This window comes from Pseudomonas agarici, assembly GCF_900109755.1.
GTDB lineage: Bacteria > Pseudomonadota > Gammaproteobacteria > Pseudomonadales > Pseudomonadaceae > Aquipseudomonas > Aquipseudomonas agarici.
Map to the genome: position 1 here is coordinate 1 of NZ_FOAR01000012.1, position 57,043 is coordinate 57,043.

The window sequence follows — 57,043 nt, forward strand, 5'->3', positions numbered from 1 at the left end:
CAGGGGCAAGGGGGCCTCAAGGGAATGCAGGCGGGTGTGACGAGGCATGGTGGAGTCGGGTGAGTTCATCGCGGTGATATCCATCTTCAAGGCTGCGGCCATGCAGTCGGTTGAAAAGCTCGCCGTTTAGCCAGTCGGGGATCACCCGCCATATGTACCAAGGCGTAGGAAGTTCATGGCGCGTATAAAAAGAACAGGTACGCGAGAGGCCAGTGTGCCTAGGTGTGCGGGAAGATGGGGGGGTGTTCGGTGTTTAAATAGATGAGCTACAGCAAGTAAGGAAAAGTCCTACAAGACTCCGCACATTGAAGTTCTTTATTGCGGCCAGTTTCAAGAAACACCGGAAAATTAGAGTCGTATAGAACGATGAACACAGGAGAGTGGGCAGGCAGCGGTGCCGCTCTGCGTCACACAGAGCGGCACGAAGCCTCCTGGGAGGTATTCCCATGCCGAGCACGGGAACGATCCGTCAGGGCGTCGGGTGATAGGTCAAGCCTGCTGAGTCAGCTCCAGCACCCGGTCCACCAGTTTGTTGATCCCCGACGCCGCCTCGCCGATGGACTGCGCCAGCATATAAGCTGGGGTTGTCACCAGCTTGCGCGCCTTGTCCTCGATAATATCGCCTGCCGAGCACTCCTTGTGGGCGGCGCCCATGGCGTTGAGCGCCGCAGTGGTATCGGCATCGTTGCCGATGGTACAGGTCACGCCCGGACCGTAGATCTTCGCCGCCAGCGCCGCGGTGATGCAGATCAGGCCCACCGGTTTGCCGGCTTCGGCAAAGGCTTCGACCAGCGCCAGGACTTCTGGCTGCACGCGGCAATTGGCCCCTTCGACGGCAAAGTCGGAAAAGTTCTTCGCCGCGCCGAAACCACCGGGCAGGATCAGTGCGTCGAACTCCCGTACATCGGCTTCGCGCAGGTCCTTGACTTCGCCTCGGGCGATGCGCGCCGATTCCACCAGAACATTGCGCGACTCGGGCATTTCTTCGCCGGTCAGGTGATTGATCACCTGCAACTGGGCGATGTTCGGCGCAAAACACTGGACCTTCGCGCCGCGCTGATCCAGGCGCAACAGGGTGAGCACGCTTTCGTGGATTTCCGCGCCATCGTACACGCCGCAGCCGGAAAGGATTACCGCGATCTTCTTGGTCATGTTCGATCTCCCAATAGTCGGTGTTAAATGTCTACCTATTTGGCATTCATTGTCAGCGGAATTTTTCCAGACTGCAGCTGATCTTGGATCCATCATTTGTTTCGGGGGCGCCGTGGGCCTGATTGCTCTGGCGATTGCGTTTTTTTGTCGTACCGAGCGTGATCGGGCTTTAGGCTTTACTGCTACCGGACTCGGTTCATTCGCCGGGCGGGTCCTTAGGTCCGGACAAGGCGGTTTCTGCCGCAGCCTTGCGGGCGAGGCGGGCGCTCTTGATGCGACGCCAACTCCAGAGGAGCAGGCCGATCACCAGCAGGCCGCCCAACACCCATAGCTCGTATTTCTTTACGCTGCCCAGCAAACCTTCGAGCATTGCGCCGAAGTGATAGGCGGCGGCGGCGAGGGCTGCCGCCCAGATCGCCGCGCCGATGCCGTTGAGCAACAGGTAGCGTCCGGGTGGATAACCGGACAGGCCAATCGCCACTGGCATGACTGTGCGCAGGCCGTAGACGAAGCGAAAGCTCAGCACCCAGATGTCCGGATGACGGCGAATATGCTCCAACGCCCGGTCGCCCATCATTTGCCAGCGCGGTTTACGCGCCAATAACTTGCGGCCGTGCCGGCGCCCCAGGAAATACCACAGCTGGTCACCGGCATAGCTGCCGAAGAAAGCCACGATAACCACCAGGTTGATGTCCATGTATCCGCGGAACGCGAGGAAGCCGGCGAGTACCAAAATGGTCTCACCTTCGAAAAACGTGCCGAGAAACAGGGCGAAGTAACCGAAGTCCTGCAGAAATTGTTGGAGCATTGTCTGGATGCTGGCGAAATGAACGCGCAGCCTAACCCTTCGACGACACAGAGGAAAGTGTCCAAATGTGTCTCGACGTTAACATTTCCTACAAGGGCGGCGCGTGCGATGCTCGGTCGCAAGAGCAGCACAACCGTCATTCCTTCGTCATAATGGCCACCTATAACTGCCATGCTCGCCCGCCCGCGCGGGCTCAAGGAGTCTGCCATGAGCTTCACCCTCGCCCATCGCCTGTTTCCCGCCACTCGCCTGCGCCGCAATCGTCGCGATGATTTTTCTCGGCGCTTGGTGCGTGAGAATATTCTGACTGTCGACGATCTGATCCTGCCGGTGTTCGTGCTGGATGGCGAAAATCGTCGTGAAACGGTGGCCTCGATGCCGGGCGTTGAACGCCTGAGCATTGATCTGTTGCTCGAAGAAGCGGCTAAATGGGTCGAACTGGGGATTCCCGCGCTGGCATTGTTCCCGGTCACGCCGCCAACGTTGAAGTCGCTGGATGGCGCCGAGGCCTGGAACCCGCAAGGCATTGCCCAGCGCGCCACCCGCGCTTTGCGTGCACGGTTCCCGGAACTTGGGGTGATCACCGACGTGGCCCTGGACCCGTTCACCACCCACGGCCAGGACGGTATCCTCGACGAGCAAGGCTATGTCCAGAACGATATTACCGTCGATGCGCTGGTCAAACAGGCGCTGTCCCATGCCGAAGCCGGCGCCCAGGTGGTCGCCCCCTCGGATATGATGGACGGACGTATCCAGGCCATTCGCGAGGCCCTGGAATTGGCTGGCCACGTCAATGTGCGGATCATGGCCTACTCGGCAAAATACGCCAGCGCCTACTATGGGCCGTTCCGTGATGCGGTCGGTTCGGCGCTGAACCTGGGCAAGGCGAACAAGGCCTCGTACCAGATGGACCCGGCCAACAGCGATGAAGCCTTGCATGAAGTGGCCGCCGATCTGGCTGAAGGTGCCGATATGGTCATGGTCAAGCCGGGCATGCCGTACCTGGATATCCTTTACCGGGTCAAAGATGAATTCAAGGTGCCGACCTTTGTCTATCAGGTCAGCGGCGAATATGCCATGCACATGGCGGCGATCCAGAATGGTTGGTTGAATGAAGGGGTGATTCTCGAATCCCTGACCGCCTTTAAACGTGCTGGCGCCGATGGCATCCTGACGTATTTTGCCGTTCGTGCCGCTCAATTGCTACGAGAGCAAAAATAGCCCTCACAGGAACACTCGATGAATACCGAAGGACTCAGAGAAGTTGAAGTAAAAGACGCTCAGTCGGTGGTGGGGCAGATTGCCGAAACCCCACCGGAGCTGGAGCCCGTGCAAGTGGTGGCCGAGGCGCCACATGTGGCGGTGCCGTCGGCGGTGGCGATTCCCAGCCTGGATGACAGCAGCTTGTACATCCACCGCGAGCTGTCGCAACTGCAGTTCAACATCCGCGTGCTGGAGCAGGCACTGGACGAGTCCTATCCGTTGCTGGAGCGGCTCAAGTTCCTGCTGATCTTCTCCAGTAACCTGGACGAGTTTTTCGAGATTCGCGTCGCCGGGTTGAAGAAGCAGATCACGTTCGCCCGCGAGCAGGCCGGCGCCGATGGCCTGCAGCCGCATCAGGCCCTGGCGCGCATCAGCGAGCTGGTGCACGGCCACGTCGACCGCCAGTACGCGATCCTCAACGATATCCTGTTGCCGGAACTGGAAAAACACCAGGTACGCTTTATCCGTCGCCGTTATTGGACCATCAAGCTCAAGACCTGGGTGCGCCGCTATTTCCGCGACGAGATCGCACCGATCATCACGCCCATCGGCCTCGACCCGACGCACCCGTTTCCATTACTGGTGAACAAGAGCCTGAACTTTATCGTCGAGCTTGAGGGTATCGACGCCTTCGGTCGCGATTCCGGCCTGGCGATCATTCCGGCCCCGCGCTTGCTACCGAGGATCATCAAGGTACCTGAGGAGGTAGGAGGGGCGGGCGATAATTATGTATTTCTCTCGTCGATGATCCACGCCCACGCCGACGACCTATTTCAGGGCATGAAGGTCAAGGGTTGCTACCAGTTCCGTCTGACCCGCAACGCCGATCTGGCGCTGGACTCCGAGGATGTCGAAGACCTGGCCCGGGCCTTGCGCGGCGAGTTGTTCTCCCGTCGTTACGGCGATGCGGTGCGCCTGGAAGTCGCCGACACCTGCCCAAAACATCTGTCGGACTACCTGCTCAAGCAGTTCAACCTGTCCGAGACCGAGCTGTACCAGGTCAACGGTCCGGTGAACCTGACCCGGCTGTTCAGTATCACCGGCCTGGACAGTCATCCGGAGCTGCAATACACGCCGTTCACTCCGCAGATCCCCAAGTTGCTGCAGAACAGCGAGAATATCTTCAGCGTGATCAGCAAGCAGGACATCTTGTTGCTGCACCCGTTCGAGTCTTTTACACCGGTGGTCGACCTGCTGCGCCAGGCCGCCAAGGATCCGCATGTCCTGGCCGTGCGCCAGACCCTGTACCGTAGCGGCGCCAACTCGGAAATCGTCGATGCCCTGGTGGATGCCGCGCGTAACGGCAAGGAAGTCACGGTGGTGATCGAATTGCGCGCACGCTTCGACGAAGAGTCCAACCTGCAACTGGCCAGTCGTCTGCAAGCGGCCGGAGCGGTGGTGATCTACGGTGTGGTCGGTTTCAAGACCCACGCCAAGATGATGCTGATTCTACGTCGCGAAGCCGGTGAGATTGTCCGCTATGCGCATCTGGGTACCGGTAACTATCACGCCGGCAACGCCCGCCTGTACACCGACTACAGCCTGCTGACCTCCGACGATGCGCTGTGCGAGGACGTCGGCAAGTTGTTCAGTCAGTTGATCGGCATGGGCAAGACCCTGCGCATGAAGAAGTTGCTGCATGCGCCGTTCACGCTCAGGAAGGGCATGCTCGACATGATTGCCCGGGAAACCCAGTTCGCCGTCGACGGCAAGTCGGCGCACATCATCGCCAAGTTCAATTCGCTGACCGATCCGAAGATTATTCGTGCGCTGTACAAGGCCAGCCAGTGCGGCGTGCGTATCGATCTGGTGGTGCGTGGCATGTGCTGCCTGCGGCCGGGCATTGCCGGGGTCTCGCACAATATCCAGGTGCGCTCGATCATCGGCCGCTTCCTGGAACACACCCGGGTATTCTACTTCCTCAACGGCGGCGAGGAGCAGATGTTCCTGTCCAGCGCGGACTGGATGGAGCGCAACCTCGATAAGCGCGTCGAGACCTGCTTCCCGGTAGAGGGCAAGAAATTGATCCTGCGGGTCAAGAAGGAACTGGAAAGTTATCTCACTGATAACACGCATAGCTGGAGCTTGCAGTCGGACGGGCGCTACATCCGTAACACGCCGACCGGCAACCAGAACGCTCGCAGCGCCCAGGCGTTCTTGCTCGATCGCCTGAGCAACCCGATCCTCAGTGTACGTTGAGGACGATACTGACTCGGGTCAGCCACTCCGCTTCCAGCGCGAAGTCGGCCTGAGTCAGTTGGTTCTGCTCCAGCCAGCCCTTGGGAAACACGACATCCAGGCTATCGCCGTGGGCACGCAAGACGACCTGCGGCATTTCCTGGGTGCCACGGATGTGGTGGAACAGGATCGCGAAGCGCAACAAGACGCACAAGCGAATCAGCTTGGTGCCGTCATTGCCGAACTCGGCAAACTTGTCCTTGGGAATATTACGTCGGTGGCCGCGTACCAGTAGTGCCAGCATTTGCTGGTCTTCCCGTGAGAAACCGGCCAGGTCGGAGTGCTCGATCAGGTAGGCGCCGTGCTTGTGGTACTGATAGTGGGCGATATCCAAGCCCACCTCGTGGACCTTGGCGGCCCAGCCCAGCAGCTCGCGCCAGACTCCGGCATCCAGCTCCCAGGCTTCGGCCACCTGGTCGAAGGCGTGCAGCGCCTTGTGCTCGACCCGTGCCGCCTGTTCCACATCGACGTGATAACGCTCCATCAGCGAGGTGAGGGTGCGTTCGCGCACGTCTTCATGGTGATGACGGCCCAGCAGGTCATAGAGCACGCCTTCGCGCAAGGCGCCGTCGCAGTGATCCATGCGCCGCAGGTCGAGGGCATCGAAGATCGCCTCGAGAATCGCCAGGCCGGCCGGGAAGATGGTCCGGCGGTCGGGCTTGATGCCCTCAAAGTCGATTTTCTCGGCATCGCCGAGCTTGAACAGCTTGCGCTTGAGCCAGGCCAGGCCTTCGACATTGACCTCGCCGCTGCCGTGGCCGCCGGCCTTCAGTGCCAGGCCAATGGCGCGGATGGTCCCGGAAGAGCCGATAGCCTCGTCCCAGGTCAGGCGATGCAGAGCATGTTCGATGCTCATGATTTCCAGGCGCGCTGCCGTGTAGGCCTGGGCATAGCGCGCCGGGGTGATCTTGCCGTCGCGAAAATAACGCTGGGTATAGCTGACGCAGCCCATCTGCAGGCTTTCGCGTAACAGCGGCTCGAAGCGCTGACCGATGATGAATTCGGTGCTGCCGCCGCCGATATCGGCGACCAGGCGCTTGCCTGGGGTGTCGGCGAGGGTGTGGGAGACACCGAGGTAAATCAACCGGGCCTCTTCGCGGCCGGAAATGACTTCCACCGGGTGGCCGAGGATATCTTCGGCGCGATGAATGAACTCCGCCCGGTTGCGCGCCTCGCGCAGGGCGTTGGTGCCGACGATCCGCACGGCACCCAGGGGCATGCCGTTGATCAGTTGGGCAAAGCGTTTCAGGCAATCGAGCCCGCGTTGCATCGATTCTTCGCTGAGCTTGCGCTCTTCATCGATACCGGCGGCCAGTTGAACCTTTTCGCCGAGCCGCTCCAGAATGCGGATTTCACCGTTCTGGGCCTTGGCCACGACCATATGGAAGCTGTTCGAACCCAGGTCGATAGCGGCGATCAGGGAAAGATTCTTGGCTTGAGAATGCGGCATGGTTGAAGGATCTCGGTCGATAACCCGGCCATCGTGCCACGATCGACCGTCGCCGCCAACGGATGGTGTTTGAGGTTTGTTGGATCCGCTTTTTTTTACACAGGTGGGCAGGAAGAATCCGGTTTCACTTTTATTTTATCCCGAGATACCGCATTGCGCATGGGGATTGCTTTTGTCATGCCCGGACGACATTTGCACGATGGGCGTGCAACCTGGCGGTGTTCGGCCATACTCAGACTCTTGGAGTACCATAGTTAGACTCAATCATCTGCGGCTTCCTGTACGTAGGAAGGGCGGCTATGATGGGCTACGTTTTTTTTGGCTCACAACCCCGGAGACATCCATGAGCAGCGATCTTATCAAGCACGTCACCGACGCGAGCTTTGAAGCAGAAGTCCTGAAGTCTGAAGACTCTGTTTTGGTTGACTACTGGGCTGAGTGGTGCGGCCCCTGCAAAATGATCGCTCCGGTCCTGGACGAGATCGCCAGGGACTACAAAGGCAAGCTGATCGTCGCCAAACTGAATATCGACGACAACCAGGAAACTCCGGCCAAGTACGGTGTGCGTGGCATCCCGACGCTGATGCTGTTCAAGAAGGGCAACCCCGAGGCGACCAAGGTTGGCGCCCTGTCGAAGTCGCAGTTACAAGCTTTTCTCGACTCCAACATCTAAGCATCGTTCGGCTGTCATCAGAAAGCCTCGCAAATTGCGGGGCTTTTTCGTTAAAAGGGGCTAGACGCTCCGAAACCCAGGTGTTACATTCGGCCCCGCACTGGTTTCTCCATTGCCCCCTGCAAGCCGTCGCCGACGCTCTCCTTTTCGAACAAGTACGCGATCCTGTCGCCTTCTCCGCGGCGCGGCCTCATTAAGCCAAAAGCTTAGTTTCCCCCCTCCATAAATGATTACGTCATTCCTATATGAATCTGACTGAACTCAAGCAAAAGCCGATTACCGAACTGCTCGAATTGGCCGAACAGATGGGCATAGAAAATATGGCCCGTTCGCGCAAGCAGGATGTGATTTTCTCCCTGCTGAAAAAGCACGCAAAAAGCGGCGAGGAAATCTCCGGTGATGGCGTGCTGGAGATCCTCCAGGACGGCTTCGGCTTTCTCCGCTCTTCCGATGCGTCCTACCTGGCCGGCCCGGACGACATCTACGTCTCGCCCAGCCAGATCCGCCGCTTCAACTTGCGCACCGGTGACACTATCGTCGGCAAGATCCGCCCTCCGAAGGAAGGCGAGCGTTATTTCGCCCTGCTCAAGGTCGACACGATCAACTACGATCGTCCGGAAAATGCCAAGAACAAGATTCTCTTCGAGAACCTGACGCCACTGTTCCCGACTGTACGTATGAAGATGGAAGCCGGTAACGGTTCCACCGAGGACTTGACCGGCCGCGTGATCGACCTTTGCGCTCCAATCGGCAAGGGTCAGCGTGGCCTGATCGTGGCACCGCCGAAAGCGGGTAAGACGATCATGCTGCAGAACATCGCGGCGAACATCACCCGCAACAACCCGGAAGTGCACCTGATCGTGCTGCTGATCGATGAGCGTCCGGAAGAAGTGACCGAAATGCAGCGCACCGTGCGCGGCGAAGTGGTTGCCTCGACGTTCGACGAGCCACCGACCCGTCACGTGCAGGTGGCTGAAATGGTGATCGAGAAAGCTAAGCGCCTGGTCGAGCACAAGAAGGACGTGGTGATCCTGCTCGACTCCATCACCCGTCTGGCCCGTGCCTACAACACCGTGATCCCGAGCTCCGGCAAGGTCCTGACCGGTGGTGTCGATGCCCATGCTCTGGAGAAACCGAAGCGTTTCTTCGGTGCCGCGCGCAATATCGAAGAAGGCGGCTCGCTGACCATTATCGCCACCGCGCTGGTTGAAACCGGCTCGAAGATGGACGAAGTGATCTACGAAGAGTTCAAGGGTACCGGCAACATGGAACTGCCGCTGGACCGCAAGATCGCTGAAAAGCGCGTCTTCCCGGCAATCAACATCAACCGTTCCGGCACCCGTCGCGAGGAGTTGCTGACTGCCGACGACGAGCTGCAGCGCATGTGGATCCTGCGCAAGCTGCTGCATCCGATGGATGAAGTGGCGGCCATCGAGTTCCTGGTCGATAAGTTGAAACAGACCAAGACCAACGATGAGTTCTTCCTGTCGATGAAGCGCAAGTAAGACGGCGCTTCAGGTCAAGGAGAACAGCGCCCCCGGCGTCACAATTTCGCCAGGGCTGAGCCTGCACGCCAGACCCTTTATCAGGTCGAGGTCAGGCTCAGGTCAATAGCATGGCCCCGAAGAAGCGCTTTTCGAGAGATGCGCCTGGCCATAGACGCATCTGGAGGGTAGGGTCGTCAAGGAAGAAAAGAGTGGGTGATCGGTGGATGCACGATTAAAAACTCGACTACGCTGCTTCTCGTCGTATTTCCTATTTGAACTGGGTGGCTTGGGCGGATGAGCACTCTTGCCTACCGGCGGGACATTGACGGCTTGCGTGCGGTAGCGGTCATCGCAGTTGTGCTGTTTCATTTTGATGTTCCAGGGTTCGCTGGAGGTTTCGTCGGTGTCGACGTATTTTTCGTGATCTCCGGCTACCTCATCACCTCGCTCATTTGGCGCGATCGCCAGGGCGGACGTTTCAGTCTTGTCGAGTTCTGGGCTCGGCGCGCCCGGCGTATCCTGCCGGCGTTGTTCGCCATGATGCTGGCGAGCTTGGTGGCGGGGTGGTTTTTGCTGGCCCCCAAGGACTATGACGAGTTGGGGCATTCAATTCGTTACCAGGTGATCTTCACGTCCAACCTGCTGTTCGCGCGCCAAGATGGCTATTTCGATGTGGCCTCCGATCTCAAACCGCTGTTGCATACGTGGTCGTTATCGATTGAGGAGCAGTTCTACGTCATTTTCCCGCCCCTGCTGATATTGCTGTCGAGTCGGTTGAAATATTGGCGCACGGCGTTGTTCCTGTTGCTGCTGATGTCCTTTGCCATGAATCAGTGGGCATTGAGCGACTCTCCGCAAAAAGCTTTTTTTCTCTTGCACATGCGAGCTTGGGAGTTGCTGGCGGGCGCGTTGCTGGCGGTGTCGCCTTGTGGGCGGCGTGTGAACCCTCTGCAAGCACAGGCTGTCAGCTTGCTCGGTCTGGGGCTGATTCTGGTGGCGGTGTTGGGTTATCAGTCAAGCACGCCCTTTCCTGGGGCTGCGGCCTTATTGCCTGTAGTGGGCGCGATTTGCCTGATCTGGGCCAACGGCCAGCAGACGACTCTGGTAGGACAGCTACTGGGCAGTCGTTTGCCGGTGGGCATCGGATTGATTTCCTACTCGTGGTACCTGTGGCATTGGCCGGTGCTGGTCTTCGGCAAGTATGCCAGCGTTTACGGCCTTGGCTCTTGGGGGCTTGGCGTCTTGTTCATTTTGAGTCTGGTGCTGAGCTATGGGGCCTGGCGGTTTGTCGAGGTGCCGTTTCGTGAGCGACGGTGGCTGGCGGACAATCGGCGCATCCTGGTGGCGTCGGGCATGGCAATCCTCGGCTTGGGGCTGGTGGGGAGAAGCCTGGGCTGGACCGAGGGCATCCCTTGGCGACTGTCGCCCCAGGCACTGCAATATGCCGAGGCACGCATCTGGAGTCCCGAGCTGATGAAGTGTCTGTGGGATGACAAGAAAAACGACCGCCAGTTCTGCCATTTCGGCCTGCAATCTCAAGCGGCGCGTGCGCTGGTCTGGGGTGACAGCCATTCTGCGGCCTTGATTCCTGCTTTGGAAAATGAGGCGCGCGAGCACAACGTCAATATTACCCAGGCAAGCTATGCCGGGTGCTTGCCGTTCCACAGGCGCGAAAGCAGCGCCGGTTGTACGCGTTTCAATCAGCGTGTCAGTCAGGCACTGAATGAGGAGAAGTACAGCGACGTGGTGTTGGCCGCGCGCTGGAGCCTGTACGTCTACGGGCTGCCTTCGGGTGACACCAGGCCGGCGCTGATAAACCCGATGACCGGAAAGTACCAGCGGGCCGTCGCCGAGCGGCGTTTCGCCGAAGGCATGGGCACTCTGGTGCGGCAGTTGCGCGCCGCTGGCCATCGGGTCTGGTTGGTCAAGGAAGTGCCCCTGCAAGACTTCAGCGTGCCTTATCGTCTCAGTCGCCTGGCGATGATGGGATTGCCCACCCACACTGAGCGCCTGCCTCTGGCGGAGCATCAGCGACGCTTGGCCTATATCGATGCACTGTTCCTACAACTGGCGGCTGCCGATCCCGAGGTGAAGTTGTTGGATCCCGCGCTGAAGTTGTGTAGTGCTATCGATGGTTGCCGTGTCGAACTCGATGGCCGCTCGTTGTACACCGACGATAATCATCTCTCCGACGTGGGATCACGATATGTCGAGGAGTTCCTTGAGCCGTTGTTCATCACCCTGCGCGATCAAACCGTGGCGGGGCGTCTTTAGTGGGCGGTGCTTGTCCATGGCATGCAATAAGCTGCCAGCGGCCGTAAGAGCAGGTAGGATGTACGCCTATTTTACGGGTGGCAGGGCTAATGAAATTCAAGGATCTTCGGGATTTCGTGCGGCAACTTGAGCAGCACGGAGAGTTGAAACGTATCCAGGTGCCGGTTTCGCCAATCCTGGAAATGACTGAGATTTGCGACCGTACCTTGCGAAAAAAAGGCCCGGCGCTGTTGTTCGAGAAACCCACGGGTTTTGATATCCCGGTACTCGGCAACCTGTTCGGCACGCCGGAGCGCGTGGCCCGGGGCATGGGGGCCGATAGCGTCGGCGAGCTGCGGGAAATCGGCAAGCTGCTGGCGTTTCTCAAGGAGCCCGAGCCGCCCAAGGGGCTGAAGGACGCCTGGTCCAAGCTGCCCATCTTCCGCAAGATCATCGCCATGGCGCCCAAGGTGGTCAAGGACGCGGTCTGCCAGGAAGTGGTCATCGAAGGCGATGATGTCGACTTGGGCATGCTGCCTGTGCAGCATTGCTGGCCGGGTGATGTCGCGCCGCTGATCACCTGGGGCCTGACGGTCACCAAAGGGCCGAACAAGGAGCGTCAGAACCTCGGCATCTATCGCCAGCAGGTGATCGCCCGCAACAAGGTGATCATGCGCTGGCTCAGTCACCGTGGCGGCGCGCTGGACTATCGTGAGTGGTGCGAAAAGCATCCGGGTCAGCCGTTTCCGGTATCTGTGGCCCTGGGCGCGGATCCGGCGACCATTCTCGGCGCGGTCACGCCGGTGCCGGACAGCCTGTCCGAGTACGCTTTTGCCGGTCTGCTGCGGGGCAATCGCACCGAATTGGTGAAATGCCGCGGCAACGACCTGCAGGTCCCGGCCACTGCGGAAATCGTCCTGGAGGGTGTGATTCATCCGGGCGAAATGGCCCCGGAAGGACCCTATGGCGACCACACCGGCTACTACAACGAAGTCGACAGCTTCCCGGTGTTCACCGTCGAACGCATCACTCACCGGATCAAGCCGATCTACCACAGCACCTACACTGGGCGGCCCCCGGATGAGCCGGCCATCCTCGGCGTGGCGCTGAACGAAGTGTTTGTGCCGATCCTGCAGAAGCAGTTCCCGGAAATCACCGACTTCTACTTGCCGCCTGAAGGCTGTTCGTACCGCATGGCCGTGGTGACCATGAAAAAGTCATATCCGGGTCACGCCAAGCGCGTGATGCTGGGTGTCTGGTCGTTTTTGCGACAGTTCATGTATACCAAGTTCGTTATTGTCACCGACGACGATATCAATGCCCGTGACTGGAATGACGTGATCTGGGCCATTACCACGCGCATGGACCCCAAGCGCGACACGGTGCTGATCGACAACACGCCGATCGACTACCTCGACTTCGCTTCGCCGGTTTCTGGGCTGGGTTCGAAGATGGGGCTGGATGCCACTCACAAGTGGCCTGGCGAAACCACGCGCGAGTGGGGCCGGGTGATCGTCAAGGATGAGGCCGTGACTCGGCGGATCGATGCCATTTGGAATCAGTTGGGAATAGATTGATGCGTGTGACCTTGCAGCCCTGCGGAGCGGTGCTTGAGATACGGCCCGGCGAACGAATTCTCGATGGCGCCCGGCGATTGGGCTACGACTGTCCGCAAAGCTGTCGCAATGGCAACTGCCATGTCTGCGCCGCGTTGCTGGTGGAAGGGCGGATCGAGCAGGCGGGCAATGTGCTTGACCATGGCGAGTTCTACACCTGTATTGCCGAACCTCTTGAGGATTGCAGGGTGCTCTGGGATGGTGTTCTCGCCCAGGGCGAGCTGCCGGTGCGTCGCTTGGCGTGTCAGTTGATCGAGTGTGCTCACGTTGGCAGCGATGTCTGGCGGGTTCGCCTGCGGGCACCGGCGGGCAAGCCGCCGCGTTATCACGCTGGGCAGTACCTGATGATCGAGCGCGACAACGGTGAGAAATCGGCGTTTTCCCTGGCCTCGGCGCCCCATGCCGGGCGCGATCTGGAGCTGCATGTGTTGGTGCGCGAAACCAGTGCGCGAAGCCTGATCGAGCAATTGCAGCGCAACGGGATGGCACGGGTCGAGTTGCCGTTCGGCGATGCCCACCTGGCGGAGTTGCCGGACGGCCCGCTGGTGCTGATCGCTGCGAGCACGGGCATGGCGCAGATGCACGGCTTGATCGAGCACTGCCGCTCCACGGGCTTCCAGCATCCGGTGCATCTGTACTGGGGCGTGCGCCGGCCCGAAGACTTCTACGAACTGGAGCGCTGGGAAGAGTGGAAGACGCTGCCCAACCTGTTCCTGCACAAGGTGGTCAGTGATCCGTGCGGCTGGGACGGTCGGTGCGGGATGTTGCACGAGGCCGTCTGTGAGGATATCGCCGACCTGTCGGGCGTGCACGTCTATGCCGGTGGTTCACCGGCGATGATTTATGCGACGCTGGACGCTCTGGTCGAGGCGGGAATGGATGCGCACCAGATGCGCGCCGACGTGTTTGCTTACGCTCCCAGGCCCTGAATACGCCGGGCAGTCAGGCAGAGCATCTGCCGAGCGGCTTGTCGGAGCGGCGCCTCGCCCCTCGTCACGGTCATCCTCAGGCGCGCCGCAGATTCTTCAGAACCGCACACCCGTGGTGATCATCGCCGCATTCAAGCCCAGGAACACCAGTTCAGTGGCCAGCGGCCCGTAATGGGCACCGACCGAGGGAATGATCACCGGCGCCACGCCCAAGCGATTCAACGGAATCTTGTCGCGATACTCGCCACGATATCCTTGCAGCAGCCCTCCCGTCACCTTCGCATACAGCGGAAAACGCGAGCTGTCGTAACGCTGGCCGATATAGCCATAGTACGACCGCTGGCTGAACGAGTTACGAAAGGTCGCCGCGCCATACATCCGTCCGGAGGTTTCATGATGCTCCAGGCCGATCAGGTCCTGGCGATTGTTGTGCTCGGGATCTGGCGAGTAGTGCCGGGTGTACAGGCTGGTCTGGGCGTACCAGAAGCCTTTTTCCTGGGGTGCCTGCTGTGCGGCGTGCGCTATACCGGTCGATCCCAGTAGTAGGGCGAGAGCCGTAATGATAGTCGATGTGTTCATGAGGGTTAGCCTTTCGTGCACGGCAATTAAAGAGGTGGCCGTTATACGAAGCTAGACACTGGGTTGTCAGGCTCTGGAATCTGAAAGGGACGTAGGGATTTTTACCAATTCTGCGTTTAGCGTATATATATGCTATTCAGATATTTATTTTATTTGTTTCATGTTATTAAACTATATATCGTTGGACTATCGGCTATTGATCTGCCAATCAGCATCACAATGATCGATTCCGTTCCCTATATGGATCCATTGTGCCGGGCTACAGCCACAACCACCGTTCTGGCGGACCAGCTACCAGGCCGATGCAATCGACAACCAGTAGCCGGAACTCAGTGCCTACGCCAACCGGCTGGCGATATGAGCTATGGCACTTATTCGCCGTACAGTTACAGCGATGTGTTCTATTACAGGTAAAGTGACTTACAACTGGTAACTATTCAGGAGCCCCTCCGATTCGTTATGGCTGCCCTAGATCCTGCGTTGTTGAGTTTGACCTATCCGCCGTGCCTTGAGCTGGGGGCGCAGCTGACCCACGAACAATTGCTCAGCTCGATGCAAGCCACCATGGCCCGACACAAGGGCGGACCGGTCTGGCTGTTCGCCTATGGTTCGCTGATCTGGCGCCCGGAGTGTTCGGCGACGGAGCGAGTGCGCGCACGGATACACGGTTATCACCGTGGCCTGTACCTGTGGTCGCACGAGCATCGCGGTACGCCGGAGTTGCCGGGGCTGGTGTTCGGGCTGGATCGCGGCGGCTCCTGTAGTGGCTTTGCCTATCGGCTGTCGGAGGAGCAATTGGAGGCATCGCTCTATGCCTTGTGGCAGCGGGAGATGCCCGTGCCTTCCTATCGTCCGCACTGGCTCAATTGCCGGTTGGAAAATGGCCAGGTGGTCCAGGCGTTGGGCTTTGTGTTGGAACGGCACCTGCCCAGCTATGCCGGCAACCTCCCCGACAGTGTGCTGACCCAGGTGCTACAGAGTGCCTGCGGGCGCTACGGCAGCACTCGTGACTATGTCGAGCAGACCGCTAGCGCCTTGCGCAGTCACGCCATGCCGGATCGTAATCTGGAAGCGCGGCTCAAGCGCTGCCGGTCAGGCGCGCTTTAGGCACGACGTTACCGCCGTTCCAGCCGAAATGGTCAGCGGTATGGCCAGCGGTGGCTTAGCGAGCTCCCGTCCCGGCGTTTCGGCAGCGCCGAAGGCGTTGCACAGTACGGCTTTCATTGGACTATTTCTTTGGCAGTGATGGCCGATAAGTGTAGGTGTGTGACTCAATGGGTCAACGAGCATGCCCTGGCCTGATAGTCGGTTATAAGCGTTGTGCCTGGGTTCGACGGCGGGGATCTCAGGTATCCGACTTGAGCTAACCAGCTAACCGTATAGGCCACTAGGCCGCAAACCAGTTAAGGAGCGAATTGTGAACAGGTGGATTATGTTGATGTTGGCCTTGTCGCTACCGATGGCGGCAATGGCGCAAGAGGCCAAGGAGGGTGAGGCGGCTGTCCCCAAGGTCAGCTATATCAGCCTGACGCCACCGTTTGTCGGCAACTATGGCTTGGACGGTAGCCCCAAGCTCAAGGTCTATAAGGCCGATGTTGCCTTGCGTGTGACCGGTGACGCCGCGGCTCAGGCGGTCAAGGCCAATGAGCCGTTGATCCGTAACCAGTTGGTGGCGCTGTTTGCCCAGCAGAGCGTGGAGTCGATGATCAATGTCGACGCCAAGGAAAAGATGCGTCAGGAGGCCCTAAAGCAGGTCCAGCAGGTGCTGAGCGACGAGACCGGTAAACCGCAGGTGGAAGATCTGTTGTTCAATAACCTGATCGTGCAGTAATCCGAAACCGGTAGTGCCTGGTCCTGCCCCGTCGCGGGCTTGCCGGAATGCCGCAAAGCCGCGAAAAGGCCAGCCGATTCAACGCAAGGCCAGGATGGCTGCCCATTGCTCCGGTGTGACCGGCATCACCGACAGCCGACTGCCTTTGTGGACCAACGGCATCTGCTCAAGTGCCGCCTGCTGTTTCAGATAGCTGAGACTGAGCACTTTGGCGAAGGTCTCCACATGGCCGACCTGTAGCGCGCTCCAAGGATTTTTCTCGGCGGTGGCTTTCGGGTCGTGATAATGGCTTTGCCGATCCAGCGCTGTCGGGTCCGGGTAGGCCGCCTCGACGATTCTGCCGATGCCGGCGATCCCCGGTTCCGGACAACTGGAGTGATAGAAGAAGAATGGGTCGCCGACCGCCATCGCCCGCATGAAATTGCGCGCCTGATAGTTGCGCACGCCGTCCCAGCGGGTCTCGCCGAGTTTGGCCAATCCTTCGATGGAGAGTTCGTCCGGCTCGGATTTCATCAGCCAATAGGCCATGATTTTACTCCTTGGGTAGTTTGTTGAGCAGTTTCTTGCACAAACCGACAGTCGGTTGACGTCAGTGTTTGCGTAGTGGTTCACGTTATCGCAAAATAGCGGGATTTTAAGCTTGACGCTGCTGCACGGCCTATAACAAGAAACCGCTGCTGTCATCGTATGTCATTTGCCTAGGGGGGCAATCGATGAAACGCAAACCGGATTTACTATGGATTTTGGTTATTTTGTTCGGTTTGGGCGTGGTAACTACGGGTTACGCACAAGGCCTGTGGTCCAGTAAGAAAGACGCTCCGGTTGAAATCCTCCAGCACCAGCCTCAGCAGTCGACCCTGTTCAAGCGCTGATCCCGCCCAAGGCCGTTGCCCTCTTCAGTGATGCCTGTACAGTGCCTCGCTTATTGCGCGATGTACCAGGCACTGTCGCTGACCGTTCCCTGCAATGGCACGTCCCAGGTGGCTTGGTGCAGCTTCTCGACTTTCTGGCATTCATGGGCCAGCCCTAGCAGTATCGGCTTGCGCCAGCTCCGGCGGCGGGACTGGTAGGACAGGCTGCGGTCGTAAAAACCGCCGCCCATGCCCAACCGTCCACCCAACGCATCGAAACCTACCAGTGGCAACAATACCAGGTCGAGCGCCCAGACCTTGCGCTGCGCTGCCGGATTGATCCGTGGCTCAAGGATGCGGAAGCGGTTGGGGTGGAGCTTCTCGCCTGGGCGAATCCGCTGGAACACCATCTTGGTCCGTGGCCAGGCACTCAGCACCGGCAGATAGGTGTGCTTGCCGCGCCGCTGAGCCTCACGCAGCAGCAGGCGCGGATCGATTTCACCGTCGCAGGGCAGGTACAGGGAGAGGTGGCGGGCGCGGCGAAACAGCGGGTGTTGCGCCAGTTGTCGATACAGGCCGCGCGCGGCCTGGCGTTGTTCGCCGGGCGTGAGGGCGCGGCGGGCCTTGCGTAGCAGCCGTCGAAGTTGCGGTCGGGAAAGCGGCGCAGGTTCGCTCATGGGATCGGGCTGTCGGCAATCCAGGACGGCGGCTCATGAAAGACCAATGCCGGTGCGATGTCCGGCATTGGGCGATAATTCAGGCTCCCCGACGTAGCGCTGTCGGCTTAGCCCTTGAACCCGAAAGTTCAAGGTGGAAGTTACAGTAGACCTTAAGGCTTTCCGTCTAGCGGACATGCACACCGGCCCAACGTGTAACACCCAGGGTAGTGCGAATCGGCTCAGGGACATCACCAACTGGCAAGTACTCCAGGGAGTGATGCCAGTATACCTGAAAGTGGCTGTGGGAATCAGCCTTTGCCGGCATCCGAATCGGAAGACAGCACCAGATCCACCCGATCCAGCAGGTCGCGTACCTGTTCGCGCGTCGAGCCAGTGGCCTGCACGTCAGGGCGTTCCTGCTTGTGCAGTAGGTCATGGGTAATGTTCAGCGCGGCCATCACGGCGATGCGATCGGCCCCGATGACTTTGCCGCTGCCGCGGATTTCGCGCATCTTGCCGTCCAGGTAGTGGGCGGCGCTGACCAGGTTGCTGCGTTCTTCCTGGGGGCAGATGATCGAATACTCTTTGTCGAGGATCTGCACGGTAACGTTATTGCTTGAACTCATGAGTCTTGCTCCAGGGCCTTGAGGCGCGAAATCATCGATTCGACCTTACGCCGGGCGATTTCGTTCTTTTCAATAAGGTGTGCGCGCTCCTCGCGCCAGGTTTTTTCCTGAGCTAGTAGGAGTCCGTTTTGGCTTTTAAGTTGCTCGACCCGGTTAATCAGCAGTTCGAGTCTGGCCATCAGCGCGTGCAGGTCGGTGTCTTCCATTCGTTAATCTACTTTGGTGTGCACTGAATATGACTGATGAGCAGCAGGTTTTGTACGAAAACCGCTTGCGCAACGATCATGCCGCGTTAAAAACAGGCTCGCCTGATCGCTGCTCGGCGAGTTTTCGTACAACCCCTGGCGCCTGGCAAGAGCGGCGCTTGGCAAACGAGTTGTCCGCCTTGATGGTCTTGGCGTGTCCCCGAATGCTAGGATACAAGGCCTTCATTCTAGACATTGCGCCGTTCGGCGCCTAGCCGCCCATGCCTACTCAGAATTCCCCGTACAACGCCTTTGCCACCCTGCTGAACACCAGCGGTCATCCGGTCTCGCCTGCCGAACTGCACGGGCTATTGCTCGGTCGCAGCTGTGCCGGTGCTGGCTTTGAAGCCGACAGTTGGCTGGTGGATGCCGCCGAACTGCTCGAAGGCGAACCGCAGGACAACGTGCGCAATGCCCTGATCGGCTTGCAGGAGATGGTCAAGGGTGAGCTTACCAGTGACGACATGACCGTTGTCCTGCTGCTGCCGAGCGATGATGCGCCGTTGACCGAGCGGGCGATTGCCCTGGGTCAATGGTGTCAGGGTTTCCTCGCCGGTTTCGGCCTGACCTACCGCGCCAACGCCCTGAGCATCGAGGCCACTGAGGTGCTGCAGGACCTCGCTGCCATTGCGCAGGTCCAGGACGCGCTGGAAGAGTCCGACGACGGCGAGAACGATTACATGGAGGTCATGGAATACCTGCGTGTCGCACCGTTGCTGCTGTTCACTGAGGTCAACAAATCGATTGAACCGGCTGCCAAGCCTTCGTTGCACTAAGCCAGGACAGGGAGCTCCTTCTGCCCATGATTCATATTCCTAAAGCAGAATACGCCCGGCGCCGCAAGGCGTTGATGGTGCAGATGGAACCCAACAGCATCGCGATCCTGCCGGCCGCCGCAGTAGCGATCCGCAACCGCGATGTCGAGCATGTCTACCGCCAAGACAGCGATTTCCAATACCTCAGCGGTTTCTCCGAGCCTCAGGCAGTGATTGTGCTGATTCCCGGGCGCGCCCACGGTGAATATGTACTGTTCTGCCGTGAGCGCAATGTCGAACGCGAACTTTGGGATGGCTTGCGCGCTGGACAGGAAGGTGCGATCCGCGATTTCGGCGCGGACGATGCCTTCCCTATCAGCGATATCGACGACATCCTGCCGGGCCTTATCGAAGGGCGCGACCGGGTCTATTCGGCCATGGGCAGCCACCCGGAGTTCGACCGGCACCTGATGGACTGGATCAATGTGATCCGCTCCAAGGCGCATCTCGGTGCGCAACCGCCGAAAGAATTCGTTGCCTTGGATCATCTGCTGCACGACATGCGCCTGTATAAATCGGCGGCGGAAGTGAAAGTGATGCGCGAGGCTGCGACGATTTCCGCCCGTGCCCATGTGCGGGCTATGCAGGCCTGCCGTGCCGGGTTGCACGAGTTCAGCCTGGAGGCCGAGCTGGATTACGAGTTCCGCAAGGGCGGGGCGAAAATGCCAGCCTACGGCTCCATCGTCGCCGCTGGGCGCAACAGTTGCATCCTGCACTACCAGCAGAATGACGCGTTGCTCAAGGACGGTGACCTGGTGCTGATCGACGCCGGCTGTGAGATCGACTGTTATGCCAGCGATATAACCCGTACCTGGCCGATCAACGGCAAGTTCTCGCCCGAGCAAAAAGCGATCTATGAGTTGGTGCTGGCGGCCCAGGAAGCGGCGTTCGCGCAGATCGCCCCGAACAAGCATTGGAATCAGGCGCACGAAGCCACGGTGCGGGTGATTACCGGCGGGCTGGTGGCGTTGGGGCTGTTGCACGGCGATGTCGAGGAGTTGATCGACAGCGAGGCCTACAAGGCTTTCTACATGCACCGCGCCGGCCACTGGCTGGGGATGGATGTGCATGATGTCGGCGAGTACAGGGTCGGCGGCGAATGGCGCGTGCTGGAGGTCGGTATGGCGCTGACGGTGGAGCCGGGCATCTACATTTCTCCGGACAACCAGGACGTAGCGAAGAAATGGCGCGGCATAGGCGTGCGCATCGAGGACGATGTCGTGGTGACTAAGCAGGGGTGTGAAATCCTGACCGGCGGTGTACCCAAGACCGTCGCCGAAATCGAGGCGCTGATGGCTGCGGCTCGGGCCGACGCAGCATGAGCCGGATCAATCTGGCGATCATCGGCGGCGGCCTGGTCGGCGCCAGCCTGGCGCTGGCGTTGCAGGCCGGAGCCAAAGCCCGTGGCTGGAAGATTGTGTTGATCGAGCCCTTCGCCCCTGGCGACAGTTATCAGCCAAGCTATGATGCCCGCTCCTCGGCGTTGTCCTTCGGTGCCCGGCAGATCTACGAGCGCCTTGGCTTGTGGCAATCGATTACCCAGCGGGCCGAGCCGATCAAGCAGATTCATGTGTCCGATCGCGGGCGATTTTCCACGGCACGGCTGTCGGCCAGCGAAGAAGGGGTGCCGGCTCTGGGCTACGTGGTCGAGAACGCCTGGCTCGGCCAATGCCTCTGGCAGGGGTTGGACCAGGCAGTGGTCAGTTGGCGTTGCCCGGCCGAGGTCACCCGCCTACAGCCGCTGGAAGACGGCTACCGCCTGACCCTCAACGATGAAACCCTGCTCGATTGCGATCTGGTGGTGCTGGCCGATGGTGGTCGCTCCGGCCTGCGCGAGCAACTGGGCATCGGTGTGCGCAGGCGACCGTACAACCAGAGTGCGTTGATTGCCAATATTTCGCCGAGCGAACCCCATCACGGCATGGCTTTCGAGCGGTTTACCGATGAAGGGCCGATGGCGTTGCTGCCGTTGCCGGACAATCGCTGTGCGCTGATCTGGACCCGTCTCGGGATGGACGCCCGGCGACTCGCGGAACTGGACGAGCGCAGCTTCCTCAGTGAATTGCAGGGCGTGTTCGGTTATCGTCTCGGCACCTTGAAACAGGTGGGCGCCCGACATCTGTACCCACTGACACTGGTGGAAGCCGAAGAGCAGGTCCGTCCACACCTGGTTGTGCTGGGTAATGCAGCCCACAGCCTGCACCCGATTGCCGGGCAGGGCTTCAACCTGTCCCTGCGCGATGCCCAGGCGCTGGCGGATACCCTGCTGACCAGTGAAGCGGTACCAGGCGACTTCGCCACCCTGCGCGGCTATCAGGAGCGCCAGCGCCTGGACCAGACGCTGACCGTCGGCTTCTCGGACCAGGTCACCCGGCTGTTCGGCAGTGCCCGGCCATGGGTTGCCCTGGGGCGCAATCTCGGTCTGCTCGGCCTCGACCTGCTGCCCCCGGCCAAGCGCTGGTTTGCCCGGCAGGCCATGGGCCTGGGGACCCGTTCCGATGGCTAGGACCCACACCTCGAACCCTGCAGGAGTCGTCAAGCTGGCTCCCACAAGGGGCGTGCTCACTCTTTACTACAGGCTTAAAGCATGGAAACGCGCGCAGATGTGCTGATTGTCGGGGCCGGGATGGTCGGCAGTGCCTTGGCCCTGGCCTTGAAAGACAGCGGGCTGGAAGTGCTGTTGCTCGACGGCGGCCCGCTGAGCGTTAAGCCGTTCGATCCACAGGCCGCGTTCGAACCACGGGTGAGCGCCTTATCGGCCGCCAGCCAGCGCATTCTCGAACGCTTGGGTGTGTGGGCGGGCATTGCCGGTCGGCGTGCCTGCCCCTACCGTGACATGCAGGTCTGGGACGGCAGCGGTACCGGACAGATCCACTTCTCGGCGGCCAGTGTGCATGCCGATGTGCTCGGACATATCGTCGAGAACCGGGTGATCCAGGACGCCTTGCTTGAGCGCCTGCACGACTGTGATATGGGCTTGCTGGCCAATGCCCGGCTGGAACAGATGCGCCGCTCCGGCGATGATTGGCTGCTGACCCTGGCCGACGGTCGCACATTGCGGTCGCCGCTGGTAATCGCCGCCGATGGGGCGAACTCGGCGGTACGTCGCTTGACCGGTTGCGCGACCCGCGAGTGGGATTACCTGCACCACGCCATCGTCACCAGCGTGCGCAGCTCGAAGCCGCACCAGATGACCGCCTGGCAGCGCTTTACCGATGACGGTCCGCTGGCCTTTTTGCCGTTGGAACGCGATGGCGGCCAGGATTGGTGTTCGATTGTCTGGTCGACCACGCCGGGCGAAGCCGAACGCCTGATGGCCTTGGACCCAGCCACCTTCTGCAGCGAGCTGGAGCGGGCTTTCGAGGGGCGGCTCGGCACGGTGATTTCAGCCGATCCACGGCTGTGCGTGCCGCTGCGTCAGCGCCACGCCAAGCGCTATATCGCCGAAGGGCTGGCGCTGATCGGCGATGCGGCCCACACCATTCATCCACTGGCTGGGCAGGGCGTGAATCTCGGTTTCCTCGATGCCGCGGTGCTGGCCGAGGTGCTCCTGCATGCGGTCGAGCGCGGCGAGCGGTTGGCGGATGTGCGGGTGCTCAGCCGTTTCGAGCGTCGGCGCATGCCCCATAACCTCGGCCTGATGGCGGCAATGGAAGGTTTTGAGCGACTGTTCCAGGCCGACCGCTTGCCGTTGCGCTGGTTGCGTAACAGCGGCCTGAAGAGGGTCAATCAGATGCCCGAGGCTAAGGCACTGTTTGTTCGCCAGGCGCTGGGGTTGAGCGGCGACCTGCCGAAACTGGCCAAAATCTGAAAACGTTCGGCAACATCTGGTAACGCCTCCGTGCCGACTTCGGTTGAGGTGCCAAATGTGAGTCACTATCATTTCGCGTTCATTTCGAACTCGAGAGACCGCTCCCATGTCGGCACCCAAGCGTCTACTGACAGCTCTGGCCCTAACCTTCGTGGCGGGCGCCGCTCAGGCCGCCGACGAAGTGGTGGTGTACTCCTCGCGTATCGACGAGTTGATCAAGCCGGTGTTCGATGCCTATACCCAGAAGACCGGGGTGAAGGTGAAGTTCATCACCGACAAGGAAGCACCGCTGATGCAGCGGATCAAGGCCGAGGGTGAGAATGCCACTGCCGACCTGTTGCTGACCGTCGATGCTGGCAACCTCTGGCAGGCCGATCAGATGGGTATCCTACAGCCGTTCACCTCCCAGGTAATCGACAGCAATATCCCATTGCAATATCGCTCGTCGGCCCATCAGTGGACCGGCCTGAGCCTGCGGGCGCGGACTCTGGCGTATTCCACCGAGCGGGTGAAACCCGCCGACCTGACCACCTATGAGGCCTTGGCCGACAAACAGTGGGAAGGCCGCCTGTGCCTGCGCACGGCGAAGAAGGTCTATAACCAGTCGCTGACCGCCACCCTGATCGAAACCCATGGCGCGGCGAAGACCGAGCAGATCCTCAAAGGCTGGGTGAACAATCTGTCCACCGACGTGTTTTCCGATGACATCGCGGTGCTCGAGGCGATCAACGCCGGACAGTGCGATGTCGGTATCGTTAACACCTATTACTACGGTCGCCTGCACAAGCAGAAGCCGAACCTGGCGGTGAAGCTGTTTTGGCCGAACCAGGGCGACCGTGGCGTGCATGTGAACCTATCGGGGATTGGTCTGACCCAGCACGCACCTCACCCGCAGGCGGCCAAAGCGCTGGTAGAATGGATGACCACGCCTGAAGCCCAGCGCATCTTTGCCGACGTGAACCAGGAGTTCCCGGCCAACCCGGCGGTGCCGCCATCGGCGGAAGTGGCGAGCTGGGGCAAGTTCGTGCCTGATGCTTTGCCGGTGGAAATCGCCGGCAAGCGCCAGGCCGAGGCGATCCGCCTGATGGATCGCGTCGGCTGGAACTGAGCCAACGCACAAAGCCCGAGGAGGGTCCTCCCTCGTGGTGAGTGGTTGTGCCCACTCACCACAAATGATCGCTGTATCCCTTTGCTTCGAGAATCTCCTTGGCCCACCCCGTTCAACGCCGCTGGTATCCCCTGGTTTTCGCCGTCGCCACTCTGGTGTTGTTGCCGTTGAGCGTGCTGCTGCTGTCGTGGCAGTCGATTGACCTGCAGATTTGGTCCCATCTCTGGGAGACCCAGATGCCCCGCCTGCTGGGCAACACTTTGACCCTGGTGATTGGTGTCGGCATCGGCGTAACGCTGTTCGGCGTCAGTCTTGCCTGGCTCACCAGTCTCTGCGAGTTCCCCGGCCGTCGCTGGCTCGATTGGGCATTGATGCTGCCCTTTGCCATTCCGGCCTATGTCCTGGCGTTTGTCTTCGTTGGCCTGCTGGACTTTTCCGGCCCGGTGCAGAGCCTCTTGCGCGAAGTCTTCGGCGGTGGCCTGCGGCTGCCACGGGTGCGTTCCACCGGCGGGGTGATCCTGGTGCTGGTGCTGGTCTTCTATCCCTATGTCTATCTGTTGGCGCGCAGTGCGTTCCTGGCCCAGGGCAAGGGCTTGATGGAAGCCGCCCGGGCCCTCGGCCAATCGCCCTGGCAGGCATTCTGGCGCGTGGCCTTGCCCATGGCGCGTCCGGCCATCGGTGCGGGCGTGGCGTTGGCGCTGATGGAGACTCTGGCGGATTTCGGCGCAGTCGCGGTATTCAACTTCGATACCTTCACCACCGCGATCTATAAGACGTGGTACGGCTTCTTCAGTCTTTCCAGCGCGGCCCAGCTTGCCAGTCTGTTGTTGCTCGCGGTGATGCTGGTGCTCTACGGCGAGCGACGGGCCCGAGGCGCTGCTCGCGTCGGCAACGAGCGGCCTCGGGGCCAGGCGCTGTATCACCTGCATGGCCTGAAGGCCTGGGCCGCCAGCGGCTGGTGCCTGCTGGTGTTCGCTTGCGCTTTTGTCATTCCAGTGCTGCAACTGGTGGTGTGGTTCTGGCAACGTGGGCGCTTGGACCTTGATGAGCGTTACGCCGGACTGATCCTGCACACGCTGTACCTTGGGGGCATGGCCGCGCTGATTACCGTCGCCGTGGCGTTGCTGTTGGCGTTCGCGCGGCGTCTGGCACCGACTCGGAGCATCCGCGCCGGTGTCAGTCTGGCCAATCTCGGCTATGCGTTGCCCGGCTCGGTGCTGGCGGTGTCGATCATGCTCGCGTTCAGTTACCTGGACCGGGAGCTGGTGGTGGTGCTGTCGAGCTGGCTTGGCGGCGCTGGCAAGCCGCTGCTGCTGGGCAGCCTGTCGGCGTTGTTGCTGGCGTACCTGGTGCGTTTTATCGCCGTGGCCTATGGGCCGCTGGAAAACAGCTTGGCGCGGATTCGTCCGTCGTTGCCGGAAGCGGCCCGCAGCTTGGGTGTCGGTGGGCCACGGCTGTTTTTCAAGGTGTATCTACCGTTGCTGCTACCCGGCACCTTGAGCGCGGTGTTGCTGGTGTTTGTCGATGTGCTCAAGGAAATGCCCGCCACCTTGCTGATGCGCCCTTTTGGTTGGGACACGCTGGCGGTAAGAGTCTTCGAGATGACCAGCGAAGGCGAGTGGGCGCGGGCATCGTTGCCGGCGTTGACACTGGTGCTGGTCGGCCTGTTGCCGGTGATTGGCCTGATCCGTCGCTCGGCTCGGCATATCGGTTAGGTGCCAGATCGGTCCCTTGCGGCTACAATGCGCGGCATTCGGTGCGGTCCGTCTGACAGACCGGGTGCTGGAACATAGCTCAAGGCCCCATCCATAAAGGGCTCAAGCCAGTCCATTGCCTGTCCGCACCTTCGCCACGCCCGGAAGGAGAAACCCATGGGACAGCGTACGCCTTTGTATGACCTGCACCTCGCTCTTGGTGCGAAGATGGTCGATTTTGGCGGTTGGGATATGCCTCTGCATTACGGCTCGCAAGTCGAGGAACACCATCAGGTGCGCCGCGACTGTGGGGTCTTCGATGTTTCGCACATGACCGTGATCGATATCGCCGGCAGTCAGGCCAAGGCCTGGCTACAGTACCTGCTGGCCAATGATGTCGGACGTCTCGACAGTCCCGGTCGCGCCTTGTACAGCGCCATGCTCGACGAGCAGGGCGGGGTGATCGACGACATGATTGTCTACCGCACCGACGACGGTTATCGCTTGGTGGTCAACGCCGCCACCCGCGACCAGGACCTGGCGTGGATGAATACTCGGATCGGTTCGTTCGATGTGCAATTGCTGGAGCGCCCCGAACTGGCGATGCTGGCGATCCAAGGGCCGCAGGCCCGGCACAAGATCAGCGAGCTGGTGAGCCAGTCCCGTGGCCAGTTGATCCAGCAACTCAAACCCTTCGAAGGTCGCGGCGACGGCGACTGGTTTATCGCCCGCACCGGCTATACCGGTGAGGATGGCCTGGAGATCGTGCTGCCAGCGGATCAGGCGCCCGCTTTCTTCAACGATCTGGTCGGCGCCGGGATTTCCCCGATCGGGCTCGGTGCCCGCGATACCTTGCGGCTCGAAGCCGGAATGAACCTCTACGGTCAGGATATCCACCTGAATGTCTCGCCCCTGGCGGCCAACATGGCTTGGACCATTGCCTGGGAGCCAGCGTCCCGTGACTTCATCGGACGGGCCGCCCTCGAAGCGGAAAAGGCCAGTGGGCCGAAGCTCAAGCTGGTCGGCCTGGTGCTGGAAGAGCGCGGTGTTTTGCGTGCCCACCAGGTGGTTCGTATCGCTGACATTGGCGAAGGAGAGATCACCAGTGGTAGTTTCTCACCTACGCTAAGCAAGTCGATTGCGCTAGCGCGTGTTCCGTCGGAGACTGCTGATCGTGCCGAAGTGGAAATTCGCGGCAAATGGTACCCGGTTCGTGTGGTAAGGCCGACGTTCGTGCGTCATGGTAAAACCTTGATCTGATCTTATCTGGTGAGCCCGAGTGGCGGGCCGCTGACACTTTTTCTTGAGGACACTGAATATGAGCCAAATCCCTGCCGATCTGCGTTTTGCCGAAAGCCACGAATGGGCCCGCCTGGAAGCCGATGATACGGTGACCGTGGGCATCAGCGACTACGCTCAGGAGGCCTTGGGGGACGTAGTGTTCATTGAGCTGCCGGACGTCGGCAATGTATTCGCTGCCGGGGATCAGGCCGGTGTGGTGGAGTCGGTGAAGGCCGCTTCGGATATCTACTCACCGGTTTCCGGTGAAGTGATCGCGATCAACGACAAGTTGTCCGAGAAGCCAGAGGCACTCAACAGCGAACCTTACAGCGCATGGATCTTCAAGCTCAGGCCGAGCGATCAGGGTGAATTGGACAAGCTGCTGGACGCGGCGGGTTACCAGGTCACCATCGGCGAATAAGTAAGGTAACCAACGGTGGCGTGCCGACCAGCCCGCTCGCCACAGACCCGAGCCAGGCCCTCTCTCCTGCGCGGGAGAGAGGGCTCTGCCGGGGTTACGGTTGCAGTATCGCCTTGACTGCCGCCACCGAGCGCTCGACATCGGCCTGGGTGATCGTGTTGAACATCGGCAACGAGACGATCAGGCGTCCGACGCGTTCGGCGACCGGGAACATGCCCTCCTTGAAGCCGCGCTCGCGGTACAGGCTGAGCAGGTGGATCGCCGGGTAGTGGTAGCCGATACCGATGCCCTGCTGCTTCATGTCTTCCATAAAGGTCGCTCGTGCCGGCTGGCCATCGGCCCGCTCCGGCAGGACCAACTGGAACATGTGCCAATTGCTGTGGGTGAAATTCCTCACCGGTAGCTGGACGCCGGACCGCTCCTCGAAATCGCTGCCAAACAGTTCGAAATAGTACCGGGCCATCTCCCGGCGATGGGCGGTGATCGCGTCGATATGGGCGAACTGGCCCAGGCCGATGGCTGCGGCGACGTCGGTCATGTTGAATTTGCCGCCCAGTACATCCACGTCCAACCCGTCATGGCCGGTGCGGGTCACGCCTTGCAGGCGATACTTCTCCGCCAGGCGCGCCTCCTCGGCGTTGTTCAGCACCAGGCAGCCGCCTTCGGAACAGGTGATGTTTTTGTTCGCCTGGAAGCTGAACGACACGAAGTCACCGAAAGCGCCAATCTTCTGCCCCTGCCACTGTGAACCCAGGGCCTGGGCGGCGTCTTCGACGATGCGCAGGTTGTGTTTCTTGGCGATGGCGTAGAGGCGGTCCATGTCCACCGGCAGGCCGGACAGGTACACCGGAATGATCGCTCGGGTGCGCGGGGTGATCGCGAGTTCGACCTGATCCAGGTCGATATTGCGGGTCACCGGGTCGATATCCGCGAACACCGGCGTAGCGCCGACCGCGATGATCACATTGGCGGTGGCGACCCAGGAAATCGGCGTGGTGATGACTTCGTCACCTGGGCCAATGCCCGCAATGCGCAGAGCGATTTCCATGGTGCAGGTGCCGGAGTTGAAGGTGCGCACGGGACGCCCACCGAAGTATTCCGACAACTGGGCTTCAAAGGCCGCCACCTTGGGACCGCTGGTGATCCAGCCGGAACGCAGGACGTCGGCGACCGAGGAGATGGTCGCTTCGTCGATGGTGGGTTTGGAGAAAGGCAGGAAAGGCAGTTGGCTCATGGGGGTCGTGACGTCCGAGGTGAAGGCCGGGAAATGATCCTCAAGCGATAAAGGATCGACAGCTATGCCGCGATGCTGCCGATGATACTGATTCGATGTGAAATTTCGGTTCTTTTTGCTGTCTTGACGCTGAACAGACGCTCGGTGATTGGCGCATGGCCTCAAGGGGGGCGCACCAAGAGAGATCCCTTCAGTCCCCGATCACCCATTTACCCCTCGCCAACGGGCCCAGGGTTATCCGGCAATGATCAAGGCGTTGGAACGCTGGCTTTGTGAGGTTAAAAGCCCTGACAGAGTCGAAAGTGGTATCGGCATGATAACGGCGCGGCGAAAACAAAAACGCCGACAGGCTGTCGGCGTTTCATCGTTCAGTTCGACGAGCTGTCGATCATTGGTCCGACAGTGCGTTCTTCGCCAGGATCGCGTTGGCCAGGTCCATGTCGCTAGCTTTCAGGTCTGGATGATCGGCGCGCACTTTCTGCATGGCCGCTTCCAGGTAGGGGCCGCGAATATTGCCCTCGCTGGCAACAAAGCTGCCGGCATCATCCTGGGCCGCGACGATCAGCTTGTGGTCCTTGAAGGTCAGGTAGGTCGAGCCGGTGGTTGCACCGGATGAAATGACGTTGCGCCAGAAACCATCAGCCATGGCCGAACCAACGGGAAGGGACAGCAACGCGAGGGTGGCGACAGCATATTTGAGACGCATGGTGGTGATTCCACTTGGGGATATATGAACGTTGGATTGCGATTATCGAGGTAGAGTTCCATTGGCCCTATTCAACGGGTTCAACCTGCAGGATCGTGCCATTCTGCCCGATCACCCGAACCCGCGCACCGACTGCGGCGTCCGGGCCGGTCACCATCCATACGCTATCGCCAACCTTGATCTTGCCGCGTCTGTTGCTGATCGCCGCATGTACCACGAAGGTCTTGCCGATCAGATCATGCCCACGTTCGTTGAGACCCGGCTGGTCGCTGATGCTGGCGGCGCTACGCTGGCGTTTCCACCAGTACACCGCCGTCAGCACCGACAGCAGGCCAAACAGCAGGAATTGCAGTGTCCACGCCAGGCCAGGAATCACGAAGGTCAGCACGCCGACCGCCGCTGCGGCAATGCCCACCCACAGCAGGTAACCGCCGGCGCCGAACACTTCGAGTATCAACAAGATCGTGCCAAGGGCCAGCCAGTCCCAAAAGGACAGGTGTTGCAGGAAATCCCACATGGCAGTGCCTCAGGCCTTTTTGCCGTCGAAAGTGGCCTTGACGATTTCGCCGATGCCACCCACTGCGCCGATGACCTGGCTGGCTTCGAGCGGCATCAGGATCACTTTACTGTTGTTGGCCGAAGCCAGCTTGCCGAGGGCATCGATGTATTTCTGCGCGACGAAATAGTTCACCGCTTGCACATTGCCGTTGGCAATTGCCTCGGACACCACTTGAGTGGCGCGGGCCTCGGCCTCGGCTTCCCGTTCGCGCGCCTCGGATTCGAGGAAGGCGGCCTGTCGATTACCTTCGGCTTCGAGGATCTGCGCCTGCTTCTTGCCTTCGGCGGTCAGGATCGCCGAAGCCCGCAGGCCTTCGGCCTCAAGAATCTGCGCACGCTTGACCCGCTCGGCCTTCATCTGGCCGGACATCGCCGCCATCAGGTCAGCGGGCGGGCTGATGTCCTTGATTTCGATCCGGGTGATCTTGATACCCCACGGCGCGGTGGCTTCATCGACGGTGCGCAGCAGTTTCTCGTTGATGGTGTCGCGCTGGCCGAGCATGGCATCGAGTTCCATGGAGCCGAGCACGGTGCGGATGTTGGTCTGTAGCAGGTTACGGATGGCGTGTTCGAGATTGTTCACTTCGTAGGCCGCCTGGGCCGTATTGACCACCTGGAAGAAACACACCGCGTCGATCTGTACCGTCGCGTTGTCGGCGGTGATGACTTCCTGAGGCGGGATATCGAGCACGCTTTCCATCACGTTGATCTTGCGCCCGATGCGGTCCATGACCGGGACGATGATGTTCAGGCCGGGCTTGAGGGTAGTGGTGTAGCGCCCGAAGCGCTCCACCGTCCACTGATAGCCCTGAGGCACGACCTTGAAGCCCATGAAGACGACGGCGATGGCCAAGCCGACGAAAAGTAGAAGTACGCTACCGATTTGCATGACGGTTCCCTGTACAAGTGTTTGTCGAGAAGATGTGCTTCCTATAAGTGTAACGGGCTGCTGCGAGATAAGAAGTGTTTACTTTGTGATCAGGCATGTCCTGGTGGCGTCCGCCTGGAAACGGACGCACCCGGTTATTTCTGTTCGCTCTGCGGCGTCACTCGCAATACTTCCTCGATGGTAGTCAGCCCCGCCGCGACCTTCTGCGCACCGGACAGGCGCAAGCTGCGCATGCCTTCCATGAACGCCTGGCGGCGCACCGCCAGCAGGTCGGTATCGGCGTGGATCAGCGCTTTCACGCTGTCGCTGAGCAGCATGATCTCGTAGACCCCGGCCCGCCCGCGATAGCCGGTATCGCGACATTCCGGGCAGCCAATCGCCCGCTGCGCGCCGGTGGGCATCGGTGCCTGCCAAGGCTTGGTCAAGGTCTGCCAGTCTTCTTCGGACAGGCTCTGTGGGGCCTTACAGTGCGAGCAAAGGGTACGCACCAGGCGTTGGGCCATTACCCCGAGTACCGTGGCCTTGATCAGGTAATGCGGCACGCCCAGCTCCAACAGACGACTGATGGCGCTCGGCGCGTCGTTGGTGTGCAGGGTCGAGAGCACCAGGTGCCCGGTCAGCGCCGCTTGGATCGCCATCTCGGCGGTTTCCAGGTCGCGGATCTCGCCGATCATGATGATGTCCGGATCCTGGCGCATCAGGGCGCGCACGCCGCTGGCGAAAGTCAGGTCGATATTGTGCTGGACCTGCATCTGGTTGAAGGAAGGTTCGACCATCTCGATCGGGTCTTCGATGGTGCACAGATTGACCTCCGGGGTCGCCAGCTTTTTCAGCGTGGTGTACAGCGTGGTGGTTTTGCCCGAACCGGTGGGCCCGGTCACCAGGACGATACCGTTGGGTTGGCGCGTCATGTCCTGCCAGCGGCGCAAGTCTTCGGCGGCAAACCCGAGTTGGTCGAAATCCTTGAGCAGCACTTCCGGATCGAAGATGCGCATGACCATCTTTTCGCCGAACGCAGTCGGCAGGGTCGACAGACGCAATTCCACTTCGCCGCCGTCCGGGGTCTTGGTCTTCACCCGCCCGTCCTGGGGTTTGCGTTTTTCCGCGACATTCATCCGGCCCAGGCTCTTGAGGCGGCTGACAATCGCCATGGTCACCTGGGGCGGGAACTGATAGACATTGTGCAGCACACCGTCGATGCGAAAGCGCACTGTGCCCTGCTCGCGTCGCGGTTCGATATGGATATCGCTGGCCCGTTGCTGGAAAGCGTACTGGAACAGCCAGTCGACGATATTGACGATATGCGCGTCGTTGGCGTCCGGCTCCTGGTCGCTGGCGCCGAGGTTCAGCAGTTGCTCGAAATTGCCCAGGTTATGGCCTTTCTGGTCGACCGTGTTGGCGCCGCTGACCGATTTCGCCAGACGGAAGAACTCCACCGTGTAGCGCTGGATATCCACCGGGTTGGCCACCACCCGTTTGATCGGCAGCTTGAGCACATGGCTCAGGTCGGCTTCCCAGCTCTTGACATGGGGCTGGGCGCTGGCGATGGTCACGCCGTCGCGATCCACCGAGACGGCGAGGATCTTGTGGCGTTGGGCAAAGGCATAGGACATCAGCGGCATGATTGCGGCGACATTGATCTTCAGTGGATCGATGCGCAGGTAGGGCTGGTCGACCTGTTGCGCCAGCCACAAGGTCAGGCTCTCGAGGTCCAGCGGCTTGCCGGGTCGGCTCAGGTCGGGAAGGCGCTGGCGGGCAATGAACTCCAACGGGTGCAGTTGGCTGTTGCGCGAATTGCGCCGGGTGGTCAGGGCACGCTCGGCGGAGTCCTGGCTGATAAAACCCTGGGCGAGCAATTCGCGCAGCAACTCGTTGAGATCCAGCCAGCGGTCCTGGGAAAGTGGGGCGACGGGCATGCGGGCTTCCTATTCAGGCGGTCTTGCAACCATTGATTCAGACGTAATCCCTGTCTGACCCTGGATTGCAAAGAATAGTCGCGAGGCAGCCTGACGTTTGGTCCAATAACCAGGCAAAGATTGCAATTTCTTTCCGTGTGCAGCGAGTAGCCGGTTAGTTCGTTAGCTCAAGTTTGACTGCCAGAAGTCCATGGTCTGGGCGCTGTGACGAGCTTTAGCCCACTATGGCGAGAAACGGCGGGGCTGGCGGTGCCGAAATCGACTCGTAGAGCTAGCCATACAGGCCGCCCGCGACCCGCCATCTGCGGCGTCTGTCGTGGGCGCTTGCGGTCGGCTGCGATTGCGATCAGGTTGCGCACTGTTTCGCTGAGCATCGCTCGCAAAGTTACAGGCGCAACAAGGTCTTCCAGGCCCGGCTCTGGAAGACCGTCAGTGCCTGTTGGACCCGCGCCTCCAGCACTTCTTCGCTGATATCCCATTGCGCCAGTTGCGCCAGCTTGTTCAGTTCGCCGAACAGGCGGTCCAGGTCCGGCAGCTCCAGCACGCCACGGGCCAGGTGCAGCCAGACCTGGATTCGCTCGATACGCGGCAGTTGCTCGGCGAGGTCTTCCGGCTGCTGCTGGTAGCGTGCCAGTTGCAACGAAGTGGCTTCCTCGGCCAGCAGGCGCGCCAGCCAGTTCTGCAACTGCGCCGCGCCCTGGCGGTCGCCACGGGTGGTGCGTCCAACCGCCCAACTGCGGGCCAGTAACCAGCGCGAGGTATTCAGGGAGAACAGGCCCCAGCGCACATCTTGCAGTTCTTCGAGGAATTGTTCCGGTGCGGCCTTGCGCACGTCTTCGTCTTCCGCGCCGGCGTTGAGCAACGGGCGCCAGTCTTCCAGCAGGGCATCCAGGGCGCTGCGCAGCTCGCTGGTCGATTGCCGTGGCGCGGCCTGGCCGAGGCTGCCGATCAGGGCGCGCAACTCGATCAGTTGAGCGACCCAATCCTGCAACAGGCGCCAGTGGCCGTTGAAACGGTACTGTTCGGCCAGCCGCTGGCTGCTGCCGAGCAAATGCCAACCCAGTGCGGCGAAGGCGTCGTCCAGCGCCATCTCGGCGGTCAGTTGTGGGGCTGGCAGGCTCAGGGAATAGCTGTTGGCGTCAAACAGGCGATAGCCGCGCTCGGCCTTGCTGATATCGCAAGGCATCAGCGCCAGCTTCTCGGCCAACTCGGCGGCCAGTTCCAGCAAGGCGCTGGGTTCGCCTTCGCGCAACTCCAGCTCCAGCTCGCAGATTTCTTCCTTCTGCTGGCCGGCGACCACGAGGCCGAGGTCCAACGCCGCTTCGATCACTACCTTGGACTTGCCGCGACCCCAGGCGATTTCAGCGCGTTCGCGAATGAAATCAGTGGTGAAGATCGGTTTCAGGGTTTTCTTGTCCAATTCGGCGAGTGCCGTTGGCCAGCACTCGCCGTCGAGCTTCTGCACATCGAGCTTGGCCTTGGGCAGATGCCAGTCGTACTCGTGGCGCTCCGACAGGCCGGCGACGCTTTGACCACGAGTCTTGAGGGTCTGGATCACCGCCTCACCGTCACGGCGCAGGCGCAGCGCGACCTTGGCCTTGGCCAGGTCGCGCTCGGGAGTGTCGAAATATTGATTGGTCAGCTCATGACGTTCCCAGCCGCTTTTGTTGCGTTTCTTCAGCAGCGGGTGCTCGCGCAGGGCGCTGAGGGTTTCGCGGCTGACGCGGAGTTTGATTTCGGTTTCTTTCTGCATGGCCGGAGAATCCAGGATCGGGAGCGCAGCCGGGGAAAAGGGTGGCTGCCTAGGCCGTGCAGTGTACAGGACAAGCGGACGGTCCGCGTCGCGGCGGTTTATTCCAGGCGTTGGATAGCTCTATGATGGGGCTCGTCTTGGAGTCCGGGAGTCAGCGTAATGCCTTTGCCGTCGATGAAAGATCAATTCGCTGCCCTGATCGCGACTCCGTCAGTCAGTTGTACCCAGCCCAATCTGGACCAGAGCAATCGACCGGTGATCGACCTGCTGGCGGGATGGCTGGGCGACCTGGGCTTCAACTGCGATATCCAGCCGGTCAGTCCTGGCAAATTCAACCTGCTGGCCAGCTTCGGTAGCGGTCCCGGTGGCCTGGTGCTGGCCGGGCACAGTGACACCGTGCCGTTCGACGAGGCGCTCTGGCAGACCGACCCACTGAAGCTGAGCGAAGTCGACGGGCACTGGATCGGCCTGGGCAGTTGCGATATGAAGGGCTTTTTTGCCCTGGTCATTGAAGCGCTCCAACCGTTGCTCGACCAGCCGTTCAAGCAGCCGCTGCTGATTCTGGCCACTTGCGACGAAGAAAGCTCGATGTCCGGAGCCCGGGCGTTGGCCGAGGCCGGGCGACCGCTGGGGCGCGCGGCGGTGATCGGCGAGCCGACGGGGCTCAAGCCGATTCGCCTGCACAAAGGGGTGATGATGGAGCGCATCGATATCCTCGGACGCAGTGGCCATTCCTCGGATCCGAGCCTCGGGCACAGCGCCCTCGAAGCCATGCATGACGCGATTGGGGCACTCAAGGGCCTGCGCGGGCAGTGGCAGCGCGAGTACAACAATCCGCAGTTCAGCGTGCCCCAGCCGACCCTGAACTTCGGGTGCATCCATGGCGGCGATAACCCCAATCGCATCTGTGGGCAATGCTCCCTGGAGTTCGATCTGCGGCCGCTGCCCGGTATGGACCCGGGAGTGCTGCGCGCGGCGATCCGCGCCAAGCTCGAACCCCTGGCGCAACTGCACCAGGTCAGAATCGACTATGCACCGCTGTTTCCCGCGGTGCCGCCCTTCGAACAGGTGGCGGATGTCGAACTGGTGCGTATCGCCGAAAAACTCACGGGCCATCGTGCCCAAGCAGTGGCGTTCGGCACCGAAGCGCCTTATCTTCAGCGCCTTGGCTGCGAGACCCTGGTGCTCGGTCCCGGTGATATCGCTTGTGCGCATCAGCCGGGGGAATACCTTGAAATGTCACGTTTGCAGCCTACCGTAGCGTTACTGCGTGAACTGATTGAACATTATTGCTTGAGCCCGGCCTCGACCTTGCGTTAAATGCCAGGCCAAACCATCGGTTACTGATAAGGAGAGTTCGCGTGTCGCCAAGCCTGTTCCGACGATAACCAACAGCCCGTCGTGCGTTTTCATGTTGCGCCCACTTTTCATTGGCTGTTTTTTATACAGGTTCAGGTCATGCCCGAATACGTTAACTGGCTCCGCCATGCATCTCCCTATATCAATGCCCACCGCGATTGCACCTTTGTCGTCATGCTGCCCGGCGACGGTGTCGAGCATCCCAACTTCGGCAATATCGTCCATGACCTGGTGCTGCTGCACAGCCTGGGTGTGCGTCTGGTATTGGTCCACGGTTCGCGTCCGCAGATCGAAAGCCGCCTGGCCGCCCGTGGCCTGACCCCGCATTACCATCACGGCATGCGCATTACCGATGCTGCCACTCTGGAATGTGTGATCGACGCGGTCGGCTATCTGCGGATCGCCATTGAAGCGCGGCTGTCCATGGACATGGCGGCCTCGCCGATGCAGGGCTCGCGATTGCGGGTCGCCGGTGGCAACCTGGTGACGGCCCGGCCGATTGGCGTACTGGAAGGTGTCGACTATCACCACACCGGCGAAGTGCGCCGAATCGACCGCCGAGGCATCAACCGTCTGCTGGACGAGCGCTCCATCGTGTTGCTGTCGCCGCTGGGCTATTCGCCGACCGGAGAAATCTTCAATCTTGCCTGCGAAGACGTCGCGACCCGTGCCGCCATCGACCTTGGGGCGGAAAAACTCCTGCTGTTCGGCGCCGATCACGGCCTGATCGATGAACATGGCCGGTTGGTCCGCGAGTTGCGCCCACAACAGGTGCCGGCGCACTTGCAGCGTTTGGGCAGCGATTACCAGGCCGAGTTGCTCGATGCGGCAGCCGAGGCCTGCCGTGGAGGCGTGGCCCGCAGCCATATCGTCAGTTATGCCGAAGACGGCGCGCTGCTGACCGAACTGTTCACCCGCGACGGTGGCGGTACATTGGTGGCCCAGGAGCAATTCGAACGGGTGCGCGAGGCGGCGATCGAAGACGTCGGAGGCCTGCTCGACCTGATCAGCCCGCTGGAAGAGCAGGGTATTCTGGTGCGGCGTTCGCGCGAAGTGCTGGAGCGCGAGATCGAGCAGTTCAGCGTGGTCGAGCGTGAAGGGATGATCATCGCCTGTGCCGCGCTGTACCAGATTGCCGATTCGGATGCCGGTGAGCTGGCGTGCCTGGCAGTGAACCCGGAGTACCGGCATGGCGGACGCGGGGACGAATTGTTGGCACGTATCGAGACCCGGGCACGGGTTCAGGGGCTGAAGACCTTGTTTGTCCTGACGACCCGTACTGCCCACTGGTTCCGTGAGCGCGGGTTTGTACCGAGCAGCGTCGAGCGGCTGCCGAGCGCGCGGGCGTCGCTGTACAACTATCAGCGTAATTCGAAGATCTTCGAAAAAGCCCTCTAACGGCGCACACTTGTGGCGAGCGGGCAGGCCCGCTCGCCACAGATCAATGACTGATCGACAGAATGCTCGCCTGGTATGCCCCCACGAACACGTCGAAATCGCCCACTTCGTTCTGCTCGAGCGCCAGTTGCCGGACCAGCGACTGGCGCGCGCTGTCTTCGAAGGCGGCCTGTTCTTCCTTGGACAGCGGCTGGCTGCGGAAATACTCGGCATGGGTCAGGCTCTGGCGCATGGAGAACTGGGCAAAGCTTTCCTTGTGCTGGGTCATGCTCGCCAGCACCTGGGCCGACGGCGTCAGAGACGAGTCCCTGACCTTGGCCAGTTGCTCGTCCAAGGCCTTGCTGTAACCTTCGCCACCACGGCTCTGGTCCAGTAACGCCGACAGCGGGGCAATCTGTTCAAGCAATTCGGTGGCCCATTCCTTCATGTCCACCGCCTGGCCATGGCGCAGCAATTGCAAGCCTGGACGTCGACCTTCCTTCACTACGGTGAGGAAGTTCGAGGCAGCATTATGACATTCGTCGTTTTCGAGCAGTGGGCTGTCGTTCAGTGCGCAATACAGCAGGAATGCATCGAGGAAGCGCGCTTCGGCCACGTCGATGCCGGTGGGCAGGAACGGATTGATGTCCAGGCAGCGTGCCTCGACATACTGCACGCCACGGGCCATTAGCGCCTGGATTGGCCGCTCGCCGGTGTAGGTCACGCGTTTGGGGCGGATGTTGGAGTAGTACTCGTTTTCGATCTGCAGGATATTGGTGTTGAGCTGGACCCACTCACCGTCCTTGTGTGTGCCGATCTCGACATACGGCACATAGGGTGTCGCCACCGCCTTGCGCAAGCTGTCGATGTAGCTGTTCAGATCGTTGTAGCAGGGCGTCAGGCCGGCTTGGGCGTTGCTCTGGTAACCCAGGTCGCTCATGCGCAGGCTGGTGGCGTAGGGCAGGTACAGCGTGTCGGCGTCGAACTGTTCCAACGAATGTGCGCGGCCCCGCAAGAAACCCGCGTCCAGGGCTGGCGAAGCACCGAACAGGTACATCAGCAGCCAGCTGTAGCGGCGAAAGTTGCGGATCAGCGCGATATAGGCCTGTGACTGATAGTCGCGGTCCGTGCCGACGAAACCTTCAGCTTGCTTGAGCACCGGCCAAAGTTTTTCCGGCAGCGAAAAGTTGTAATGGATCCCGGCAATGCACTGCATGGTCTTGCCGTAGCGCAGCGCCAGGCCCTGACGGTACACATACTTGAGCTTGCCGATATTCGAGGTGCCGTAGTAGGCGATCGGAATATCTTCCTCGGCCGGCAGCGGGCAGGGCATCGACGGGCTCCACAGGTACTCGTTGCCGAGTTTGCTGTAGGCAAAACGATGGATCTTGTCCAGGCTGTCCAGGCTGTCGGCCGGGTCGGACAGGGCCGGAGTGATGAACTCCAGCAGCGACTCGGAGTAGTCCGTGGTGATTTGCTCGTTGGTCAGTGCAGCACCCAGCTCTTCCGGATGCGGTGTCTGCGCCAGGCGGGCAACGCCGGTGACGCGCAGGCATTCGCGCTCGATGCCGTGCAGGCACTGTTCGAGCAGGGAGAGGTGGGCGCGTTCGCCGAGCAGAGCCAGGCGGCGGTTGAGAAGTTCGCTCAAGTTGGATTCCTTCACGCGTCAGTCGCCTCAATATGGGGGTGGGCCAGACGGTCTACAAGGGTGAAGTTGAGAACAGGCGTTGTTGGCAGATAACTGTCAGAAAACGCCGATACTTGGTCCCTCAGTCGAGCACAATGTCGACGGAAAATTCCGGCACCGCATTCGCAGTGTCGAAATTAACCCAAATAGAGACGGGACAGCTAGAGAACAGCGAACGTACCTTGTGCCTTGGCGACGAGTTTGTCGCCTTGGCGTACCTCGGCCTCGACCACCAGGGTGCGGCGACCGGGATGGATGACCGTAGCGATGCACAGCACATCGCCGTCTGCCACTGCCCGCATGTAGTTGATCTTGCATTCGATGGTCACGCTACGCTGGTCGAAGCCATGGGTCGCCGAACAGGCCAGACCCATGGTGATGTCCACCAGGCTGAACAGTGCGCCGCCATGCAGGACATTGCCGCGATTGCGCAGTTGTGGTGTCAGCGACAGGGCCACTTGCGCAACGCCGGTGTCGAGGCGTTGCAGGCGGCAACCGATCAGTTCGCTAAAGGCACTTTGGGTGAGACCGTCGGGGATTTCCATCAGCGTTTCTTCAACTGTTTGGCATTGGCGAATAGCGAGGCCATGGCATTGTTGCTCGGTGCCGGGGCTGCGGTTTCCTTGCGCGGCGCGTGGCTTTGCGACTGGCGCGGGGCCGAGCCCGGACGCGAGCCACGGGCGCCGTCGATCTTCTCGCCTGGGGTGTCGCTCATGCGCATCGACAGGCCGACGCGTTTGCGCGGGATATCGACCTCCATGACTTTCACCTTGACCACGTCACCGGCTTTCACTGCCTCGCGCGGGTCCTTGATGAACTTCTCGGACAACGCCGAAATGTGCACCAGACCGTCCTGGTGGACGCCGATATCGACGAAGGCCCCGAAATTGGTCACGTTGGTCACCACGCCTTCGAGGATCATCCCCAGTTCGAGATCCTTGAGATCCTCGACACCGTCCTGGAACTCGGCGGTCTTGAATTCGGGGCGTGGATCGCGACCCGGCTTCTCCAGTTCCTGGAGAATATCGGTGACGGTGGGCAGGCCGAAAGTCTCGTCGGTGAACTTCTTGGGGTCCAGGCGCTTGAGGAAGCTGGCGTCGCCGATCAACGAGCGGATATCACGGTCGGTCTCGGCGGCGATGCGCTGGACCAGCGGATAGGCTTCGGGGTGCACCGCGGACGAGTCCAGCGGATTGTCGCCGTTCATCACGCGCAGAAAGCCTGCGGCCTGCTCGAAGGTTTTCTCGCCCAGGCGCGCCACTTTCTTCAGCGCGATACGGGTCTTGAAGGCACCGTTCTCGTCGCGATGGTTGACGATGTTCTGCGCCAGGGTCGCGTTCAGACCGGAGATTCGCGCCAGCAGCGCCACGGAGGCAGTATTCACGTCGACGCCGACGGCGTTTACGCAGTCTTCCACCACGGCATCCAGGCCACGCGCCAGCTTCAGTTGCGACACATCGTGTTGATACTGACCGACACCGATGGATTTCGGATCGATCTTCACCAGTTCGGCCAGTGGGTCTTGCAGGCGGCGGGCGATGGAGACCGCACCACGGATCGAGACATCGAGGTCGGGGAATTCCTTGGCGGCCAGTTCGGACGCCGAGTACACCGAAGCGCCCGCCTCGGAAACCATGACCTTGGTCATCTTCATGGCTGGGTATTTCTTGATCAGTTCGGCGGCCAGTTTGTCGGTTTCGCGGCTGGCGGTGCCGTTGCCGATGGCGATCAGGTCCACCGAGTGTTTGGCGCACAGCGCGGCGAGGACGGCCAGGGTCTGGTCCCACTTGTTGTGCGGTACGTGCGGGTAGACCGTGGCGTGGTCCAGCAACTTTCCGGTGGTATCCACCACGGCGACTTTGCAGCCGGTACGCAGGCCTGGGTCGAGGCCGAGGGTCGCGCGCGGGCCGGCCGGGGCGGCCAGCAGCAAATCATGCAGGTTGTGGGCGAAGACGTTGATCGCCTCGGTTTCCGCGCTGTCGCGCAGCTCGCCCAGCAGGTCGGTTTCCAGATGGGTGTAGAGCTTGACCTTCCAGGTCCAGCGCACCACTTCGCCCAGCCATTTATCGGCGGCACGGTTCTGGTTCTGAATGCCGAACTGTTGGCCGATCATGCCTTCGCACGGGTGCAGGGTGCCGGGCAGCTCGTCGCCGACTTTCAGCGACGAGCTGAGTATGCCTTCGTTGCGGCCACGAAAGATCGCCAGAGCGCGGTGCGACGGCATGCTTTTCAACGGTTCGTCGTGTTCGAAGTAGTCGCGAAACTTGGCGCCTTCTTCTTCCTTGCCGGCGATCACACGGGCACTGAGGGTGGCCTCCTGCTTGAGATAGTTGCGCAGCTTGTCCAGCAGGTTGGCGTCTTCGGCGAAGCGTTCCATCAGGATGTACTTGGCACCTTCGAGGGCCGCCTTGGTGTCGGCGACGCCTTTTTCCGCATTGACGAAGCGCGTGGCTTCGTTTTCCGGGGGCAGCGACGGATCGTTGAACAGGCTGTCCGCCAGCTCGCCGAGGCCGGCTTCCAGGGCGATCTGGCCCTTGGTGCGACGCTTCTGTTTATAGGGTAGGTACAAGTCTTCGAGGCGGGTTTTGGTGTCGGCGAGCTTGATGTCGCGGGCGAGCGCAGGGGTCAGCTTGCCTTGTTCCTCGATGCTGGCAAGGATGCTGATGCGCCGTTCATCGAGTTCTCGCAGGTAGCGCAGGCGTTCTTCCAGGTGCCGCAACTGGGTGTCATCCAGGCTGCCGGTCACTTCTTTTCGGTAGCGGGCGATGAAGGGGACGGTAGAACCTTCATCCAGTAGAGCGACGGCCGCTTCGACCTGTTGTGGGCGTACACCGAGTTCTTCGGCGATGCGGCTGTTGATGCTGTCCATAAAACCACCTGACAAAGTATGAAATCAGGCACGCCGGGCCTCGGGGCTTGTCGGGCGAGCCTGGTTTGGGATCAAAAGGCGCACCTTGTGACCCGTAAAATCAGCACATTGTTGTGAGCCTGTGAAAAAAAGATGGCATCCAACAGCAATGATCAGACGTTGCCTGACGCAGAAGGCGGGGCATTATAACCAGCGTTCCGAGCTTGAGGGGGATTGTGCGTGCATAGACATAAAACAACGTTTGCTGGTAGTCGAGGAAAAATCTGCTAACAATGCACCAGATACGCATAGCGGTCGCTGGCCCCATAATGCGCGCCGAGATCAAAGGAGCAACCCATGAGCAGCACTGCACAAACTGCTGAAGGCGAAAAAATTCTCATCGTGGATGACGATCCGGGGCTGAGTAGCCTGCTGGAGCGTTTTTTCACCAGCAAGGGCTATCGTGCCCGCGCGGTGGCCAACACCGAGCAAATGGACCGTCTGCTGGCGCGTGAAGTGTTCAATCTGGTGGTCCTCGACCTGATGTTACCTGGCGAAGACGGCTTGACGGCCTGCCGTCGCCTGCGCGCGGCGAACAACCAGGTGCCGATCATCATGCTGACCGCCAAGGGCGACGAACTGAGCCGGATCAAGGGCCTGGAACTGGGCGCCGACGATTACCTGGCCAAGCCGTTCAATCCCGACGAACTGATGGCGCGGGTCAAGGCCGTGTTGCGGCGTCAGGCGGCGCCGGTTCCGGGCGCTCCGGGCAGCGAGGACGAGAGTGTCACCTTCGGCGATTATGAACTGTCCCTTGCCACCCGCGAACTCAAACGGGGCGAGGAGGTGCACATGCTCACCACCGGCGAATTCGCCGTGCTCAAGGCCCTGGTGATGCATGCCCGCGAGCCGCTGACCCGCGACAAGCTGATGAACCTGGCCCGAGGACGGGAATGGGATGCACTGGAACGCTCCATCGACGTGCAGATTTCCCGTCTGCGCCGTATGATCGAACCGGATCCGTCGAAGCCGCGCTATATCCAGACCGTCTGGGGCGTGGGTTACGTGTTCGTGCCGGATGGCGCCGCAACCAAGTGACCGGTGATTTGTAGAAGCGCGTTGCCTGGGCAAGTCGCGATCCGCAATTGTGCGAGCCTGGCTGCTCGCTCCTGCAAAGTATGTAGCGGCAGTCTATGAAAACCCCTCTCTGGTTTCCCCAAAGCTTCTTCTCGCGCACCCTTTGGCTGGTGCTCATCGTGGTGTTGTTCTCCAAGGCGCTGACCCTGGTGTACCTGCTGATGAACGAGGACGTTCTGGTGGATCGCCAGTACAGCCACGGCGTGGCCCTGACTCTGCGGGCCTACTGGGCTGCGGATGAGGGTGACCGTGACAAGATCGCCGATGCGGCCGGCCTGATCCGTGTGGTCAGTGGTGGCGTGCCGGAAGGCGAGCAGCACTGGCCGTACAGTGAAATCTACCAGCGCCAGATGCAGGCCGAACTGGGTGTCGATACCGAGGTGCGCTTGCGCATGCATGCGCCGCCCGCCTTGTGGGTGCGGGCGCCGAGCCTGGGCGCTGGCTGGTTGAAGGTGCCGCTGTACCCGCATCCGCTGCGCGGGCAGAAGATCTGGAGTGTGCTGGGCTGGTTCCTGGCTATCGGCCTGCTGTCCACGGCGTCGGCCTGGATCTTCGTCAGCCAGCTCAACCAACCACTCAAACGCCTGGTCTTTGCTGCTCGGCAACTGGGCCAGGGGCGCAGCGTGCGCTTGCCCATCAGTGACACACCGAGCGAAATGACCGAGGTATACAGTGCCTTCAATCAAATGGCCGAGGACGTCGAGCAGGCGGGGCGTGAACGGGAACTGATGCTGGCCGGGGTTTCCCACGACCTGCGCACGCCGTTGACACGCTTGCGTTTGTCCCTGGAGTTGATGGGCGGCCACAGCGACCTCAGCGAAGACATGGTGCGCGATATCGAGGACATGGATGCCATCCTCGATCAGTTCCTCGCGTTCATCCGCGACGGGCGCGACGAGTCGGTGGAAGCAGTGGATCTCAGCGATCTCGTGCGCGAGGTGGTGACGCCCTATAATCAGAATGAGGAACGGGTGCGCATGCGCCTGCAGCCGATCCAGCCCTTCCCCCTGCGGCGGGTATCGATGAAGCGACTGTTGAACAACCTGATCGGCAACGCCCTCAACCATGCTCGAGAAGGCGTGGAAGTGGCAGCTTATGTGTCAGGAGACATCAGTGCGCCCTACGTGGTGTTGAGTGTCATGGACCGCGGCGCGGGTATCGACCCGGCCGAGTTGGAAGGGATCTTCAATCCGTTCACCCGAGGCGACAAGGCCCGTGGCGGTAAGGGCACTGGCCTGGGTCTGGCGATCGTCAAGCGGATCGCGTCGATGCATGGCGGCAATGTCGAGCTGCGCAACCGTTCCGGTGGAGGCCTGGAGGCGCGGGTTCGCCTGCCGTTGGGATTGATGCTGCCGCGCGATGCGGTCTAGCGGCCTGTAGGGTGAGTTCGTCAGCTCAAGTACGGATGCCAGAAGTTCATGGCCAAGGCGCTGTGACGAGTCATAGCGGACTATGGCGAGGAACAGCAACGCCGGCCAGGGGCTTGTGGCGCCGAAATTGACTCATGGAACTCACCACACAGGCCACTAGCCTGGCGGGATAACCGCGCATCGCGTGACTGAAAAGATGATCAGCCCTTGCCCTTGGTTCGGGTCATGTTCGGTCCGCCATTTTTCTCGAGGTGTTGAATGATCATTCCCGCCACGTCCTTGCCGGTGGTGACTTCGATGCCTTCCAGGCCTGGTGACGAGTTCACCTCCAGCACCAGCGGCCCGTGATTGGAGCGCAGGATATCCACGCCGGCCACGCTCAGGCCCATTACCTTGGCCGCCCGTATCGCGGTCATGCGCTCTTGCGGTGTGATCTTGATCAGGCTGGCGCTGCCGCCACGGTGCAGGTTAGAGCGGAACTCACCGGGCTTGGCCTGGCGCTTCATCGCCGCAATCACCTTGTCGCCGACCACGAAGCAGCGAATATCCGCACCGCCGGCTTCCTTGATGTATTCCTGAACCATGATGTTCTGCTTCAAACCCATGAAGGCTTCGATCACCGACTCTGCCGCCGTCGCCGTTTCGCACAGCACTACGCCGATACCCTGGGTGCCTTCCAGCACCTTGATCACCAGCGGGGCACCATTGACCATCTCGATCAGATCGGGGATATCGTCGGGCGAGTGAGCGAAACCGGTGACCGGCAAGCCGATTCCGCGGCGCGACAACAACTGCAGCGAGCGCAACTTGTCCCGTGAACGGGCAATCGCCACCGATTCGTTGAGTGGAAACACCCCCATCATTTCGAATTGGCGCAGCACCGCGCAACCATAGAAAGTCACCGAGGCGCCGATCCGCGGGATCACCGCATCGAAGCCTTCCAGTGGCTTGCCGCGATAGTGGATCTGCGGCTTGTGACTGGCGATGTTCATATAGGCGCGCAGGGTATCGATCACTACCATTTCATGGCCACGTTGGCTTCCGGCCTCGACCAGGCGACGAGTGGAATACAGACGCGGGTTACGCGACAGCACGGCGATCTTCATGCAACACCTGTGACAGAGGTAATAGTGACCGGGAAAGCCGGCTTGTCTTGAACGTATTTTTGGCCCGGATTGACCACCAACTGGCCGTCGATCAGGGCTTTGGAACCGAGCAACAGGCGATAACGCATGGCCTTGCGGCAGGCGAGGGTAAACTGCACTTGCCACACCCGGTCGCCCAGGGCCAGGGTGGTGGCGATCACATAGCGCACCTGGGCGTGACCGTTGGAGCTTTTAATGGTCTTCATCGCCAGCAACGGTGCCTCGCAGCGCCGGTGGCGCAATTGCACCACGCTGCCCAAGTGGGCGGTGAAACGCACCCATTTCGCCCCGTCGCGCTCGAATGGTTCGATCTCGGTGGCATGCAGGCTGGAAGTACTGGCACCCGTGTCGATCTTCGCCCGTAGGCCCGAGACTCCCAGGTCCGGGAGCGCCACCCACTCGCGTAGACCGACAACAGCTAAATGGTCAAATGTCTTCAAAATGCTCAACCAGTGAGAGGTCCGCTCTGGCCGTGGAGGCAGCCATAATCGCGGTATTCACGCAGAATAATGGGTAAATGGCGACAGATATTTGTGTGACTTGTTTCAGGTCGTGAAATCAGCCCTGATATCCAGCATTTTAGCCGGGGACATTCAGCTTCGATGGCAGGGGTAGTACAGTTCAGTAATATTTCAGTTTGAGGAATCCCCGTGGCGCAGAAACCGGAAGCGGACGACAAGGTTCGGCTCGACAAGTGGTTATGGGCAGCGCGCTTCTACAAGACCCGAGCCTTGGCCAAGGAGGCGATCGAAAGCGGCAAGGTGCATTGTCGTGGCGAGCGCTGCAAGCCGTCCAAAGAGCCGCATGTGGGCGATGAGTTGCTGATTCGCGTCGGCTTCGAGGAGCGTACCGTGGTGGTGCGGGCGCTGTCGGTGGTGCGGCGTGGCGCGCCAGAGGCGCAAGCGCTCTACGCCGAAACCGAAGCCAGCATCGTCCGGCGCGAAGCCGCCGCGGCCCAGCGCAAGGCCGGCGCCCTGGGGCTGACCACCGATGGCAAGCCGACCAAGAAGCAGCGACGGGATCTGTTCAAGTTCCGCGGCAGCGGCGCCGACTGATCACCGCTCTTGCGCTGTAGGCTAAGGGACGGCATGTCCTTGACTAGCCGACATTTGCCCCCATGTTGCTTGGTTCGAACCCTGTTTGTTCATAAAATGCTCATATTTCCTGAGCCGAACACTCTTATTCCTACTTCTAGAATTGAACCTTATGTCAGATCTACCGGACACCGATTACACTCAGCGCTTCATCTTCGATGACAGCGACACCCGTGGCGAACTGGTGTCTCTGGAGCGCAGCTACGCCGAAGTCCTGGCCAAACACCCCTATCCCGAACCGGTTGCCCAGTTGCTCGGCGAACTGATGGCCGCTGCCGCCCTGCTGGTCGGCACCTTGAAGTTCGATGGCCTGCTGATTCTCCAGGCCCGTTCCGAAGGCGCGGTACCGCTGCTGATGGTCGAGTGTTCCAGCGAGCGCGAAATCCGTGGTCTGGCACGCTACGAAGCGGACCAGGTCGCCCCTGGCGCCAGCCTGGCCGACCTGATGCCCAATGGCGTCCTGGCCCTGACCGTCGACCCGATCCAGGGCCAGCGCTACCAGGGTATCGTCGACCTCGACGGCGCGACCTTGTCGGAGTGCTTCACCAACTACTTCGTCATGTCCCAACAGGTCGGCACCCGCTTCTGGCTCAACGCCGACGGCCAGCGTGCCCGTGGCCTGCTGTTGCAGCAATTGCCGGCCGACCGCCTCAAGGACGAAGAAGAGCGCGCCGCCAGTTGGCAGCACATCACCGCCCTGGCCACCACCCTGACCGCCGAAGAACTGCTCGGCCTCGACAATGAAACCGTGCTGCATCGCCTCTACCACGAAGAAGCGGTGCGCCTGTTCGACATTCAGCCGCTGAGCTTCCGCTGCAGTTGCTCGCGCGAGCGCTCGGGCACCGCACTGGTCAGCCTGGGGCTGGAAGATGCCCAGGAGCTGGTGATCGAGCGCGGCGGTGTGGTGGAGATCGATTGCCAGTTTTGCAACCAGCGTTATCTGTTCGATGCAGCCGATATTGCCCAGTTGTTTGCCGGCGCTGGGGTCGACACCCCGTCAGATACTCGTCACTAAAACGCTTCAGCACAGATAAGTTCCCTGTCAAACGCCGGAAAATAGGCGTTCTGACAGGAGGACCCTACTCTTTTTGGGCTTTTCTGGCATAATCCCGCCCACTTTTTTCGCGGTAGTAGTGCATGACTTTCTACTACAAAACGTTTGGAGCACTCGGCCACTGGCCGACGGGGAATCTCATGACGCAAGCAAACAATGCCGTGTACACCGATCTGAGTGTCGATGATCTGGTCAAGGAAGCCCTGGCTCGCGGTGAAGGCGAACTCGCCGATACCGGCGCGCTGGTCGTGCGGACCGGTCACCGCACCGGTCGTTCGCCGGTAGACCGTTTCATCGTAGAAGAGCCTTCCACCCAGGACGCCATTGCCTGGGGCCCGATCAACCGCAAGTTCCCAGCCGACAAGTTCGACGCCCTGTGGAACCGTGTCACAGCCTTTATCGGCGAGCGCGAGCGTTTTGTTTCCCACGTGCATGTAGGTTCCGACCCTGCGCACTACCTGCCGGTCAAGATGACCACCGGTACCGCCTGGCACAACCTGTTCGGTCGTTGCCTGTTCATCAACCCTGAAGCGGGCCAGTACAACGCCGGTGGCAAGGATGAGTGGCAGATCCTCAACGTTCCAGGTTTCGAGTGCGTGCCAGAGCGTGATGGCACTCACTCCGACGGCACCGTGATCATCAACTTCGCGGCCAAGAAAGTCCTGATCGCCGGCATGCGTTACGCCGGTGAGATGAAAAAAGCCCTGTTCTCGGTGCAGAACTTCCTGCTGCCGGCTGCTGACGTGCTGCCGATGCACTGCGCGGCCAACATGGGCGAAGAGGGCGACGTGACCTTGTTCTTCGGTCTGTCGGGCACCGGCAAGACCACCCTGTCGGCTGATGAAAGCCGCTACCTGATCGGCGACGACGAACACGGCTGGGGCGTGGGCGTGGTGTTCAACATCGAAGGTGGTTGCTATGCCAAGTGCATCGACCTGTCGGAGAAGAACGAGCCGGTAATCTGGAAAGCCATCCAGCATGGCGCCGTGCTGGAAAACGTCGTGCTCGATGCCAACAAGAAGGCCGACTACGCCGACGACAGCCTGACCCAGAACAGCCGTGCGGCCTACCCGCGTGAACTGATCGAAAAACGTGCGCCGAAAAACCTCGGTGGCGAGCCGAACGCCGTGATCTTCCTGACCTGCGATCTGACTGGCGTACTGCCACCGGTGTCGATCCTCAGCGAAGAACAGGCCGCTTACCACTTCCTGTCCGGCTACACCGCACTGGTGGGCTCGACTGAAATGGGGTCGGGCGCCGGCATCAAATCGACCTTCTCCACCTGCTTCGGCGCACCGTTCTTCCCACGTCCGGCTGGCGAATACGCGGAGCTGCTGATCAAGCGCATCCGTGGTTTCGGCTCCAAGGTCTATCTGGTCAACACTGGCTGGACCGGTGGTGGCTACGGTGTGGGCAAGCGTTTCAATATTCCGACCACCCGTAGCGTGATTGCCGCTATCCAGAGCGGCGCGCTGATCGGCGTTGAAACCGAGCATCTGGACACCATCAACCTGGACGTGCCGTTGGCTGTACCGGGCGTCGAGACCGGCTTGTTGAACCCTCGCAACACCTGGGCGGACAAAGCCGCCTATGACGAAGCGGCGAAAGCGCTGGCCGGTCTGTTTATCGAGAACTTCAAGAAGTTCGACGTAAGCGACGCAATCAAGATGGCGGGTCCGAAGCTGTAAGCATCGCTTGCTTGACTGGTTGAAGAGAAAGCCGCCTTCGGGCGGCTTTTTAGTCGGGGCGCACGACCGCGACAACAGTTAAGTACCGATGAGATCACTCAAGCTTATCGACTGCAAGCATCCGTTAGCCAATCACGAAAGGCTACGATCTTTGCTGAATTTCTCTGCGTATGTCGATAGCAGAGAAAGTGCATTTCATGCATCACAGAAGTGCAATCTTCAACGAGATATCTGACTAGCCTGCCATCCGCCAGTTCTTGCTCAGAGAAACGCACACTTTCAAGCGCGAGGCCCAGGCCATCGACAGCGGCGGCCAAGGCCAGCGCACCCCGGTCAAATGAAGGGCGATGCATGATTTCGGGCGGAGACCGTCCATGCCGACGAAAGAAGTCTTGCCAGGAAAGCGGGTTGAGTTGCGATTCTATCAGTGGAATGGAGTCCAGCTCGCTGAAACTGATTTCCATTCTGCCGCCCAGTAGCAGTGGCGCCCCTAGCGGGCAACACTCTTCTAATCCCAAACTTTGCACGCAGGTATCGGAGCTTTTTAGCGCCGTCCCATAGGCAATCACCATGTCCAATTCAGGGTGCCTGTGCAAATCTATGGGTGCGGCACTGGATGAGAGCTGAAGTGTGAATTGGGGGTATTTGCCGAAAAAATCGGTCAGCCGTGGTCCGAGCCATTTGCTGGCAAAACTGGGAGAGCAATGGACGGACAGCTTCTCCGTTTCGGCAAAAGGTCGAAGTTCAGTGCAGATCTGATCGACCGCATCAAAAGCCGGCTTGATGACATTGAATAATCGCTGGCCCTGATTGTTGAGTTCCAAATGCCGACTGTGACGGATGAAAAGAGCAAAACCGAAAAAGTTTTCCAAGCTTTTGATTTGGTGACTGACAGCAGATGGAGTCTGGTGCAGCTCAGCGGCTGCAACGCTGAAATTACCGTGTCGCGCAGCAGCTTCAAACGCTCTCAGTGCTACCAGACTGGGTCGGTTACTCATTATTGTTATCCTGTGAAATTATTTCACAGCACAGTGAAATAGCATCGTTTGTCGCCGTTTGCAAGGTTTGTGAAGGTACAACCTCAATCGAACTACGAAGGTTGCCCCTATGAATATCAGCGTTAAACCTGCGGATAACACACTCACTAAATCCAACAACAGAATCTCTATTTATCAGCCCGAGCAAGAGGGCTTGATCTATCCGCAAGTGCCTGAATTCGAAACCCATGCCGAGCAACGCAGGCATTTGAAAGAGCGTCTGGTAGCCGCCTGCCGCGCTTTTGCCCTGCAAGGCTTTGACTATGGTTTTGCGGGTCACCTGACGGTTCGAGACCCCGAGGTTCCGGAGTTGTACTGGACTAATCCGATGTGCGTCCACTTCTCGCAGGTCAAGGTGTCAAACCTGATTCTGGCCGACCACAGTGGCAAAATTGTCGAAGGCGACTATGCCATCAACCGCGCCGGTTTCGTGCTGCATGCCAATGTCCACGAGGCTCACCCGCACATCGTTGCGATGTGTCATGCCCATACCGTTCATGGCGGTGCCTGGGCCAGCACCGGCTTGCCTTTGGAGCCTATCACTCAGGATGCCGCGGCTTTTTTTGAGGATCAGTTGGTGATTACCGCCGAGGCTGGTGCCGTCGCGGTCAAGACCGATTCGGGCAAATCCATCGCCTCGCTGTTCGGCAAACACAAAGCCATCTTGCATCAAAACCACGGCCTACTCACGGCGAGCAGTCACAGCATCGAAAGCGCCGCATTTTGGTTTATCGCGCTTGAGCGTTGTTGCCAGCAGCAACTGATGGTTGCGGCGACAGGTATCAAGCCAAAACTAGTGACTGACGAGCGCGCTCGCTTCAGTCGCGAAAACGTCGGCAGCGATTACATCGGCTGGCTGCACTTCCAACCTATCTGGGGGCAACTGCTGCAAACCCAGCCAGACATGCTGGATTGAAAGAATGCTTGATGTGAGTTTTCGATAAAACACGACACCTCTTGCGAGGCTTCAATACTGGGCAAGGGGTGAGACGCGAGCCTTATAAATTTAACAATGCTTGGAGGCGTCCTCATGACTACCATTGCCGAACGTGCTCAGCCACTGACAGGAACACTGATTAATGCGCAAGACCTGGTTTATAGAAAGGTGATGCTGCGACTCATTCCGTTCTTGTTTCTCTGCTATGTATGCTCCTACCTCAACCGTATCAATGTAAGTTTTGCCAAGCTACAAATGGCTCAACACCTGGCCTGGAGCGATGCCGTTTATGGCCTCGGCGCCGGCATGTTTTTTATTGGCTACTTTGCCTTTGAAATTCCAAGCAATATCATCATGTATAAGGTAGGAGCCCGACGCTGGCTCGCCAGGATCATGGTGACTTGGGGTGTGATCTCCGCAGCCATGATGTTCGTCAGCACACCCACACAGTTCTACGTCATGCGTTTTTTACTGGGAGTAGCTGAAGCCGGATTCTTCCCAGCTATTCTGCTTTACATCTCCCAATGGTTCCCTTCATCCAGGGGCGCCAAAGTCACTGCGCTGTTCATGGCGGCGATTCCAATGTCCGGTGTAATAGGTGCGCCGCTTTCCGGTTGGATCATGCATTCCCTGAGCGGAGTACAGAACCTCGCTGGCTGGCAGTGGCTGTTCATACTGGAAGGGCTGCCGACCATTATCGTCGGCGTCTTTGCCTACTTTTATCTGACGGATAGAATTGAAGACGCACGTTGGTTAGACGAAGAGGAGAAGAAGGTTCTCAGCCACAATATCAACAAGGAATCTAGCGGCAAACCTCTTCATCGGATGATGGACGGACTCAAAGACCCCAAGATATGGCTGTTGAGCTTTATCTATCTGTTCTTCACCATGGGGCTGTATGGCGTCAGTTTCTGGCTTCCCACGCTTATTCAGGCCTCCGGCGTCACCGATTCAATGCATTTGGGACTGCTGACCGCGATCCCCTATGCGTGCGCGGTGGTCAGCATGATACTGGTAGGCAGGAGTTCGGATCGTTTGAAAGAGCGCCGCTGGCACCTCGCTGTACCTGGAGTACTCGCGGCGGTGGGTTTCCTGATCAGTGCCGCGTTCCAATCAGATATCCTGATCAGCCTTCCCGCGTTGTGTCTGGCGACAATGGGCGTAATGACCACGATCTCGCAGTTCTGGACATTACCGCCTGCTATCCTGACCGGCGCCGCCGCTGCTACAGGCATTGCATTGGCTAACTCCATAGGGAGTGCCTCGGGCTTTATCAGTCCCTTTATCATGGGCACAATCAACGCGGCGACACACAACACCAGCGCGGGAATCATTATGCTCTCCGTCGTGTTGGTCGGCGGCTGCCTGCTGGTGTTCCTGGTGCCGAAAAAACTGCTCACTTACAAATAGTCGCCAGAAGCCCTCTTTGCAGAGGGCTTCTTATTTTCCGGCGCTGTCAGCCGCACACTTGTGACGGTTATTCAGAGATCGAGTAGTAGAGTACCGCTCGCCGCACGGGATACACAGCAAGTCAGAAAATCAGGCCGCTCGCTGTCATCGAGTATAAAGTCCTGATGGTCGACTTCACCCGCCAGGTAGCGCACCTTGCAGGTTCCGCACAACCCGGATTGGCAGGACGTTTCCACGGGGTAGCCAGCGGTGTTCAGCGCCTCTGCCAGGCTCTGGCCGGGACCTACTTGCAATTTCTCACCCGTGCTGGCGATCTCGGCGATGAATCCGCCGGCAATCGAACACTCGTCAATTTCCTGTTTGATCGGCGCCTTGAAATGTTCGAAATGTACCGATCCGCCAGGCCAGTGCGCCGATGCCTCCTTGCAGGCCTGCATAAAGCCCGCTGGCCCACAGTAGTAAAGCTCGCATGCGCCCTCGGGACGCTTCAGGATCGAAGGGATATCCAGCTTATTGCGAGGATCCCCGCCATCGAAATGGAAACTGATGCGGCCAGATTTTGCCAACCCTTCGAGCTCTGCTTGAAACGCCGCGTATTCCGGTCCTTTTGCGCAGTAATGCATTTCGTAGTCAATGTTGTGCGCCTCCAACTGATGGGCCATCGACTTCATCGGTGTCACCCCGATGCCGCCGGCTAGAAGCACGACTTTGCCAGAGCCTGGATGCAACTCGAAATTATTCCTAGGCACGCTGACGCGCACTTTATCGCCGACCTTGATGGTTTCATGGACAGCCGCTGATCCACCGCGACCGTTGGGATCCTTCAACACCGCAATCATGTAGCGATGGCGCTCCGATGGAGAGTTGCACAGCGAATATTGACGAATAACGCCAGGACCGACGTGAACATCAATGTGCGCGCCGGCAGTGAATGGAGGCAAATTTGAACCGTCCGCAGAGACGAATTCGTAGGAGTTTACTCCGCTGGCTTCCAGCCTGATTTGTTTGACCACCAGCTCCAGATGCATTGCGGCGGTGTTATCAACAATTGAGTTCATATCTCACCTCGGCATTGCGCTGACAACTGCCGAGATAAAGCCTATCTCGACAGTTGATGTGGACTTTTTGTTATTTTTTGAAGCTTTGCTCAAGTTGTTCAAGCCGCTCTTTGACGAATGTAGCCCGCTCCTGCCCTCTCAATGGATCGGCCTCGGTAAGAATCGCCACGGTCTCTTTGGCTAATCGGCGGCGGTTGGCAACTTCCTGTTCCACGGTGTCGGCAATTGGCATCGCAAAAACGTTACCTGTGCAATAGCTATTGGGCGCTCCATTCATTGCGCGCAACCATTCGGCGAAACCCTGCGCACCTGCCGCTGGATTGGTTCCGCGAACAGCGGCACGGAGCATTTTGCGAAATGCATAGACACCGGCATCGAACTTGGTGGGATTTTCGAGTTTGTGTATAGCGATAGGTCGTTGGGAAATGATCGCCTCGTAGTCGCCAGGCGCGTATTGAGCGTTCTTGTAGATCTCGCGTTCGCGGTGATTCGGTGGAATCGGAGGAAGGTCTTCAAGCTTGTATTTGCCGAAGCGCTCAGGTCTGCGCATCGCTACTTGTCCTTCAAGAAAGTCGATGGTCTCATAACCCACCTTGCTCTTATCACCGATGCCACGCGTATCGATACCTGGCCCCATCACCCGCCAACCCAACATTTTGCTGTTCTCGTCGTCGACCGGCACAGTCCACCGGACAATGTGGAATCGACTGAAGAGCTTCTTCGCCGAGCCATCTTCGGAGGTATACGCATGCAAACTCAGGTTGGGCAGCACCTGATGCTGGATGCGCAGAAACATCTTGTCGTCGTTAACCCGCCGTGCACCGGCACAGGCAAGACTGCGGCCTTGATGCACGGGTATGAACTGCATGTCAGGCGCCACTTCCATGGACGCCGCGCCGACCTCATCGAAGGTGGTGCCCTGGAAATTTTTGTTCACCACGTTTTTGGCTGAGTGCAAGGCGGTGGGGTGGAAATTATCTGCCGCGTTGTCTTGGACTTGCACCCAATTGCAATGCTGAAAGTTGCTATAAGGAACCAGCTCATCCCCTTCAGCGACGGTGAAGTTCTCCTCCCACTCGGGGAACGGCGGCTCTTCCTCTGGAGGCCCCATGTACGCGAAGACCAGGCCATGTCGCTCGAACGCCTTGTACGCACCCTGGCGTATTGAGCAGGCGTATCTTTGCGCCTCTTTTTCCTCACCGACCGGGAAAGGCACGTGCAAACAGGCGCCGTCCACGTCAAACACCATACCGTGGTAGCAACACTTGATGCCGCGCTCTTGGATAGCGCCATATTCCAACGACGCTCCCCGATGGCAACAGTGGGCATGCAGAAGACCGATCTGGCCGCTGCCATCGCGGAAGGCAACTAATTCTTCACCCATGATTTTCAGGAAGCGAGGAGTATCTGTCAGCTCCAGCGCCATACAGACCGGGTGCCAGAAACGACGCAGATATTCTCCCATCGGAGTGCCGGGGCCAGTTTCGGTCAATTCCGGGTCATGACCCGGAACGTGATTGGTGTGATAGCCGCCGTAAGCGACGAGTTTCTTGGCAATGGATGCGCCCGCGCCGCTCGATTGTTGGGCTTGGTGCTGTTCGAATTTCTCGGTCATGACCATGTCTCCGTTCTTGTTTTATCGTTGGATTTCAGGCTACGGAACTCTGTATACAGATTTTTTGAATACAACAGCGCTATTTTGCTTAGCTCTGCGGGTAGGTTATTTCCTCATCAATCAGTTAGTTATAAGCCTCGTTCAGCAAAGCGAACATCCTCGCGGATGGCTGGCTCCACGTCATCGCTGCGAGCCATGACCAACAACCGCTACCCGCCTGCTTTCCGGCAAAGCCAGGCACGGATCTTTGTCGTGGAACACGCTCAGTGGAAATCCTCTTTTGTCGCTCTATTATATATACTGTGTTCTGTATACAGATATGGCATTCTTGGCCTGGGTCCCAAGATTGTCAAGCCGCCCCGTTGGAATCATTTTGGAGAACGTGGACAATGCCCATCGCAATCAAGCCAACGAAGGCATCCCTGAACGTCATGACCAAAAAGCTGCAGAGAGTTCAAGCGCGCCCGGACTATGTTGATGAGGTCTACAAAGCGCTTGTAGACGCGATCAGTGATGGCACTATGGCTCCTGGTGTTCGATTTACCCAGGAAGAGATCGCCGAACAAATGCACGTTTCCCGATCCCCCGTCCTCCAAGCCATTCGTCTGCTAAAAAAGGATGGCTTGGTTCAGGATGCTCCGGGCAAAGGAGTGTTAGTCACGCCATTGACCGTTGCCTCTATCAGTAACCTGTATTTGATAAGAGGGGCGCTGGATAGTTTGGCGGCCAAAATGGCGGCTGAAAGACGTCACCGAATGGACCCCAACATCATTGAAAACGGTCGGCGCGTTGCCCAGGGTAAAGATCTCAAGGCAATGATCGATGCTGATGTGGCATTTCATCACGACATCTATGCGGCTTCGGGAAATCCGCTTATAGCCGAGAGTGCCCAGGTCTATTGGGTGCATCTTCGTCGGGCGATGGGGACCGTACTGCAATCTTCCGCCTCCCAGCGTCAGTCAATCTGGGACGAACATGCGGCAATCGCCAATGCAATTGCCGAAGGCGATTCGAAACGGGCTGGCGAGCTTTCCGATATTCACACCACCAAAGCGCGAGAATACCTTGCCTCCCGACTTGATGAATATTTGGGGCAGCGAGAACTCCGATACCCATAGCAGTTTTTGCTAACACCCCCCGTTACCGCTGGACAAGATTTACCGGCTGGTTCTTCACCCGTTCGCCCGCCAGCTGCGCTGCTGCCGCCAAATCCATCAGGCCACGCCCGTAGGCTTCGCCCTTGGCGTAAATGCCACTGTTGTTGGCGCTATTGAGCAACACCTCACGCAGTTGCTGGGGCGTGAGTTCGGGAAAACGACTCTGCAAGGCGGCGAGCGCACCGCTGACCAGTGCCACGGCAGGCGAAGTCCCGGCCGTTTCC

Annotated in this window: 51 protein-coding genes and 1 other RNA gene (1 of these 52 cut by a window edge); 28 read left to right on the forward strand and 24 right to left on the reverse strand. The window is 59.8% G+C overall.

Translation table 11 applies throughout. From position 1 onward, the window contains the following. Positions 1 to 489: 489 nt before the first annotated feature. Together elbB and BMX68_RS12755 are read right to left on the reverse strand one after the other, a co-directional pair. Entirely contained in the window at positions 490 to 1,152 is a 663-nt protein-coding gene (gene elbB / locus BMX68_RS12750) for an isoprenoid biosynthesis glyoxalase ElbB (protein WP_017130585.1), read from the reverse strand. A 196-nt stretch (positions 1,153 to 1,348) separates the two neighbouring features. Continuing rightward, a complete protein-coding gene (locus tag BMX68_RS12755) occupies positions 1,349 to 1,960 on the reverse strand; it encodes a DedA family protein (protein ID WP_017130584.1) in 612 nt (203 codons plus the stop codon). A 207-nt stretch (positions 1,961 to 2,167) separates the two neighbouring features. Here BMX68_RS12755 and hemB point away from each other — a divergent pair, with 207 nt between their 5' ends. Both hemB and ppk1 read left to right on the forward strand, forming a co-directional pair. Further along, a complete protein-coding gene (hemB, locus tag BMX68_RS12760; RefSeq protein WP_017130583.1) occupies positions 2,168 to 3,181 on the forward strand; it encodes a porphobilinogen synthase in 1,014 nt (337 codons plus the stop codon). A gap of 18 nt (positions 3,182 to 3,199) precedes the next feature. Next, the gene (gene ppk1 / locus BMX68_RS12765; RefSeq protein ID WP_017130582.1) at positions 3,200 to 5,422 is read left to right on the forward strand and encodes a polyphosphate kinase 1; all 2,223 of its coding nucleotides are present in this window, start codon (positions 3,200 to 3,202) and stop codon (positions 5,420 to 5,422) included. Here ppk1 and ppx read toward each other — a convergent pair. Further along, complete coding sequence (gene ppx, locus BMX68_RS12770) at positions 5,409 to 6,911, reverse strand: exopolyphosphatase (RefSeq protein ID WP_017130581.1); 1,503 nt, start codon at positions 6,909 to 6,911, stop codon at positions 5,409 to 5,411. The genes ppk1 and ppx overlap by 14 nt on opposite strands. Before the next feature lie 343 nt (positions 6,912 to 7,254). On the opposite strand from ppx, the gene trxA reads away from it, so the two are divergent. The 5 genes from trxA (at position 7,255) to BMX68_RS12795 (ending at position 13,869) form a co-directional block, all read left to right on the forward strand. Then, on the forward strand, positions 7,255 to 7,584 hold the full coding sequence (gene trxA, locus BMX68_RS12775) for a thioredoxin TrxA (RefSeq protein ID WP_017130580.1): 330 nt from the start codon (positions 7,255 to 7,257) through the stop codon (positions 7,582 to 7,584). A gap of 245 nt (positions 7,585 to 7,829) precedes the next feature. Next, complete coding sequence (gene rho, locus BMX68_RS12780) at positions 7,830 to 9,089, forward strand: transcription termination factor Rho (RefSeq protein WP_017125454.1); 1,260 nt, start codon at positions 7,830 to 7,832, stop codon at positions 9,087 to 9,089. Positions 9,090 to 9,365: 276 nt separating this feature from the next. After that, complete coding sequence (locus BMX68_RS12785; protein WP_017130578.1) at positions 9,366 to 11,345, forward strand: acyltransferase family protein; 1,980 nt, start codon at positions 9,366 to 9,368, stop codon at positions 11,343 to 11,345. Positions 11,346 to 11,434: 89 nt separating this feature from the next. Continuing rightward, positions 11,435 to 12,901: a 4-hydroxy-3-polyprenylbenzoate decarboxylase gene (gene ubiD, locus BMX68_RS12790; RefSeq protein WP_017130577.1), complete on the forward strand. Its 1,467-nt coding sequence runs from the start codon at positions 11,435 to 11,437 to the stop codon at positions 12,899 to 12,901. Continuing rightward, positions 12,901 to 13,869, forward strand: a complete 969-nt coding sequence (locus BMX68_RS12795; RefSeq protein WP_017130576.1) for a CDP-6-deoxy-delta-3,4-glucoseen reductase — start codon at positions 12,901 to 12,903, stop codon at positions 13,867 to 13,869. Before ubiD ends, BMX68_RS12795 begins: the two co-directional genes overlap by 1 nt. Positions 13,870 to 13,965: 96 nt before the next feature. Here BMX68_RS12795 and BMX68_RS12800 read toward each other — a convergent pair whose 3' ends face one another. Further along, a complete protein-coding gene (locus tag BMX68_RS12800) occupies positions 13,966 to 14,448 on the reverse strand; it encodes a hypothetical protein (protein ID WP_017130575.1) in 483 nt (160 codons plus the stop codon). Positions 14,449 to 14,907: 459 nt separating this feature from the next. On the opposite strand from BMX68_RS12800, the gene BMX68_RS12805 reads away from it, so the two are divergent. Both BMX68_RS12805 and BMX68_RS12810 read left to right on the forward strand, forming a co-directional pair. Next, positions 14,908 to 15,555 carry a gamma-glutamylcyclotransferase gene (locus tag BMX68_RS12805; protein WP_017130574.1) on the forward strand — a complete coding sequence of 216 codons (648 nt, stop codon included), beginning with the start codon at positions 14,908 to 14,910 and terminating at the stop codon, positions 15,553 to 15,555. Between the two features lie 310 nt (positions 15,556 to 15,865). Continuing rightward, positions 15,866 to 16,279 carry a flagellar basal body-associated protein FliL gene (locus BMX68_RS12810; protein ID WP_086009290.1) on the forward strand — a complete coding sequence of 138 codons (414 nt, stop codon included), beginning with the start codon at positions 15,866 to 15,868 and terminating at the stop codon, positions 16,277 to 16,279. Between the two features lie 78 nt (positions 16,280 to 16,357). On the opposite strand, the gene BMX68_RS12815 is transcribed toward BMX68_RS12810, so the two are convergent. Then, the gene (locus tag BMX68_RS12815) at positions 16,358 to 16,807 is read right to left on the reverse strand and encodes an EVE domain-containing protein (RefSeq protein WP_017130572.1); all 450 of its coding nucleotides are present in this window, start codon (positions 16,805 to 16,807) and stop codon (positions 16,358 to 16,360) included. Positions 16,808 to 16,992: 185 nt separating this feature from the next. Here BMX68_RS12815 and BMX68_RS25495 point away from each other — a divergent pair, with 185 nt between their 5' ends. Further along, positions 16,993 to 17,151: a hypothetical protein gene (locus BMX68_RS25495; RefSeq protein ID WP_017130571.1), complete on the forward strand. Its 159-nt coding sequence runs from the start codon at positions 16,993 to 16,995 to the stop codon at positions 17,149 to 17,151. Between the two features lie 50 nt (positions 17,152 to 17,201). Here the strand turns inward: BMX68_RS25495 and BMX68_RS12820 are convergent, their stop codons facing one another. From BMX68_RS12820 to BMX68_RS12835, 4 genes are all read right to left on the reverse strand, one after another. Further along, positions 17,202 to 17,807, reverse strand: coding sequence for a 5-formyltetrahydrofolate cyclo-ligase (locus tag BMX68_RS12820; protein WP_017130570.1), 606 nt, complete (start codon positions 17,805 to 17,807; stop codon positions 17,202 to 17,204). Positions 17,808 to 17,888: 81 nt separating this feature from the next. Next, positions 17,889 to 18,066, reverse strand: a non-coding RNA gene (gene ssrS, locus BMX68_RS12825) — 6S RNA. Positions 18,067 to 18,097: 31 nt separating this feature from the next. Further along, positions 18,098 to 18,415 (reverse strand): cell division protein ZapA, encoded by a 318-nt coding sequence (locus tag BMX68_RS12830; protein WP_017130569.1) that lies wholly within the window; start codon positions 18,413 to 18,415, stop codon positions 18,098 to 18,100. Further along, positions 18,412 to 18,621, reverse strand: a complete 210-nt coding sequence (locus tag BMX68_RS12835; protein WP_017130568.1) for a TIGR02449 family protein — start codon at positions 18,619 to 18,621, stop codon at positions 18,412 to 18,414. Before BMX68_RS12835 ends, BMX68_RS12830 begins: the two co-directional genes overlap by 4 nt. Before the next feature lie 260 nt (positions 18,622 to 18,881). Between BMX68_RS12835 and BMX68_RS12840 the strand changes: the two genes are divergently transcribed. The 8 genes from BMX68_RS12840 (at position 18,882) to gcvH (ending at position 27,790) form a co-directional block, all read left to right on the forward strand. Then, entirely contained in the window at positions 18,882 to 19,436 is a 555-nt protein-coding gene (locus tag BMX68_RS12840) for a YecA/YgfB family protein (protein ID WP_017130567.1), read from the forward strand. Positions 19,437 to 19,462: 26 nt separating this feature from the next. Then, a complete protein-coding gene (pepP, locus tag BMX68_RS12845) occupies positions 19,463 to 20,797 on the forward strand; it encodes a Xaa-Pro aminopeptidase (RefSeq protein ID WP_017130566.1) in 1,335 nt (444 codons plus the stop codon). Continuing rightward, positions 20,794 to 21,981, forward strand: a complete 1,188-nt coding sequence (gene ubiH, locus BMX68_RS12850; RefSeq protein ID WP_017130565.1) for a 2-octaprenyl-6-methoxyphenyl hydroxylase — start codon at positions 20,794 to 20,796, stop codon at positions 21,979 to 21,981. Before pepP ends, ubiH begins: the two co-directional genes overlap by 4 nt. An 81-nt stretch (positions 21,982 to 22,062) precedes the next feature. Beyond that, positions 22,063 to 23,286 carry a 2-octaprenyl-3-methyl-6-methoxy-1,4-benzoquinol hydroxylase gene (locus BMX68_RS12855; protein WP_017130564.1) on the forward strand — a complete coding sequence of 408 codons (1,224 nt, stop codon included), beginning with the start codon at positions 22,063 to 22,065 and terminating at the stop codon, positions 23,284 to 23,286. 106 nt (positions 23,287 to 23,392) lie between these two features. Continuing rightward, entirely contained in the window at positions 23,393 to 24,394 is a 1,002-nt protein-coding gene (locus BMX68_RS12860; RefSeq protein WP_017130563.1) for an extracellular solute-binding protein, read from the forward strand. 98 nt (positions 24,395 to 24,492) lie between these two features. After that, complete coding sequence (locus BMX68_RS12865) at positions 24,493 to 26,109, forward strand: ABC transporter permease (protein WP_017130562.1); 1,617 nt, start codon at positions 24,493 to 24,495, stop codon at positions 26,107 to 26,109. 156 nt (positions 26,110 to 26,265) lie between these two features. Next, positions 26,266 to 27,348 carry a glycine cleavage system aminomethyltransferase GcvT gene (gcvT, locus tag BMX68_RS12870; protein ID WP_017130561.1) on the forward strand — a complete coding sequence of 361 codons (1,083 nt, stop codon included), beginning with the start codon at positions 26,266 to 26,268 and terminating at the stop codon, positions 27,346 to 27,348. Between the two features lie 58 nt (positions 27,349 to 27,406). Then, the gene (gcvH, locus tag BMX68_RS12875; RefSeq protein ID WP_017130560.1) at positions 27,407 to 27,790 is read left to right on the forward strand and encodes a glycine cleavage system protein GcvH; all 384 of its coding nucleotides are present in this window, start codon (positions 27,407 to 27,409) and stop codon (positions 27,788 to 27,790) included. 94 nt (positions 27,791 to 27,884) lie between these two features. Here the strand turns inward: gcvH and BMX68_RS12880 are convergent, their stop codons facing one another. From BMX68_RS12880 to BMX68_RS12905, 6 genes are all read right to left on the reverse strand, one after another. Next, positions 27,885 to 29,024 (reverse strand): DegT/DnrJ/EryC1/StrS family aminotransferase, encoded by a 1,140-nt coding sequence (locus BMX68_RS12880; RefSeq protein WP_017130559.1) that lies wholly within the window; start codon positions 29,022 to 29,024, stop codon positions 27,885 to 27,887. Between the two features lie 388 nt (positions 29,025 to 29,412). Further along, positions 29,413 to 29,730: a DUF2388 domain-containing protein gene (locus BMX68_RS12885; RefSeq protein ID WP_017130558.1), complete on the reverse strand. Its 318-nt coding sequence runs from the start codon at positions 29,728 to 29,730 to the stop codon at positions 29,413 to 29,415. Positions 29,731 to 29,797: 67 nt separating this feature from the next. Beyond that, complete coding sequence (locus tag BMX68_RS12890; RefSeq protein ID WP_017130557.1) at positions 29,798 to 30,247, reverse strand: NfeD family protein; 450 nt, start codon at positions 30,245 to 30,247, stop codon at positions 29,798 to 29,800. 9 nt (positions 30,248 to 30,256) lie between these two features. Then, on the reverse strand, positions 30,257 to 31,177 hold the full coding sequence (locus tag BMX68_RS12895) for an SPFH domain-containing protein (protein WP_017130556.1): 921 nt from the start codon (positions 31,175 to 31,177) through the stop codon (positions 30,257 to 30,259). Positions 31,178 to 31,311: 134 nt separating this feature from the next. Beyond that, on the reverse strand, positions 31,312 to 33,093 hold the full coding sequence (tfpB, locus tag BMX68_RS12900; RefSeq protein ID WP_017130555.1) for a type IV pilus assembly ATPase TfpB: 1,782 nt from the start codon (positions 33,091 to 33,093) through the stop codon (positions 31,312 to 31,314). Positions 33,094 to 33,478: 385 nt separating this feature from the next. After that, on the reverse strand, positions 33,479 to 34,846 hold the full coding sequence (locus BMX68_RS12905) for a CYTH domain-containing protein (RefSeq protein WP_017130554.1): 1,368 nt from the start codon (positions 34,844 to 34,846) through the stop codon (positions 33,479 to 33,481). Positions 34,847 to 35,005: 159 nt separating this feature from the next. Between BMX68_RS12905 and argE the strand changes: the two genes are divergently transcribed. Both argE and argA read left to right on the forward strand, forming a co-directional pair. Beyond that, complete coding sequence (argE, locus tag BMX68_RS12910; protein WP_017130553.1) at positions 35,006 to 36,166, forward strand: acetylornithine deacetylase; 1,161 nt, start codon at positions 35,006 to 35,008, stop codon at positions 36,164 to 36,166. Between the two features lie 138 nt (positions 36,167 to 36,304). Beyond that, complete coding sequence (gene argA / locus BMX68_RS12915) at positions 36,305 to 37,603, forward strand: amino-acid N-acetyltransferase (protein ID WP_017130552.1); 1,299 nt, start codon at positions 36,305 to 36,307, stop codon at positions 37,601 to 37,603. Between the two features lie 43 nt (positions 37,604 to 37,646). Here argA and gshA read toward each other — a convergent pair whose 3' ends face one another. From gshA to BMX68_RS12930, 3 genes are all read right to left on the reverse strand, one after another. Beyond that, a complete protein-coding gene (gene gshA, locus BMX68_RS12920; RefSeq protein ID WP_017130551.1) occupies positions 37,647 to 39,230 on the reverse strand; it encodes a glutamate--cysteine ligase in 1,584 nt (527 codons plus the stop codon). 200 nt (positions 39,231 to 39,430) lie between these two features. Then, complete coding sequence (locus BMX68_RS12925) at positions 39,431 to 39,814, reverse strand: PaaI family thioesterase (RefSeq protein ID WP_017130550.1); 384 nt, start codon at positions 39,812 to 39,814, stop codon at positions 39,431 to 39,433. Beyond that, positions 39,814 to 42,138, reverse strand: coding sequence for a Tex family protein (locus tag BMX68_RS12930; RefSeq protein WP_017130549.1), 2,325 nt, complete (start codon positions 42,136 to 42,138; stop codon positions 39,814 to 39,816). Before BMX68_RS12930 ends, BMX68_RS12925 begins: the two co-directional genes overlap by 1 nt. A gap of 336 nt (positions 42,139 to 42,474) precedes the next feature. Between BMX68_RS12930 and ompR the strand changes: the two genes are divergently transcribed. Both ompR and BMX68_RS12940 read left to right on the forward strand, forming a co-directional pair. Beyond that, positions 42,475 to 43,215, forward strand: a complete 741-nt coding sequence (gene ompR / locus BMX68_RS12935) for an osmolarity response regulator transcription factor OmpR (protein WP_017130548.1) — start codon at positions 42,475 to 42,477, stop codon at positions 43,213 to 43,215. 95 nt (positions 43,216 to 43,310) lie between these two features. After that, positions 43,311 to 44,624, forward strand: a complete 1,314-nt coding sequence (locus BMX68_RS12940) for an ATP-binding protein (RefSeq protein WP_017130547.1) — start codon at positions 43,311 to 43,313, stop codon at positions 44,622 to 44,624. 200 nt (positions 44,625 to 44,824) lie between these two features. Here the strand turns inward: BMX68_RS12940 and rimK are convergent, their stop codons facing one another. Together rimK and rimB are read right to left on the reverse strand one after the other, a co-directional pair. After that, positions 44,825 to 45,730, reverse strand: a complete 906-nt coding sequence (gene rimK, locus BMX68_RS12945) for a 30S ribosomal protein S6--L-glutamate ligase (protein ID WP_017130546.1) — start codon at positions 45,728 to 45,730, stop codon at positions 44,825 to 44,827. Continuing rightward, the gene (rimB, locus tag BMX68_RS12950; RefSeq protein ID WP_026013027.1) at positions 45,727 to 46,209 is read right to left on the reverse strand and encodes a retropepsin-like aspartic endopeptidase RimB; all 483 of its coding nucleotides are present in this window, start codon (positions 46,207 to 46,209) and stop codon (positions 45,727 to 45,729) included. The genes rimK and rimB overlap by 4 nt, the downstream gene beginning before the upstream one ends. A 210-nt stretch (positions 46,210 to 46,419) precedes the next feature. Between rimB and BMX68_RS12955 the strand changes: the two genes are divergently transcribed. The 3 genes from BMX68_RS12955 to BMX68_RS12965 all read left to right on the forward strand — a co-directional run bounded on the left by BMX68_RS12955 (position 46,420) and on the right by BMX68_RS12965 (position 49,605). After that, on the forward strand, positions 46,420 to 46,824 hold the full coding sequence (locus tag BMX68_RS12955) for an RNA-binding S4 domain-containing protein (protein WP_017130544.1): 405 nt from the start codon (positions 46,420 to 46,422) through the stop codon (positions 46,822 to 46,824). A gap of 151 nt (positions 46,825 to 46,975) precedes the next feature. Next, the gene (gene hslO / locus BMX68_RS12960; RefSeq protein ID WP_017130543.1) at positions 46,976 to 47,878 is read left to right on the forward strand and encodes an Hsp33 family molecular chaperone HslO; all 903 of its coding nucleotides are present in this window, start codon (positions 46,976 to 46,978) and stop codon (positions 47,876 to 47,878) included. Between the two features lie 179 nt (positions 47,879 to 48,057). After that, a complete protein-coding gene (locus BMX68_RS12965) occupies positions 48,058 to 49,605 on the forward strand; it encodes a phosphoenolpyruvate carboxykinase (protein ID WP_017130542.1) in 1,548 nt (515 codons plus the stop codon). Positions 49,606 to 49,709: 104 nt separating this feature from the next. Here BMX68_RS12965 and BMX68_RS12970 read toward each other — a convergent pair whose 3' ends face one another. Next, positions 49,710 to 50,603, reverse strand: a complete 894-nt coding sequence (locus tag BMX68_RS12970; protein WP_017130541.1) for a LysR substrate-binding domain-containing protein — start codon at positions 50,601 to 50,603, stop codon at positions 49,710 to 49,712. 109 nt (positions 50,604 to 50,712) lie between these two features. Here BMX68_RS12970 and BMX68_RS12975 point away from each other — a divergent pair, with 109 nt between their 5' ends. Next, positions 50,713 to 51,558 (forward strand): class II aldolase/adducin family protein, encoded by an 846-nt coding sequence (locus BMX68_RS12975; RefSeq protein WP_017130540.1) that lies wholly within the window; start codon positions 50,713 to 50,715, stop codon positions 51,556 to 51,558. A gap of 114 nt (positions 51,559 to 51,672) precedes the next feature. Further along, positions 51,673 to 52,989, forward strand: a complete 1,317-nt coding sequence (locus tag BMX68_RS12980) for an MFS transporter (RefSeq protein ID WP_017130539.1) — start codon at positions 51,673 to 51,675, stop codon at positions 52,987 to 52,989. A gap of 71 nt (positions 52,990 to 53,060) precedes the next feature. Here BMX68_RS12980 and BMX68_RS12985 read toward each other — a convergent pair whose 3' ends face one another. Next, entirely contained in the window at positions 53,061 to 54,047 is a 987-nt protein-coding gene (locus tag BMX68_RS12985) for a PDR/VanB family oxidoreductase (RefSeq protein ID WP_026013026.1), read from the reverse strand. 70 nt (positions 54,048 to 54,117) lie between these two features. Further along, positions 54,118 to 55,662, reverse strand: coding sequence for a Rieske 2Fe-2S domain-containing protein (locus BMX68_RS12990; RefSeq protein ID WP_026013025.1), 1,545 nt, complete (start codon positions 55,660 to 55,662; stop codon positions 54,118 to 54,120). 389 nt (positions 55,663 to 56,051) lie between these two features. Between BMX68_RS12990 and BMX68_RS12995 the strand changes: the two genes are divergently transcribed. Next, positions 56,052 to 56,780, forward strand: a complete 729-nt coding sequence (locus BMX68_RS12995) for a GntR family transcriptional regulator (protein WP_017130536.1) — start codon at positions 56,052 to 56,054, stop codon at positions 56,778 to 56,780. 22 nt (positions 56,781 to 56,802) lie between these two features. Here BMX68_RS12995 and BMX68_RS13000 read toward each other — a convergent pair whose 3' ends face one another. Next, on the reverse strand, positions 56,803 to 57,043 hold the final stretch of the coding sequence (locus BMX68_RS13000) for a S8 family peptidase (RefSeq protein WP_017130535.1). Its footprint extends 887 nt past the window's final position; only the last 241 of its 1,128 coding nucleotides appear in the window; its start codon lies off the right edge, out of view; its stop codon occupies positions 56,803 to 56,805.

Bases quoted from the DNA above. Each gene is read 5' to 3' on its own strand.
- elbB (WP_017130585.1), bottom strand. From the start codon at position 1,152: ATGACCAAGAAGATCGCGGTAATCCTTTCCGGCTGCGGCGTGTACGAT.
- BMX68_RS12755 (WP_017130584.1), bottom strand. From the start codon at position 1,960: ATGCTCCAACAATTTCTGCAGGACTTCGGTTACTTCGCCCTGTTTCTC.
- hemB (WP_017130583.1), top strand. From the start codon at position 2,168: ATGAGCTTCACCCTCGCCCATCGCCTGTTTCCCGCCACTCGCCTGCGC.
- ppk1 (WP_017130582.1), top strand. From the start codon at position 3,200: ATGAATACCGAAGGACTCAGAGAAGTTGAAGTAAAAGACGCTCAGTCG.
- ppx (WP_017130581.1), bottom strand. From the start codon at position 6,911: ATGCCGCATTCTCAAGCCAAGAATCTTTCCCTGATCGCCGCTATCGAC.
- trxA (WP_017130580.1), top strand. From the start codon at position 7,255: ATGAGCAGCGATCTTATCAAGCACGTCACCGACGCGAGCTTTGAAGCA.
- rho (WP_017125454.1), top strand. From the start codon at position 7,830: ATGAATCTGACTGAACTCAAGCAAAAGCCGATTACCGAACTGCTCGAA.
- BMX68_RS12785 (WP_017130578.1), top strand. From the start codon at position 9,366: ATGAGCACTCTTGCCTACCGGCGGGACATTGACGGCTTGCGTGCGGTA.
- ubiD (WP_017130577.1), top strand. From the start codon at position 11,435: ATGAAATTCAAGGATCTTCGGGATTTCGTGCGGCAACTTGAGCAGCAC.
- BMX68_RS12795 (WP_017130576.1), top strand. From the start codon at position 12,901: ATGCGTGTGACCTTGCAGCCCTGCGGAGCGGTGCTTGAGATACGGCCC.
- BMX68_RS12800 (WP_017130575.1), bottom strand. From the start codon at position 14,448: ATGAACACATCGACTATCATTACGGCTCTCGCCCTACTACTGGGATCG.
- BMX68_RS12805 (WP_017130574.1), top strand. From the start codon at position 14,908: ATGGCTGCCCTAGATCCTGCGTTGTTGAGTTTGACCTATCCGCCGTGC.
- BMX68_RS12815 (WP_017130572.1), bottom strand. From the start codon at position 16,807: ATGGCCTATTGGCTGATGAAATCCGAGCCGGACGAACTCTCCATCGAA.
- BMX68_RS25495 (WP_017130571.1), top strand. From the start codon at position 16,993: ATGAAACGCAAACCGGATTTACTATGGATTTTGGTTATTTTGTTCGGT.
- BMX68_RS12820 (WP_017130570.1), bottom strand. From the start codon at position 17,807: ATGAGCGAACCTGCGCCGCTTTCCCGACCGCAACTTCGACGGCTGCTA.
- BMX68_RS12830 (WP_017130569.1), bottom strand. From the start codon at position 18,415: ATGAGTTCAAGCAATAACGTTACCGTGCAGATCCTCGACAAAGAGTAT.
- BMX68_RS12835 (WP_017130568.1), bottom strand. From the start codon at position 18,621: ATGGAAGACACCGACCTGCACGCGCTGATGGCCAGACTCGAACTGCTG.
- BMX68_RS12840 (WP_017130567.1), top strand. From the start codon at position 18,882: ATGCCTACTCAGAATTCCCCGTACAACGCCTTTGCCACCCTGCTGAAC.
- pepP (WP_017130566.1), top strand. From the start codon at position 19,463: ATGATTCATATTCCTAAAGCAGAATACGCCCGGCGCCGCAAGGCGTTG.
- ubiH (WP_017130565.1), top strand. From the start codon at position 20,794: ATGAGCCGGATCAATCTGGCGATCATCGGCGGCGGCCTGGTCGGCGCC.
- BMX68_RS12855 (WP_017130564.1), top strand. From the start codon at position 22,063: ATGGAAACGCGCGCAGATGTGCTGATTGTCGGGGCCGGGATGGTCGGC.
- BMX68_RS12860 (WP_017130563.1), top strand. From the start codon at position 23,393: ATGTCGGCACCCAAGCGTCTACTGACAGCTCTGGCCCTAACCTTCGTG.
- gcvT (WP_017130561.1), top strand. From the start codon at position 26,266: ATGGGACAGCGTACGCCTTTGTATGACCTGCACCTCGCTCTTGGTGCG.
- gcvH (WP_017130560.1), top strand. From the start codon at position 27,407: ATGAGCCAAATCCCTGCCGATCTGCGTTTTGCCGAAAGCCACGAATGG.
- BMX68_RS12880 (WP_017130559.1), bottom strand. From the start codon at position 29,024: ATGAGCCAACTGCCTTTCCTGCCTTTCTCCAAACCCACCATCGACGAA.
- BMX68_RS12885 (WP_017130558.1), bottom strand. From the start codon at position 29,730: ATGCGTCTCAAATATGCTGTCGCCACCCTCGCGTTGCTGTCCCTTCCC.
- BMX68_RS12890 (WP_017130557.1), bottom strand. From the start codon at position 30,247: ATGTGGGATTTCCTGCAACACCTGTCCTTTTGGGACTGGCTGGCCCTT.
- BMX68_RS12895 (WP_017130556.1), bottom strand. From the start codon at position 31,177: ATGCAAATCGGTAGCGTACTTCTACTTTTCGTCGGCTTGGCCATCGCC.
- tfpB (WP_017130555.1), bottom strand. From the start codon at position 33,093: ATGCCCGTCGCCCCACTTTCCCAGGACCGCTGGCTGGATCTCAACGAG.
- BMX68_RS12905 (WP_017130554.1), bottom strand. From the start codon at position 34,846: ATGCAGAAAGAAACCGAAATCAAACTCCGCGTCAGCCGCGAAACCCTC.
- argE (WP_017130553.1), top strand. From the start codon at position 35,006: ATGCCTTTGCCGTCGATGAAAGATCAATTCGCTGCCCTGATCGCGACT.
- argA (WP_017130552.1), top strand. From the start codon at position 36,305: ATGCCCGAATACGTTAACTGGCTCCGCCATGCATCTCCCTATATCAAT.
- BMX68_RS12925 (WP_017130550.1), bottom strand. From the start codon at position 39,814: ATGGAAATCCCCGACGGTCTCACCCAAAGTGCCTTTAGCGAACTGATC.
- BMX68_RS12930 (WP_017130549.1), bottom strand. From the start codon at position 42,138: ATGGACAGCATCAACAGCCGCATCGCCGAAGAACTCGGTGTACGCCCA.
- ompR (WP_017130548.1), top strand. From the start codon at position 42,475: ATGAGCAGCACTGCACAAACTGCTGAAGGCGAAAAAATTCTCATCGTG.
- BMX68_RS12940 (WP_017130547.1), top strand. From the start codon at position 43,311: ATGAAAACCCCTCTCTGGTTTCCCCAAAGCTTCTTCTCGCGCACCCTT.
- rimK (WP_017130546.1), bottom strand. From the start codon at position 45,730: ATGAAGATCGCCGTGCTGTCGCGTAACCCGCGTCTGTATTCCACTCGT.
- hslO (WP_017130543.1), top strand. From the start codon at position 46,976: ATGTCAGATCTACCGGACACCGATTACACTCAGCGCTTCATCTTCGAT.
- BMX68_RS12965 (WP_017130542.1), top strand. From the start codon at position 48,058: ATGACGCAAGCAAACAATGCCGTGTACACCGATCTGAGTGTCGATGAT.
- BMX68_RS12970 (WP_017130541.1), bottom strand. From the start codon at position 50,603: ATGAGTAACCGACCCAGTCTGGTAGCACTGAGAGCGTTTGAAGCTGCT.
- BMX68_RS12975 (WP_017130540.1), top strand. From the start codon at position 50,713: ATGAATATCAGCGTTAAACCTGCGGATAACACACTCACTAAATCCAAC.
- BMX68_RS12980 (WP_017130539.1), top strand. From the start codon at position 51,673: ATGACTACCATTGCCGAACGTGCTCAGCCACTGACAGGAACACTGATT.
- BMX68_RS12985 (WP_026013026.1), bottom strand. From the start codon at position 54,047: ATGAACTCAATTGTTGATAACACCGCCGCAATGCATCTGGAGCTGGTG.
- BMX68_RS12990 (WP_026013025.1), bottom strand. From the start codon at position 55,662: ATGACCGAGAAATTCGAACAGCACCAAGCCCAACAATCGAGCGGCGCG.
- BMX68_RS12995 (WP_017130536.1), top strand. From the start codon at position 56,052: ATGCCCATCGCAATCAAGCCAACGAAGGCATCCCTGAACGTCATGACC.